Origin of the sequence: Streptomyces sp. NPDC046876 (genome assembly GCF_040645035.1) — a bacterium.
Classification (GTDB): Bacteria; Actinomycetota; Actinomycetes; order Streptomycetales; family Streptomycetaceae; genus Streptomyces.
Genome location: NZ_JBEYXK010000006.1, coordinates 115,344 through 173,014 on the forward strand (window position 1 = coordinate 115,344; position 57,671 = coordinate 173,014).

General features: G+C 73.4%; 40 protein-coding genes and 1 pseudogene (2 of these 41 cut by a window edge). 12 read left to right on the forward strand and 29 right to left on the reverse strand.

Going from position 1 to position 57,671, the window contains the following annotated elements; all coding sequences use genetic code 11:
- Together ABZ924_RS06100 and ABZ924_RS06105 are read right to left on the reverse strand one after the other, a co-directional pair.
- Positions 1-278: the start of a pitrilysin family protein gene (locus tag ABZ924_RS06100; protein ID WP_361904929.1), read on the reverse strand. It extends 1,090 nt beyond the left edge of the window; the window shows 278 of its 1,368 coding nt (coding positions 1-278); it begins with the start codon at positions 276-278; the stop codon falls past the left edge of the window.
- Between the two features lie 20 nt (positions 279-298).
- Complete coding sequence (locus ABZ924_RS06105) at positions 299-1,663, reverse strand: pitrilysin family protein (RefSeq protein ID WP_361904794.1); 1,365 nt, start codon at positions 1,661-1,663, stop codon at positions 299-301.
- 243 nt (positions 1,664-1,906) lie between these two features.
- On the opposite strand from ABZ924_RS06105, the gene ABZ924_RS06110 reads away from it, so the two are divergent.
- From ABZ924_RS06110 to ABZ924_RS06120, 3 genes are all read left to right on the forward strand, one after another.
- Positions 1,907-4,363, forward strand: coding sequence for a DNA topoisomerase IV subunit A (locus tag ABZ924_RS06110; protein WP_361904797.1), 2,457 nt, complete (start codon positions 1,907-1,909; stop codon positions 4,361-4,363).
- 100 nt (positions 4,364-4,463) lie between these two features.
- Positions 4,464-6,551 carry a restriction endonuclease gene (locus ABZ924_RS06115; protein WP_361904800.1) on the forward strand — a complete coding sequence of 696 codons (2,088 nt, stop codon included), beginning with the start codon at positions 4,464-4,466 and terminating at the stop codon, positions 6,549-6,551.
- Positions 6,552-6,802: 251 nt separating this feature from the next.
- Positions 6,803-7,420, forward strand: coding sequence for a DinB family protein (locus ABZ924_RS06120; RefSeq protein WP_361904803.1), 618 nt, complete (start codon positions 6,803-6,805; stop codon positions 7,418-7,420).
- A 10-nt stretch (positions 7,421-7,430) separates the two neighbouring features.
- Here ABZ924_RS06120 and ABZ924_RS06125 read toward each other — a convergent pair whose 3' ends face one another.
- On the reverse strand, positions 7,431-8,603 hold the full coding sequence (locus ABZ924_RS06125; protein WP_361904806.1) for a GTP-binding protein: 1,173 nt from the start codon (positions 8,601-8,603) through the stop codon (positions 7,431-7,433).
- Between the two features lie 14 nt (positions 8,604-8,617).
- The gene (locus tag ABZ924_RS06130; protein ID WP_361904809.1) at positions 8,618-9,769 is read right to left on the reverse strand and encodes a citrate synthase; all 1,152 of its coding nucleotides are present in this window, start codon (positions 9,767-9,769) and stop codon (positions 8,618-8,620) included.
- Between the two features lie 70 nt (positions 9,770-9,839).
- On the opposite strand from ABZ924_RS06130, the gene ABZ924_RS06135 reads away from it, so the two are divergent.
- The 3 genes from ABZ924_RS06135 (at position 9,840) to ABZ924_RS06145 (ending at position 13,865) form a co-directional block, all read left to right on the forward strand.
- Entirely contained in the window at positions 9,840-11,099 is a 1,260-nt protein-coding gene (locus ABZ924_RS06135; protein ID WP_361904812.1) for a citrate synthase, read from the forward strand.
- Positions 11,100-11,565: 466 nt separating this feature from the next.
- Entirely contained in the window at positions 11,566-13,170 is a 1,605-nt protein-coding gene (locus ABZ924_RS06140) for an ATP-binding protein (RefSeq protein ID WP_361904815.1), read from the forward strand.
- Positions 13,167-13,865, forward strand: a complete 699-nt coding sequence (locus tag ABZ924_RS06145) for a response regulator (RefSeq protein ID WP_361904818.1) — start codon at positions 13,167-13,169, stop codon at positions 13,863-13,865. The genes ABZ924_RS06140 and ABZ924_RS06145 overlap by 4 nt, the downstream gene beginning before the upstream one ends.
- 89 nt (positions 13,866-13,954) lie before the next feature.
- Here the strand turns inward: ABZ924_RS06145 and ABZ924_RS06150 are convergent, their stop codons facing one another.
- The 3 genes from ABZ924_RS06150 to ABZ924_RS06160 form a co-directional block, all read right to left on the reverse strand.
- A complete protein-coding gene (locus ABZ924_RS06150; protein ID WP_361904821.1) occupies positions 13,955-15,547 on the reverse strand; it encodes a cation acetate symporter in 1,593 nt (530 codons plus the stop codon).
- Positions 15,544-16,128 (reverse strand): DUF485 domain-containing protein, encoded by a 585-nt coding sequence (locus ABZ924_RS06155; protein ID WP_361904823.1) that lies wholly within the window; start codon positions 16,126-16,128, stop codon positions 15,544-15,546. The genes ABZ924_RS06150 and ABZ924_RS06155 overlap by 4 nt, the downstream gene beginning before the upstream one ends.
- Before the next feature lie 175 nt (positions 16,129-16,303).
- Complete coding sequence (locus tag ABZ924_RS06160) at positions 16,304-18,424, reverse strand: DNA topoisomerase IV subunit B (protein ID WP_361904826.1); 2,121 nt, start codon at positions 18,422-18,424, stop codon at positions 16,304-16,306.
- 445 nt (positions 18,425-18,869) lie between these two features.
- On the opposite strand from ABZ924_RS06160, the gene ABZ924_RS06165 reads away from it, so the two are divergent.
- Positions 18,870-19,103 (forward strand): hypothetical protein, encoded by a 234-nt coding sequence (locus ABZ924_RS06165; protein ID WP_114054552.1) that lies wholly within the window; start codon positions 18,870-18,872, stop codon positions 19,101-19,103.
- A gap of 380 nt (positions 19,104-19,483) precedes the next feature.
- Here the strand turns inward: ABZ924_RS06165 and ABZ924_RS06170 are convergent.
- The 7 genes and pseudogenes from ABZ924_RS06170 to ABZ924_RS06200 all read right to left on the reverse strand — a co-directional run.
- Positions 19,484-20,290 (reverse strand): annotated as a pseudogene (locus tag ABZ924_RS06170) (serine protease); the annotation flags it as partial.
- 140 nt (positions 20,291-20,430) lie between these two features.
- A complete protein-coding gene (locus ABZ924_RS06175) occupies positions 20,431-22,005 on the reverse strand; it encodes an RNA polymerase sigma factor (protein WP_361904829.1) in 1,575 nt (524 codons plus the stop codon).
- A 470-nt stretch (positions 22,006-22,475) separates the two neighbouring features.
- Positions 22,476-23,417: a FadR/GntR family transcriptional regulator gene (locus ABZ924_RS06180; protein WP_361904832.1), complete on the reverse strand. Its 942-nt coding sequence runs from the start codon at positions 23,415-23,417 to the stop codon at positions 22,476-22,478.
- Positions 23,418-23,554: 137 nt separating this feature from the next.
- On the reverse strand, positions 23,555-25,582 hold the full coding sequence (locus ABZ924_RS06185; RefSeq protein ID WP_361904834.1) for an ATP-binding cassette domain-containing protein: 2,028 nt from the start codon (positions 25,580-25,582) through the stop codon (positions 23,555-23,557).
- A gap of 122 nt (positions 25,583-25,704) precedes the next feature.
- Positions 25,705-26,451: an NUDIX domain-containing protein gene (locus tag ABZ924_RS06190; protein ID WP_361904836.1), complete on the reverse strand. Its 747-nt coding sequence runs from the start codon at positions 26,449-26,451 to the stop codon at positions 25,705-25,707.
- A gap of 69 nt (positions 26,452-26,520) precedes the next feature.
- On the reverse strand, positions 26,521-28,488 hold the full coding sequence (locus tag ABZ924_RS06195; RefSeq protein ID WP_361904839.1) for a glycogen debranching N-terminal domain-containing protein: 1,968 nt from the start codon (positions 28,486-28,488) through the stop codon (positions 26,521-26,523).
- 263 nt (positions 28,489-28,751) lie between these two features.
- The gene (locus ABZ924_RS06200; RefSeq protein WP_361904842.1) at positions 28,752-30,014 is read right to left on the reverse strand and encodes a DUF4192 family protein; all 1,263 of its coding nucleotides are present in this window, start codon (positions 30,012-30,014) and stop codon (positions 28,752-28,754) included.
- Positions 30,015-30,136: 122 nt separating this feature from the next.
- On the opposite strand from ABZ924_RS06200, the gene ABZ924_RS06205 reads away from it, so the two are divergent.
- Positions 30,137-32,296 (forward strand): RecQ family ATP-dependent DNA helicase, encoded by a 2,160-nt coding sequence (locus tag ABZ924_RS06205; RefSeq protein ID WP_361904845.1) that lies wholly within the window; start codon positions 30,137-30,139, stop codon positions 32,294-32,296.
- A 214-nt stretch (positions 32,297-32,510) separates the two neighbouring features.
- Positions 32,511-33,140, forward strand: coding sequence for a hypothetical protein (locus ABZ924_RS06210; protein ID WP_361904848.1), 630 nt, complete (start codon positions 32,511-32,513; stop codon positions 33,138-33,140).
- A 146-nt stretch (positions 33,141-33,286) separates the two neighbouring features.
- On the opposite strand, the gene ABZ924_RS06215 is transcribed toward ABZ924_RS06210, so the two are convergent.
- The 3 genes from ABZ924_RS06215 to ABZ924_RS06225 all read right to left on the reverse strand — a co-directional run bounded on the left by ABZ924_RS06215 (position 33,287) and on the right by ABZ924_RS06225 (position 35,361).
- Positions 33,287-33,916 carry a hypothetical protein gene (locus ABZ924_RS06215; RefSeq protein WP_361904851.1) on the reverse strand — a complete coding sequence of 210 codons (630 nt, stop codon included), beginning with the start codon at positions 33,914-33,916 and terminating at the stop codon, positions 33,287-33,289.
- A gap of 59 nt (positions 33,917-33,975) precedes the next feature.
- Complete coding sequence (locus tag ABZ924_RS06220; protein ID WP_361904854.1) at positions 33,976-34,686, reverse strand: ribonuclease HII; 711 nt, start codon at positions 34,684-34,686, stop codon at positions 33,976-33,978.
- Between the two features lie 69 nt (positions 34,687-34,755).
- Positions 34,756-35,361, reverse strand: coding sequence for a TetR/AcrR family transcriptional regulator (locus ABZ924_RS06225; RefSeq protein WP_361904856.1), 606 nt, complete (start codon positions 35,359-35,361; stop codon positions 34,756-34,758).
- Positions 35,362-35,496: 135 nt separating this feature from the next.
- Between ABZ924_RS06225 and ABZ924_RS06230 the strand changes: the two genes are divergently transcribed.
- Positions 35,497-37,053, forward strand: a complete 1,557-nt coding sequence (locus tag ABZ924_RS06230) for an MFS transporter (protein ID WP_361904859.1) — start codon at positions 35,497-35,499, stop codon at positions 37,051-37,053.
- Positions 37,054-37,137: 84 nt separating this feature from the next.
- Here ABZ924_RS06230 and ABZ924_RS06235 read toward each other — a convergent pair whose 3' ends face one another.
- The 7 genes from ABZ924_RS06235 to nrdR form a co-directional block, all read right to left on the reverse strand.
- Positions 37,138-38,979, reverse strand: coding sequence for a DUF4173 domain-containing protein (locus ABZ924_RS06235; protein WP_361904862.1), 1,842 nt, complete (start codon positions 38,977-38,979; stop codon positions 37,138-37,140).
- Positions 38,980-39,170: 191 nt separating this feature from the next.
- Entirely contained in the window at positions 39,171-40,088 is a 918-nt protein-coding gene (locus ABZ924_RS06240; protein WP_361904865.1) for an ADP-ribosylglycohydrolase family protein, read from the reverse strand.
- Between the two features lie 11 nt (positions 40,089-40,099).
- Entirely contained in the window at positions 40,100-40,759 is a 660-nt protein-coding gene (locus ABZ924_RS06245) for a histidine phosphatase family protein (RefSeq protein WP_361904867.1), read from the reverse strand.
- A 72-nt stretch (positions 40,760-40,831) separates the two neighbouring features.
- On the reverse strand, positions 40,832-41,437 hold the full coding sequence (locus ABZ924_RS06250; protein WP_361904870.1) for a YdbC family protein: 606 nt from the start codon (positions 41,435-41,437) through the stop codon (positions 40,832-40,834).
- Positions 41,438-41,469: 32 nt separating this feature from the next.
- Positions 41,470-42,309 (reverse strand): arylamine N-acetyltransferase, encoded by an 840-nt coding sequence (locus ABZ924_RS06255; RefSeq protein WP_361904872.1) that lies wholly within the window; start codon positions 42,307-42,309, stop codon positions 41,470-41,472.
- A gap of 273 nt (positions 42,310-42,582) precedes the next feature.
- Complete coding sequence (locus ABZ924_RS06260) at positions 42,583-45,468, reverse strand: vitamin B12-dependent ribonucleotide reductase (RefSeq protein ID WP_361904875.1); 2,886 nt, start codon at positions 45,466-45,468, stop codon at positions 42,583-42,585.
- Positions 45,469-45,606: 138 nt separating this feature from the next.
- Positions 45,607-46,119 carry a transcriptional regulator NrdR gene (nrdR, locus tag ABZ924_RS06265; protein ID WP_361904878.1) on the reverse strand — a complete coding sequence of 171 codons (513 nt, stop codon included), beginning with the start codon at positions 46,117-46,119 and terminating at the stop codon, positions 45,607-45,609.
- Positions 46,120-46,596: 477 nt separating this feature from the next.
- Between nrdR and lexA the strand changes: the two genes are divergently transcribed.
- Positions 46,597-47,391 carry a transcriptional repressor LexA gene (gene lexA, locus ABZ924_RS06270; protein ID WP_361904880.1) on the forward strand — a complete coding sequence of 265 codons (795 nt, stop codon included), beginning with the start codon at positions 46,597-46,599 and terminating at the stop codon, positions 47,389-47,391.
- Positions 47,392-47,461: 70 nt separating this feature from the next.
- On the opposite strand, the gene ABZ924_RS06275 is transcribed toward lexA, so the two are convergent.
- The 5 genes from ABZ924_RS06275 to ABZ924_RS06295 form a co-directional block, all read right to left on the reverse strand.
- On the reverse strand, positions 47,462-49,432 hold the full coding sequence (locus ABZ924_RS06275; RefSeq protein ID WP_361904883.1) for an ATP-dependent DNA helicase: 1,971 nt from the start codon (positions 49,430-49,432) through the stop codon (positions 47,462-47,464).
- A 52-nt stretch (positions 49,433-49,484) separates the two neighbouring features.
- Entirely contained in the window at positions 49,485-51,353 is a 1,869-nt protein-coding gene (locus ABZ924_RS06280; protein WP_361904886.1) for an IucA/IucC family siderophore biosynthesis protein, read from the reverse strand.
- A 75-nt stretch (positions 51,354-51,428) separates the two neighbouring features.
- A complete protein-coding gene (locus ABZ924_RS06285) occupies positions 51,429-52,118 on the reverse strand; it encodes a GNAT family N-acetyltransferase (RefSeq protein ID WP_361904888.1) in 690 nt (229 codons plus the stop codon).
- Positions 52,119-52,124: 6 nt separating this feature from the next.
- Positions 52,125-54,281, reverse strand: coding sequence for an IucA/IucC family protein (locus tag ABZ924_RS06290; protein ID WP_361904891.1), 2,157 nt, complete (start codon positions 54,279-54,281; stop codon positions 52,125-52,127).
- A gap of 1,307 nt (positions 54,282-55,588) precedes the next feature.
- Positions 55,589-56,866 (reverse strand): diaminobutyrate--2-oxoglutarate transaminase family protein, encoded by a 1,278-nt coding sequence (locus ABZ924_RS06295; protein WP_361904931.1) that lies wholly within the window; start codon positions 56,864-56,866, stop codon positions 55,589-55,591.
- A 392-nt stretch (positions 56,867-57,258) separates the two neighbouring features.
- Between ABZ924_RS06295 and ABZ924_RS06300 the strand changes: the two genes are divergently transcribed.
- On the forward strand, positions 57,259-57,671 hold the 5' portion of the coding sequence (locus ABZ924_RS06300) for a hypothetical protein (RefSeq protein WP_361904894.1). Its footprint extends 769 nt past the window's final position; 413 of the gene's 1,182 nt are visible here — the first part of the coding sequence; the start codon lies at positions 57,259-57,261; the stop codon falls past the right edge of the window.

Consider the following 57,671-nt stretch of genomic DNA (forward strand, 5'->3'; position numbering starts at 1 on the left):
AGGGTGGCGCCGCAGCGCTCGAGCTCGGCGGCGAACTCCTCGGCGGAGTGCTTGTCGGTGCCCTCGGACAGCGCACGGGCCATGATGGTCGCCACGCCGTCCAGGCCCTCGGGCTCGGCGTCCAGCGGGGCGGCGAGGTTGACCTCGACGGCCACCACCTGCTGGCCCGGGCGGTGGCAGCGCAGCACGGTCATGCCGTTGGGCAGCGCGCCGCGCTCGGGGGCCGGGAAGGCCCACGGCCGGGCCTCGCCGGCCTGCGGCCGCGGGTGGAAGGTCATCGTGACGGCTGCGGTGTCGCTCACTGCTCCGCCCCCTCGTTCTCGTTCTGGTTCGCGGCGTCGGCATCGGTGTCGGCGTCGGCATCGGCCGCCAGGGGCTCGTACACCAGCACCGCACGGTTGTCGGGGCGCAGCCGGGCCGCGGCCACGGCCTGCACCTCCTCGGCGGTGATGTCGAGGACCCGCTGCACGGCGGTCAGGGCGAGCTGCGGGTCGCCGAACAGGACGGCGAAGCGGCACAGTTCGTCGGCACGGCCGGCCACCGTGCTCAGCCGGTCCAGCCATTCGCGCTCCAGCTGCGCCTGAGCGCGCTCCATCTCCTCGGCGGTCGGGCCCTCGGCCGCGAACCGGGCGAGCTCCTCGTCCACGGCGGCCTCGATGGCGGGCACCTCGACGCCGCTGGAGGTCTTCACGTCCAGCCAGCCCATGGAGGGGGCGCCGGCCAGGCGGAGCATGCCGAAGCTGGCGGCGACGGCCGTCTGGTCGCGGCGTACCAGGCGGTTGTGCAGCCGGGAGGACTCGCCGCCGCCGAGGACGGTGAGCGCCACGTCGGCGGCGTCGCACTCGCGGGTGCCGTCGTGCGGCAGGCGGTAGGCGGCCATCAGCGCGCGGGCCGGGACCTCCTCGACGATCTCCTCGCGGAGCTCGCGGCCCATGATCTCGGGCAGGCTGCCGTCGCGCGGCGGCTTCTTGCCGTCGTGCGAGGGGATCGTGCCGAAGTACTTCTCGATCCAGGCCAGGGTCTGGGCCGGGTCGATGTCGCCGACGACCGACAGCACCGCGTTGTTCGGCGCGTAGTACGTACGGAAGAAGGCGCGGGCGTCCTCCAGCGAGGCCGCGTCCAGGTCGGCCATCGAGCCGATCGGCGTGTGGTGGTACGGGTGACCGTCGGGGTACGCGAGGGCGGTCAGCCGCTCGAAGGCCGTGCCGTAGGGGACGTTGTCGTAGCGCTGGCGGCGCTCGTTCTTGACGACGTCGCGCTGGTTCTCCATGGACTCCTCGTCCAGGGCGGCCAGCAGCGAGCCCATCCGGTCGGCCTCGAGCCAGAGCGCCAGCTCCAGCTGGTGGGCCGGCATCGTCTCGAAGTAGTTGGTGCGCTCGAAGCTGGTGGTGCCGTTCAGCGAGCCTCCGGCGCCCTGGACCAGCTCGAAGTGACCGTTGCCGGGTACGCTCGCCGAGCCCTGGAACATCAGGTGCTCGAAGAGGTGAGCCAGGCCGGTGCGCCCCTTGACTTCGTGGCGCGAGCCGACGTCGTACCAGAGGCAGACGGCGGCGACCGGGGTCAGGTGGTCCTCGGAGAGCACCACGCGCAGGCCGTTGGCCAGCCGGTGTTCGGTCGCTGTCAGGCCGCCGGAGCCGGCCTGGGCTGTGGCCGTGTGACCCATGGGCATGTGGTCCCTTCGATCGCGATGCAGAGATTTCTGTCAGACCTGTCACTGTATGCAAGCGCGTCGGGCCGCGGAGAAGTTCCCCGCTCAGTCCTGGGTCGGAGTCGGCGCTGTCGGAGCCTCGGGCCACAATGGTCCGCGACAACCCCGGCGGCCCCGTCCGGGCCGACGGCCCCGACCCCGCCCTACCCCGCCAGACCCCCAGCACACCTTCTTTCTTGGTTAAGGAGCCGCGCAGCGATGGCCCGCCGCAGCACGAAGACCCCGCCGCCGGAGGATTTCGAGGAGAACATCCTCGACATCGACGTCGTCGACGAAATGCAGGGCTCCTTCCTCGAGTACGCGTACTCGGTGATCTACTCCCGAGCCCTGCCCGACGCCCGGGACGGCATGAAGCCGGTACACCGGCGCATCGTCTACCAGATGAACGAGATGGGCCTTCGCCCCGACCGCGGGTACGTCAAGTGCGCCCGCGTCGTGGGCGAGGTCATGGGCAAGCTGCACCCGCACGGCGACGCGTCGATCTACGACGCCCTCGTGCGCATGGCGCAGCCCTTCTCGATGCGGCTGCCGCTCGTCGACGGCCACGGCAACTTCGGCTCGCTGGGCAACGACGACCCGCCGGCGGCGATGCGTTACACCGAGTGCCGGATGGCGGACGCCACGTCACTGATGACGGAGTCGATCGACGAGGACACCGTCGACTTCACCGCCAACTACGACGGCCAGGAGCGCGAGCCGGTCGCGCTGCCGGCGGCGTACCCGAACCTGCTGGTCAACGGCGCGTCCGGGATCGCGGTCGGCATGGCCACCAACATGCCCCCGCACAACCTGGGCGAGGTCATCGCGGCCGCCCGCCACCTGATCCGGTACCCGCAGGCGGACCTGGAGGCGCTGATGCGCTTCGTACCGGGTCCCGACCTGCCCACGGGCGGCCGGATCGTGGGCCTGTCGGGGATCAAGGACGCGTACGAGAACGGCCGCGGCACCTTCAAGATCCGCGCGACGGTGTCCGTGGAGAACGTGACCGCGCGCCGCAAGGGCCTGGTCGTCACCGAACTGCCCTTCACCGTCGGCCCCGAGAAGGTCGTCGCGAAGATCAAGGACCTGGTCGGCTCGAAGAAGCTCCAGGGCATCGCGGACGTCAAGGACCTGACCGACCGCGCGCACGGCCTGCGCCTGGTCATCGAGGTCAAGAACGGCTTCCACCCCGAGGCCGTGCTGGAGCAGCTCTACAAGCTGACGCCGATGGAGGAGTCCTTCGGCATCAACAACGTGGCCCTGGTCGACGGCCAGCCGCTCACGCTGGGCCTCAAGGAGCTGCTGGAGGTCTACCTCGACCACCGCTTCGACGTGGTGCGCCGGCGCAGCGAGTTCCGCCGCGGCAAGCGGCGCGACCGGCTCCACCTGGTCGAGGGCCTGCTCGTGGCCCTGCTCGACATCGACGAGGTCATCCGGATCATCCGCGACAGCGACAACTCCGCGCAGGCCAAGGAGCGCCTGATGGAGCGCTTCTCGCTGAGCGAGATCCAGACCCAGTACATCCTCGACACCCCGCTGCGCCGGCTCACCCGCTTCGACCGGATCGAGCTCGAGTCCGAGCGCGACCGGCTCACCGGCGAGATCGAGGAGCTGACCCGGATCCTGGACTCCGACGCGGAGCTGCGCAAGCTGGTCTCCTCGGAGCTGGCCGCGGTGGCCAAGAAGTTCGGAACCGAGCGCCGCACCGTCCTGCTGGAGTCGGCGGGCGCGCCGGTCGCGGCGGTTCCGCTGGAGGTCGCGGACGACCCGTGCCGGGTGCTGCTGTCCTCGACGGGCCTGCTGGCCCGCACCGCGACCGGCGACCCGGTGCCGCTGGAGGAGGGCGGGGCCCGGGCGAAGCACGACCTGATCGTCTCGCAGGTGGCGGCCACGGCCCGCGCCGACGTCGGCGCGGTCACCTCCCACGGCCGCCTGCTGCGGCTGTCGGTGATCGACCTGCCGCAGCTGCCGGACACCCACGCCGCGCCGAACCTGGCCGGCGGGGCCCCGCTGTCGGAGTTCCTCTCCGGGCTGGCGCCGGACGAGAAGGTGGTCTGCCTGACCTCCCTGGACGAGTCCTCGCAGGGCCTGGCGCTGGGCACCGAGCAGGGCGTGGTCAAGCGCGTCGTGCCGGACTACCCGGCGAACAAGGACGAGCTGGAGGTCATCACCCTCAAGGAGGGCGACCGCATCGTCGGCGCGGTCGAACTGCGCACGGGCGAGGAGGACCTCGTCTTCATCACCGACGACGCCCAGCTGCTGCGCTACCCCGCGGGCCAGGTGCGCCCCCAGGGCCGCCCGGCGGGTGGTATGGCGGGCATCAAGCTCTCCGAGAACGCCAAGGTGATCCACTTCTCGGCGGTGGACCCGGCGCGCGACGCCGTGGTCTTCACGGTGGCGGGCTCCCACGGGACGCTGGACGACTCGGTGCAGTCCGGCAAGCTGACCCCGTTCGACCAGTACCCGCGCAAGGGCCGCGCCACCGGCGGCGTGCGCTGCCAGCGCTTCCTGAAGGGCGAGGACCTGCTCACCCTGGCCTGGGCGGGCAACGCACCGGCCCGCGCGGCGGCCGCGAACGGCACCCCGGCCGCCCTGCCCGCCGTGGACCCGCGCCGCGACGGCTCGGGGGCCGCGCTGCCCGCGGCGGTGGCCGTGGTGGCGGGGGCCGCGCTGTAGGACGTACCGAGGCATTCGGGTGGTACGACCGGGGGGACGTACCACCCGAATGCCGACTAGTGTTTTCCCCCTCGGTGTTGGTGGGGGGAGTACACAGCTGATGAGTCGTCGGTCGGGCGGAGCCATCGGGACCTGGGCCGAGGCCCAGCGCCGACAGCAGCAGACACAGCTGGTCCAGCAGCGGGAGGCGGAGCGCCGGCAGCGGGCCTACGAGCGGGAGGCCGACCGCAGCCACCGCCAGTACCGCGAGGCCGAGGCCCTGCGGCGCACTGCACAGCTCGACGCCGAGGTCGCCGCCCTCAAGGGCCTGCTGGTCGCGGGCTGCCGGGCACCGGCGTTCCGGATGGCCTCCCTGATGCGGCCCGAGCAGCTCGAGCCCTTCAACCCCGGGGCCCTGGCGCAGCCGGTGCCGCTGCCCCGCATCGAGGACTTCCAGCAGCAGAGCAGCGGCTGGACGCTCGGCTCGAACCACCGGGCACAGGCGGAGCGGGAGGCGCACGCCCGGTACACCGAGGCCTGGCAGGCCGCGAGCGCCGCGGAGGCGCAGCGGCGGCAGCAGCTGGAGGCGTACCGGCAGCAGTACGACCGGTGGGCGGCGGAGCAGCTCGCCGGCGTACGGGCGCACAACAGCGGGCTCGCCGAGCTGGCCGACGCCCTGCGCTCGGGCGATGCCGGGGCGGCCGTGGAGTACTTCTCGGCCGCCCTGTACGCCTCGACGGCCTGGCCCGAGACGCTGCCGAGGCAGGTGTCGGCCGCGTACGACCCGGCCGTACGCCAGCTGGTGCTGGACTGGGAGCTCCCCGGGTACGCGGTGGTGCCCGAGGCCAGGGCGGTGCAGTACCTGCCGAGCACGGACCAGGACAGGGTGAAGCCCCGCCCGGTCACGGAGCGGCGGGCGCTGTACCGGGACCTGCTGGCGCAGTGCCTGCTGCTGGTGGTGCGCGAGCTGTACGCGGCGGACGAGTTCGGGGTGCTGGACTCGGTCGGGGTCAACGGCTTCGTGGACTGCCACGATCCGGTGACCGGTCAGGAGGCGCAGATCGTGCTCGCCACGGTGCCGGCGGCGCGCAGCGCCTTCGCGGGGCTGCGGCTGGAGCAGGTCAGCGCGGTGGACTGCCTGGTGTCGGGCCTGGGCGGACAGCTGTCGGCGCGCCCCGACCAGCTGACGGCGGTACGTCCCGGACGCCGGCCGGACGAGGTGGGCGGGGGCGTCGTCAGCCACGGCGGGCACGCGGGCGGCGCGTACGGGGGCGAGGACGAGCCGGACCTCTTCGCGATGGACCCGATCGACTTCGAGAACCTGGTCGCGGAGCTGTTCCGGGCGATGGGCATGGAGGCGGTCACGACCCAGCGCTCCGGCGACGGCGGGGTGGACGTGGAGGCCCTGGACCCGGCGCCGATCCGGGGCGGGCGGATCGTGGTGCAGGTCAAGCGCTACCGGAACACGGTGCCGCCGACGGCCGTGCGCGACCTGTACGGCACGGTCCAGGACAAGGGGGCGAACAAGGGGGTGCTGGTCACCACCGCGTCCTTCGGGCCGGGGTCGTACGCCTTCGCCGAGGGCAAGCCGCTGGAGCTCGTTCCCGGCCCGGCCCTGGTGGACCTCCTGCACCAGCACGGCCTGCGGGGCCGCCTGGGCCCGTCGGACACCCCGCCCCGCCGCCCGGCCCCCGAGCCCGCGGCCGCCACCCCTGCTGCCGCCCCGGACCACAACGTCCTGGGCATGTCCTGGGCCGGCCCGGTCGCGCTGGACGTGTGCGCCCTGGTCTGCCAGGGCAACCGGGCCCTCGGCGAGGACCACTTCGTCTTCTTCAACAACCCGCAGAACCCGGACGGCTCCGTCCGCACCCACGCACACACGCCACCCGACAAGGCCGCGCTGGCGGTCTCCTTCGAGGCACTGCCGGAGCGGGCCGACCGCCTGGTCCTGGTCGCCGCGGTCGACCCGGAAGCCGACCCGCACGCCGACCTGACCGGCTTCACGGACGCCCGGATCCGGCTGCTGTCCGCCGACGGCACGGAGCTCGGCACCCTGGACGTCTCCGACGGCCGCCCGGGCGAAACCGCCCTGGTCCTGGGCTCCTTCCGCCGTCGCGCGAACGGCGACTGGGACTTCGTCCCAGGCGGCAAGGGCTACCGCGGCGGACTGGAGGACCTGCTCCTCGAACACGGCGTCGAGGTCGCCTGAGCGAAATCCCGCTCCGCCGGCAATTCGAAGCAGCGGCGGGCATCCCGCCCCGCCGCCCTTCGCAGCCGGGGCCCGCCGAAATCCAGCCCCGCCGGCGATTGAGGCGCGGGGCCTGGGGCGGAGCCAGGAAGACCCGGCCCCGCCGGGCACCGCCGGAAAAAAAGGGGGCGCGGGACGGCGTCGGCGCTGGCAGTCTGACGGGTCGGCACAGCTCACCCGACACCCCGGCCGACCGACGCACCAGGAGCCCCGTGACCCCGCCCCGCCTGTCCCCCCTGCTCCGGCAGTTCGACTTCGCCCACCGCCGCCTCGCCGACCGCATGGCGGGCCCCGTCATGGACAGCGGCGACGGAACGGACACCGAGGTGGGCCCCATGACGGACGAGGAGTACTTCTGGGAGCCGGTGCCCGACTGCTGGTCGGTACGGCGGCGAGCCGAAGGCCCGGGCCCACGGGCCACCCTCCTGGCCGGCACGGGCGACTGGGGCCGCGACGCCGCAGCGTACCCGCACCCGTGGCCGCCGCCGTTCACCACGATCGCGTGGCGCCTGAGCCACCTCAGCGAAATGCTGACCCTGCGCGCCGACCACACGGCGGGCACCCGCGCCCTGACCCGCAGCGATTACGCGGCCGCCGGGGATGCCGCCTCGGCCCTCGCCGCGTTCGACGCCGGCGCCACCGCGTGGCGCAGGGCACTGCTCAGCGTCGACGACGCCGCCCTCGACACCGTCGGGTACTGCACGTACCCGCACGGCAGCGATGCGGAGGAACCGTTCATCGACATCGCGTGGTGGGTCAACCAGGAGCTGCTGCACCACGGGGCCGAGATCGCCCTGCTCCGGGACCTGTACCGGTCCCGGCAGCGCTGACTCGGCTGGCTCAGACGCCCGCCGGAGCCGGCGTCTCGTCCCCGTCCTCGTCCCCGGCGTCGGCGTCGGCGTCGGGTTCGCCCTGCGGCGGCCGGGCCACGTAGCGCAGCACGCCCCACATGCTCTCCGGCCCCGCGTCCTGCGGCGACGCCTCCCGGCAGGACTCCAGCTCCCGCAGCAGGGCGGGCCCGTCCGTGCCGGAGCCGATGAGCACCAGCCGGGTCAGCCGCGGCTCGCCCCGGCCCCAGGGCCCCGGCGCGAAGCGCAGGAAGCGGCCGACCGCGTGGACCTCGTAGCGCTCCTCGTGGCCGGGCACGTCGAAGTGGACGAAGCCCTTGATCCGGTACAGCCCGGCCGGACGGCGGTCGAGGAAGTCGATGAACCGCCGCGGGTTCATCGGCAGCTCGGACACGAACTCGGTGCTCTCGTACACCGTGTGGGCGTGGCCCTCGTGGCCGTCCTGGCCTTCGTACCCCTCGTGGGCGATGTCCCGGGCCTGCGAGATCAGGTCCTCGAAGGACAGCTGCCCCTGGGTCTCGGTCCACGGCCGGCGGTCGAAGAGCAGTTCCGGATCGATGCGCCCGTGGTCGGCGGCGACGACGGGGATGCCGGGGCAGAGCGTTCCGAGCTCGGCCTCGATCCGGGCGAGCTCGGCCGGCTCCACCCGGTCGGCCTTGTTCAGCACCACCAGGTCCGCAGCGGCGAGGTGGCGGTCGGTCTCCGGGTGCCGGGACCGGGTCGCGTCGAACTCCGCCGCGTCCACGACCTCCACCAGGCCGCCGTAGCGGATCGCCGGGTTCTCGCTGGCGACGAGCATCCGGATCATCTCCTGCGGCTCGGCCAGCCCGCTCGCCTCGATGACGATGACGTCGATGCGGTGGACGGGCTCGGCGAGCTTCTCCAGGTACGCGTCGAGCTCGCTGCCGTCGACGGCGCAGCACAGGCAGCCGCCGCCGAGCGAGACCATCGAGTCGCCGACCTGGCCGGCCACCGCCATGGCGTCGATCTCGATCGATCCGAAGTCGTTGACCACGACCCCGATCCGGGTGCCGCCCCGGTTGCCGAGGAGGTGGTTGAGCAAGGTCGTCTTGCCGGAGCCGAGGAATCCGGCGAGGACGACGACCGGGATGGGGGTGGGGGTAGGGGTGGGCGCGACGGACGGGTCGGGCTGCCTGCTGTTCACCCCGCCGATCGTACTCAGTCCAGCAGCGGAACCGGCTGGGGCGGCTGCGGCCCGACGTACCGGGCAGCCGGACGGATGATTTTCGAATCGGCCGCCTGCTCCAGCGCGTTCGCGCTCCAGCCGACCACGCGCGCCGCACAGAACGTCGGGGTGAACATCTCGCGCGGCAGGCCGCACAGCTCCATCACCACGCCCGCGTAGAACTCGACGTTCGTGTGCAGCTCCCGGCCGGGCTTGAGCTCGGCGAGGATCGCCTCCACGTGGCGTTCCACCTCGACGGCGAAGTCCACCAGCGGGCCGCCGAACCCGAGGGCGATGTCGCGCAGCATCCTCGAGCGCGGGTCCTCGGTGCGGTAGACGGGGTGGCCGAAGCCCATGATCCGGTCCCCGGCGAGCACCCGCTCGCGGATCCACGGGTCGATGCGGTCGGCGGTGCCGATGGCGTCCAGGGTGTCCAGGGCGCGGCTGGGGGCGCCGCCGTGCAGCGGGCCGGAGAGCGCGCCGATGGCCCCGGTCAGGCAGGCCGCGACGTCCGCACCGGTGGAGGCGATGACGCGGGCGGTGAACGTCGAGGCGTTGAAGCCGTGGTCGATGGTGGAGATCAGGTACCGCTCGACCGCCCGTGCCTTGATCGGGTCGGGCTCCTGCCCGGTGAGCATGTACAGGTAGTTCGCGGCGTACGGGAGGTCGTCGCGCGGCTCGACCGGCTCCAGGCCCTGGCCGAGCCGGTGCAGCGCGGTCAGCAGCGTCGGTACGGCGGCGCAGGCGGCCAGCGCGTCGGCGGCCCGCCGCTCGGGCGTGAGGTCGTACACGGGCCGGAAGCCGGCCGAGGCGCCGAGCAGGGAGAGCGCGGTGCGCAGGCCGGCGAGCGGACCGGAGAGGGCGGTGGCCCGGGCGAGGGCGGGCAGGGCGCCCCGGACCTCGGCGGGCAGCCGGCGCAGCGGGGCGATCTCCTCGGTGAAGGCGGTGCGCTGGGCGGCGTCGGCCGGGAGGGTGCCGCGGAACATCAGGTGCCACACGTCTTCGAAGCTGCGGCTCTCGGCGAGCTCGACGGCCGAGTACTGGCGGTAGTGGTAGAAGCCCTCACGGCCCCGGACGTCACCGAGACCGGTCTCGGTGACGACGACTCCCGCGAGACCGCGGGGCACTTCAACGGTGGTGTTCATGCATCGACCATCCTCCATGGATGGAATCAATGTCAATGTTGATTGAATCAATACATCTATTCTTGTCATCATGCATGACCAGACGACGGACGGCGAAGGCGGACGACGGCTCACCACACGGCAGGCGGCGGAGCTGCTGGGGGTGAAGCCCGCGACCGTGTACGCGTACGTCAGCCGCGGGCAGCTCACCAGCCGCCGCGACCCGGTCGGCCGCGGCAGCACCTTCGACGCGGCCGAGGTCGAGGCCCTGGCCCGGCGCAGCCGGCGCGAGGCGGCTGCGCCGGCCGGCGGGGAGCTCGCGGTGCGGACCTCGCTGACGCTGATCGAGCCGGACCGGTACTGGTTCCGCGGCGTGGACGCGGTGGAGCTGGCCTCGCGGTACTGCTACGAGGAGGTCGCCGAGTGGCTGTGGACGGGGACCCTGCCGCGCGGGGTCCGCTTCACGGCCCCGGCGCAGGCCCTGGCGGCGGCGCGGCGGGCCGTGGCCGCCCTGCCCGAGCACAGCGGTCCGGTCGACCGCCTGCGGGTGGCCACCGTGGCCGCGGCGGTGGCGGACCCGCTGCGCTTCGACCTGTCCGCGGAGGCGGTCCTCGGCTCGGCCCGCTGCCTGATCCCGACCCTGGTCGGCGCGCTGCCCCTGCTGGGGCGGGAGCCCGAGCCGGACGAGGGGCCCGACGGCGCCCCGCTCGCGGCCCGGCTGTGGCCCCGGCTGACCGCGCAGGAACCGGACCCGGTCGCCCTCGACGCGCTCGACCTGGCCCTCGCCCTGCTCATCGACCACGACCTGGCCGCCTCCACCCTGGCCGTACGGGTGGCCGCGTCGGCGCGGGCGAACCCGTACGCGGCGGTCTCGGCCGGCCTCGGCGTCCTGGAGGGACCGCTGCACGGCGCGGCCGGGCGCCTGGCTCACCGGACGCTGGCCGAGGCCCTGGAGCGGGGCGGTGCCGCGCCGGTCGTGGCGGACCACCTGCGCGCGGGGCGGCGGGTCCCGGGCCTCGGCCACCGGCTGTACGAGGGCGAGGACCCCCGGGCCACGGCCCTGTTCGCCCGGCTGGAGACCCTGCCGGCCGCCGGCCCGGCCCTGGCGGCGGCCCGCGAGGTGGTCGCCACGGCGGCCCGCCGGGTCGGCCTCCACGCCAACGTGGACCTGGCCCTGGCGGTGCTGTCGGTGTCGTGCGGGATGTCGTCGGAGGCCGGCGAGACGGTGTTCGCGGTGGCCCGCACGGCGGGCTGGATGGCGCACGCACTGGAGGAATACCAGGAGCGCCCCCTCCGCATGCGCCCCACAGGCCACTACCAGGGCCCGCCACCCCCTCAACCCCTCCCGTAGCCCACCCGCCGCGTCGGCCGACCAAGACCACCTCCCCCAGGGGAAGCCGGGCGCCGCGCCCCGTGCCGTCGGTGACGGTCACGCGGCCCCCTGGCCGGACCCGTCCGCCTGAGCCCAAGCCGTACGGCGTGCAAAAGCCCCTGCCTGGGGGGCCCGACCAAGGGCCTCGGCACCCGCACGCCTGCCCGCGGGCCGCGCCCGGGCCCGCTCGGGCAGGCCCGGGCCGAGTGCGCCCGCCCCGCGCACCCGCGACGCCCCGGCACCCTGCCGGGCGGGGGTGCCTACCCGAGCCTGCCCCCGGGTGGACAGCGGACGAGGGCTTCCTCTGCTCCCCGCCGCCCCTCCGATGCCGCTCGTCGATGCCGCGGGGCCGGGCCCAGCCGGGCGAGCCGGGCACGGAGTCTGTGCCACAGGGCGGCCCGGTGAGGATTCCGCTTCCGGCGGGGGCGGCCTACCGTTGCTCGTCATGCGGTTCCCCTCCCTGCGCGCTCCGCGCATCGGGCTGCCCCGTCGGGCCGTCTCGCAGATCCTGCTGACCCAGCTGGCCATCGCCGCCGGGGTCGCCGTGCTGGCCACGGGCCTGTTCCTCGCCCCGCTCGGCGCGCAGCTCGACGACCAGGCCATGCGCCGCGCCCTGGCCATCGCCCAGAGCGCCGCGGCCGACCCCTCGCTGGCCGCCGATCTTCTGGACTCCGGGCCGACTGCGGACAGCCCCGTGCAGGCCTCGGCGGAGCGGATCCGCCGGGCCACCGGCGCGGAGTACGTGGTCGTCATGGACCTCGACGGGATCCGCCGCTCGCATCCCGCCCCCGACCGCATCGGACGGCCCGTCTCCACCGACCCGAGCGACGTCCTCGCCGGCCGCGAGGTCATGGAGATCGACCAGGGCACCCTCGGCCGCTCCGCCCGCGGCAAGGTCCCCCTCGTCGCCGCCGACGGCGAGATCGTCGGCGCCGTCTCCGTCGGCATCGCCTACGACAGCGTCCGCGCCCGCCTGCTCCACGCCGTCCCCGGCCTCCTCGCCTACGCCGGCGGCGCCCTCGCCGCGGGCGCCCTCGCCGCCTACCTCCTCTCGCGCCGCATCCACCGCCAGACCCGGGACCTGGCCTTCTCCGACATCGCCGGACTGCTCGCCGAGCGCGAGGCGATGCTCCACTCCATCCGCGAAGGCGTGATCGCCCTCGACGGCGACGGCCGCGTCCGCCTCGTCAACGACGAGGCCGCCCGCCTGCTCGGCCTTGCCCCGGACGCCGCCGGCCGCTCCCTCGACGACCTCCTCGGCACCGGGCGCACCGCCGACGTCCTCACAGGCCGCGTCACCGGCCGCGACCTGCTCGCCGTCCAGGGCCGCCGGGTGCTGGTGGCCAACCGGATGCCGACCGAGGACGGCGGCGCCGTCGCCACCCTGCGCGACCGCACCGAGCTGGAGCACCTGCGCCGCGAGCTCGACTCCACGCAGGGCCTGATCGACGCCCTGCGCGCCCAGGACCACGAGCACGCCAACCGCCTCCACACCCTCCTCGGCCTGCTGGAACTCGGCCTGCACGAGGAGGCGGTGGAGTTCGTGGCCGAGGTGGCCGGCGGCCACCGCAGCACCGCCGAACAAGTCACCGAGAAGGTCCGCGACCCCCTGCTGGCCGCCCTTCTGGTGGGCAAGGCGACCGTAGCCGCCGAGCGGGGCGTCCCGCTGCGCCTCGCCGACACCACCTTCCTCCCCGACCGCCTGATCGACCCCGGCGGCCTCGTCACCATCACGGGCAACCTGGTGGACAACGCCCTGGACGCGGCGGCCGGCTCGGCCGCGCCCCTGGTGGAGGTCGAGCTGCGCTGCGAGGGCCGCACGGCGATCCTCCGCGTCCGCGACAGCGGCCCCGGCGTCCCGGAGGCCCGACGGGAGGAGATCTTCACCGAGGGCTGGTCGACCAAGCAGCCCCAGGGCCACCGCGAGCGCGGCCTCGGCCTCGCGCTCGTACGCCGCCTCGCGGAGCGGCAGGGCGGCACGGTCCGGGCCGGCGGGGCAGCGGACGGAGGGGCGGAGTTCTCCGTCGTACTCCCGGAGGCCCTGCGATGAGCGAGTCCCCGATCCACGTATTGGTCGTCGACGACGACATGCGTGTTGCCCTGATCAACGCGGCGTACGTCGCGAAGGTTCCCGGTTTCCGCGTCGCCGGCCACGTCCATTCCGCGGCCGAGGCACTGGAGTTCCTCGCGGCCCGCCCGGTGGACCTGATCCTCCTGGACCACTACCTCCCGGACGGCAGTGGCCTGGACCTCGTCCGAAGGCTGCGCCAGCTCGGCCACCGCACCGACGTGATCATGGTCACGGCCGCCCGCGACCTGGCCACCGTCCAGGCCGCGATGCGCCTCGGTGCCCTCCAGTACCTGGTCAAGCCGTTCACCTTCCCCGGTCTGCGCTCCCGCCTGGAGGCGTACGCGGCCCTGCGCCGCACCCTGGAGACGGGCGGCGAGGCCGAACAGGCAGAGGTGGACCGGATCTTCGGCACCCTCGCGGCGGCGGGCTCCCCCAACGAGCTGCCCAAGGGCCACTCCCCCACCACCGCGGAACTGGTCCGCCGCGTCCTGCGCTCCGCCGAAGGCCCGTTGTCCACCCAGCAGATCGCCGACCGGGCCGGCATCAGCCGCCAGACCGCCCAGCGCTACCTGAAGCTCCTGGACCGCACCGGCCGCGTCACCCTGTCCCTGCGCTACGGCGAAACGGGCCGCCCTGAGCACCTGTACTCCTGGCTCCCGGCCGAAGACCCCTGACCGCAACCACCCGGCCCCGGCCCGGTCCCGGCCCGGTCCCGTCCCGCCCCCGCAACCCGCGGATCCGGGACCAGGACGAGGACCACCGCTCAGACGGCCCCGGCCCCCGTCAGGGAGCGGACCTCCGTCTCCGCGTGCCGGGCCGCGTCCGGCTCCTCCGCGGAGGTCACCGTGCCCATCCAGCCGGCGAGGAAGCCCAGCGGGATCGAGACCAAGCCCGGGTTCTGCAGCGGGAAGAACTGGAAGCTCACCCCCGGGAAGAGGGAGTCCGGGCTGCCGGAGACCACCGGGGAGAGCACCACCAGCACCACCGCCGGGACCAGCCCCCCGTACACCGCCCAGACCGCGCCGCGCGTGGTGAAGTCGCGCCAGAACAGGGAGTAGAGCAGCACGGGCAGGTTCGCCGAGGCCGCCACCGCGAAGGCCAGCCCCACCAGGAAGGCCACGTTGAGGTCCTGGGCCAGCAGCCCGAGCGCGATGGCCACGGCCCCGATCCCGACGGCCGCGCCCCGGGCCACCGCGACCTCGCTGCGCCCGCGCGCCCGGCGCCGCTTGAGCGAGGCGTACAGGTCGTGGGCGACCGAGGCGGAGGACGCGAGGGTGATCCCCGCGACCACGGCCAGGATCGTGGCGAAGGCGATCGCGGCCACGACGGAGAACAGCACCGCTCCCCCGGTGGACTCCGCCCCGCCGCCCAGGAAGGCAGCGAGCAGCGGAACCGCCGTGTTCCCCGAGGCGTTGGAGGCCCGCACCTCGGCCGGCCCCACGAGGGCGGCGGCCCCGAAGCCGAGCACGATCGTCATCAGGTAGAAGCCGCCGATCAGCGCGATCGCCCACACCACGGACCGGCGGGCGGCCCGCGCGGTCGGCACGGTGTAGAAGCGCGACAGGATGTGCGGGAGCCCGGCCGTTCCGAGGACCAGCGCCAGGCCCAGGCTCATGAAGTCGAAGCGGGCGGTCCAGTCCCCGCCGTACTTCAGCCCCGGGCTCAGGAACTTCTGCCCGTGCCCGCTGCGCTCGGCGGCACTGGTCAGCAGCTGGTCGAAGTCCCCGTGGAAGCGCAGCAGCACGAGCACGGTGAGGGTGACCGCGCCGCCCATGAGGAGCACGGCCTTCACGATCTGGATCCAGGTCGTGGCCCGCATCCCGCCGAAGGTCACGTACACGACCATCAGCGCGCCGACCGCGATGACGGTGAACGTCCGGGCCGCGGTGCCCGAGTCCCCGAGCAGCAGGCCCACGAGGCTGCCCGCGCCGACCATCTGGGCGACGAGGTACAGCACCGAGACGGTGACCGAGGAGGTGCCGGCGGCGATCCGGACGGGCCGCTCGCTCATCCGGGCGGCGACGACGTCGGCGAGGGTGAAGCGCCCGCAGTTGCGGACCAGTTCGGCGACGAGGAACAGCACGACCAGCCAGGCGACGAGGAAGCCGACCGAGTACAGCAGGCCGTCGTAGCCGAAGAGCGCGATCAGACCGGAGATGCCGAGGAAGGACGCGGCGGACATGTAGTCGCCGGCGATGGCGAAACCGTTCTCCATGGGGGAGAACAGTCTCCCGCCGGCGTAGAACTCCTCGGCCGAGCCGTGCCGGTTCCGGCTGACCCAGGTGGTGATGCCGAGGGTGATCGCGATGACGGCGCTGAAGAGGACCAGCGCGAGGCTCTGGTGCTCGGTACTCACCGGCCGGCCTCCCCGGCGCCGGCCCCGGCGGCCCCGTTCCCGAGCCCCGTCCCGTGGCCCGTCCCGTTGTCCGTCCCGATGCGCGTGCCGCTCCCGCGGCCCCGCTCCTGCTCGAAGACGGTCCACCGCAGGTCGAGGGCGGCGCGGTCCCGGCGCCGGCGCGCGTGCCGGGCGTACGCCCAGGTGAGCAGGAAGGTGCTGAGGAACTGTCCGAGCCCCGCGAGCAGCGCCACGTTCACCGCCCCGGCGACGGGCCGGGCCATCACGCCGGGCGCCGCGGTGGCCGCGACGACGTAGGCCACGTACCAGAGCAGGAAACCGGCGGTCGCGGGGACGACGAACCCGCGGTAGCGGCTGCGGACCTCCTGGAAGGCGGCGCTGCGCTGCACCTCCAGGTAGATGTCGGCCCGGGTGGGCGGAGTCCCCGCCGCTTTTCCGGGCGGACTTCCCGGCGCGGACCGGTAGGCGGCCGGGTGCGGCCCGGCCGCGTCCTCGCCCTCGCCCCAGCCGACGGCGAGCGCGTCGTACCAGGGGTCGTCGAGCCGGATCGTTCCGGCGTCGGGACCTTCGTGCTTGTCCACCGAACTCTCCTTGTCCGCTGCCGCCTTGGCGGCGTGCCACAAGGATGTGCGGTATGGACGGTTTCCGGACTGGTGTCCCGGTGGTCTTCACTCCAACAGGTGAGGGAGGCGACCCCTCCGGGATACCGGGGCGGCGCGCGCCGCACGTGCGTGCGCCGCCACCGCCCCGGCCCGGTCAGGCGTCGATGCGCGAGCGGTCCAGGGTCGCGGCGGAGCTGGTGATGAACTCCTTGCGCGGGGCCACCTCGTTGCCCATGAGCAGGTCGAAGACGCCCTCGGCGGCTTCGAGGTCGCCGATGTTGATCCGGCGCAGGGTGCGGTGGCGCGGGTCCATGGTGGTCTCCGCCAGCTGGTCCGCGTCCATCTCGCCGAGGCCCTTGTAGCGCTGGATCGAGTCCTTGTAGCGGATGTTCTTGCGCTGGAATTCGAGCAGGGTCTGGCGCAGCTCGTTGTCCGAATACGTGTAGACGTACTTGTCCTGGCCCTTCTTGGGCTGGACCAGTTCGATGCGGTGCAGCGGCGGAACGGCCGCGAAGACCCGGCCCGCCTCGACCATCGGGCGCATGTACCGCTGGAAGAGCGTCAGCAGCAGGCAGCGGATGTGCGCGCCGTCGACATCGGCGTCGACGAGGAGCACGATCTTCCCGTAGCGCGCCGCGTCGATGTCGAAGGTGCGGCCGGATCCGGCCCCTATGACCTGGATGATCGCGCCGCACTCGGCGTTCTTCAGCATGTCCGAGACCGACGACTTCTGGACGTTCAGAATCTTGCCGCGGATCGGCAGCAGCGCCTGGAATTCGGAATTCCGGGCCAGCTTCGCCGTACCGAGGGCCGAGTCGCCCTCGACGATGAAGAGCTCGCTGCGCTCCACGTCGTCGCTGCGGCAGTCGGCCAGCTTGGCCGGCAGCGAGGAGGACTCCAGGGCCGTCTTGCGGCGCTGCGCCTCCTTGTGCTGGCGGGCGGCGATACGGGTCCGGGCGGCCGCGACGATCTTCTCCATCACGGCGCGGGCCTGCTGCTTGTCGTCGCGCTTGGTGGAGGTCAGGAAGGCCTTGAGCTCCTTGGCGACGACGGCCGCGACGATGCGGGCGGCCGCGGAGGTGCCGAGCACCTCCTTGGTCTGGCCCTCGAACTGCGGCTCGGCGAGCCGGACGGTGACGACCGCCGTCAGGCCCTCCATGGCGTCGTCCTTGACGACGTCGTCCTCGGCGACGCGCAGCAGCTTGGCGGAGCGCAGGACCTCGTTCACCGTCTTGGTGACCGAGCGCTCGAAGCCGGTGATGTGGGTGCCGCCCTTGGGGGTGGCGATGATGTTCACGAAGGACTTGACGGTGGTCTCGTACCCCGTGCCCCAGCGCAGGGCGATGTCCACGCCGAGGTCGCGGGTGACCTCGGTGGGGGTCATGTGCCCCCGCTCGTCGAGGACGGGCACGGTCTCCTTGAAGGTGCCCTGGCCGGTCAGGCGCAGCACGTCGCAGACGGCCTTGTCCTGGGCGAGGTAGTCGCAGAACTCGCTGATGCCGCCGTCGAAGCGGAACGTCTCCTCGGTCTTGCCGGCGCCGTCGATACCGCGCTCGTCGCGGACGATGATCGTCAGGCCGGGGACGAGGAAGGCGGTCTGGCGGGCCCGCTGGTAGAGCGTCTCCAGCGAGAGCCGGGCGTCCTTGAGGAAGATCTGGCGGTCGGCCCAGTACCGGACGCGGGTGCCGGTCTTGCCCTTGGCGATCCGCTTGACCTTGCGCAGGCCGCTCGCGGGGTCGAACGGGCTGTCCGGGCCCTGCTCGGTGAAGAGGCCGGGGACACCGCGGCGGAAGCTGATCGCGTGCGTGGAGCTGTTCCGGTCGACCTCGACGTCGAGGCGGGAGGAGAGGGCGTTGACCACGGAGGCGCCGACACCGTGCAGACCGCCGGAGGCCGCGTACGAGCCGCCGCCGAACTTGCCGCCCGCGTGCAGCTTGGTCATGACGACCTCGACGCCCGACAGGCCGGTCTTGGGCTCGACGTCGACGGGGATGCCGCGGCCGTTGTCGCGGACCTCGACGGAGCCGTCGTCGTGGAGGACCACCTCGATGTGGTCGCAGAAGCCGCCCAGGGCCTCGTCGACGGCGTTGTCGATGATCTCCCAGAGGCAGTGCATCAGACCGCGGCTGTCGGTCGACCCGATGTACATGCCGGGACGCTTGCGGACGGCCTCGAGGCCTTCGAGGACGAGCAGGTGCCGCGCGGTGTAGTTGGAGCCGTCCCGGTCTGCTCCGGACAGCAGCGCGTTGGAAGGCACGGACGTGTCGGCGGTCACGCAGTTCGCTCCTCGCTGAATTTCTTTTCTGGCCCGGTCGGGCGCAGGGTGGCTCGGTTGCCCGTCGAAGGGTACCGAGGCCTGGTAGAGCCGATGCAACGCCACCCTTGCGCCTCCATCAGCCTAGTGCAGATCCGCACGGATGTTCGATCCCCCGTGGGGGTGAAGCAAACATCACGTTCCCTTCCAGGCATGAACCATTTAGGGTTCGGGCACGTCCTCATGAACAACCGGCACTCACGCCGGGGAGGACGGAACTGCGACAAGCGAACGACTGACAACGCGAAACCGTAAAGCAACGCAATACGGCTCCTTCGCCGCCAACCGGCAGCAGCCGGCCAGCTTCGGAAGGAAGTTTCGAGGAAAAGCCGCGAGCGGGAACGTTTTCGGCCTGGTTGGATGTTGACCCTGGTACGACAGCTCGTCGAGCTAGAGAAGAGGCGACGTGACTACTGTTCTGACACCCGCGACCCCGCTGACGGCCGCTGACCGATGCGACCGTTGCGGCGCCCAGGCATATCTGCGCGTCGTCCTGCTGAGCGGTGGTGAACTGCTCTTCTGCGCCCACCACGGGCGTAAGTTCGAGCCGGAACTCAAGAAGATCGCCGCGGAAATACAGGATGAGACCGAGCGGCTGACGTCCGCTCCGGCGGCTCACGCCGACACCGAGGACCGCTGACACAGGCCTACCTCGCATCCGACGAGCCAGGACCGGCCAGGCCGGTCGACGGGCGGCGCTTCTGAGACCCAGGAGTGCCGCCCGTCCTCATATCCGCATATCCGCGGTCCGATCACCGGATCCGCGATCCGTTACCAGCGGCCGTGACGCCGCCGTACGCCCGGGTCGAGCGGGGCACCCCACACCGGGGCGCCGGAGACACCCGGGGCCCCCGATGCCCCTGTGCCGGCGCCGGTCGCCGCTGCGCCGACTGGGACCGCCGCCCCCGCATGCCCCCGTACGGTCCCTGCAGGCACTGCGGAGGCCCTGGGGGCATCCCATACGACCTTTTGGCCCTCCCCGCGCCGCGAGGCCCTCTCAGGGCCGGTGACGAAGTCGGCCAACGGGGCGATCCGGGTGTAAACGCCCGGGCTGTCGGCCCGACCGCAGCCCCGCCCCCAGGACACCAGCCCGATCAGCCGCCCCTGCGCGACCAGCGGTCCGCCACTGTCCCCCTGACAGGCGTCCCGCCCGCCGCTGCGGTGTCCGGCGCACACCATGGACTCCGGCCGGTACTGCCCGTCCGCGTCCCCCGGGTACGCCCGCAGGCACACCTCGTCCGCCAGCACGGTCACGCGCGCGGCGCGCAGCGCGGTGGCGTAGTCGCCGAACCCGCTCGTGTCGCCCCAGCCGTACACGGTCGCCTCGCCGCCCGGTACGTAGCCCGGGTGCCCCTCCCCCGCCATCGGGAGCACATGCTGCGCGGGTACGGCTTCGGCGAGCTCCAGCACGGCCAGGTCGCCGGCATTGCTCCGCGGGTCGTAGTCGGGGTTCACGCGGGCCGAGCGCACCGCGATCTCCCTGCCCTCGGCCTCGCGCAGCAGCTCCGTGCGCCCGGTGATCACCCGGAGGTCGGGCACGGATTCGACGGGACCGCCCAGCACCTGCTGTCCGAGGCAGTGGGCCGCAGTCACGATCTTCGTCGGGGCCACGGCGACGCCACCGCAGAACTGTCCGGCCCGGGTACGCCCGAACCGGTCACGGCTGGCCAGGGCCACCACCCAGGGGCTGTCGGCCACCTTCACCGGCCTCCCGCCGATCACCACACTGTCCGCGGCCGCCCTGGGCGCCTGGGCCAGCGGCGCAGCGGCCGCTCCCGCCGCCAGGGCCAGCGCGCCCGCCAGAGCTCGGGAAAAGGGACGACGCATCGGGCCTCCTGACTCCGGGTGTGCATGACTCCACCCAGAGTGGGATGCCGCATGTCCGGGCGCACCCGCGCGCAGGCACGGTCCTTCGGGCCCCGTACGTGCGCAGCTCGGCCGACGTGTGTGCCGCCCGGTCGTCCGGTTCAGTCCAGGTAGTCGCGCAGCACCTGCGAACGGGACGGGTGGCGCAGCTTCGACATGGTCTTCGACTCGATCTGGCGGATGCGCTCGCGCGTGACGCCGTAGACCTTGCCGATCTCGTCGAGGGTCTTGGGCTGGCCGTCGGTGAGGCCGAAGCGCATCGAGACCACGCCGGCCTCGCGCTCGCTCAGCGTGTCGAGCACCGAGTGCAGCTGCTCCTGCAGCAGCGTGAAGCTGACGGCGTCGGCCGGGACGACCGCCTCGGAGTCCTCGATCAGGTCGCCGAACTCGCTGTCGCCGTCCTCGCCGAGCGGGGTGTGCAGGGAGATCGGCTCGCGGCCGTACTTCTGGACCTCGATGACCTTCTCGGGGGTCATGTCGAGTTCCTTGGCCAGCTCCTCCGGGGTGGGCTCACGGCCCAGGTCCTGCAGCATCTGGCGCTGCACGCGGGCGAGCTTGTTGATGACCTCGACCATGTGGACGGGGATGCGGATGGTGCGGGCCTGGTCGGCCATGGCCCGGGTGATCGCCTGGCGGATCCACCAGGTCGCGTACGTGGAGAACTTGTAGCCCTTGGTGTAGTCGAACTTCTCGACCGCACGGATCAGACCCAGGTTGCCCTCCTGGATCAGGTCCAGGAAGAGCATGCCGCGGCCCGTGTAGCGCTTGGCCAGCGAGACCACGAGGCGGAGGTTCGCCTCCAGCAGGTGGTTCTTGGCGCGGCGGCCGTCCTCGGCGATGATCTCGAGCTCGCGCTTGAGCTTCGGCGCCAGCTTGTCGGAGCTGGCCAGCTTGTCCTCGGCGAAGAGGCCCGCCTCGATGCGCTTGGCGAGCTCGACCTCCTGCTCGGCATTGAGCAGGGGGACCTTGCCGATCTGCTTGAGGTAGTCCTTGACGGGGTCGGCGGTGGCGCCGGCAACGGCGACCTGCTGGGCGGGGGCGTCGTCCTCGTCGTCGGAGATGACGAAGCCCTTGTTCTCGCCGCTGTCCTCCTCTTCCTCCCCCTCGCCCTTGACCTCGGCGGGGCCCTCCTCGAGGAGCTCCTCCTCGCCGGCCTCGTCGGCGTCCTTCTTGGGTGCGGCCTTCTTCGCCGCCGTCTTCTTCGCCGCGGCCTTCTTGGCGGGCGCGGCCTTCTTCGCCGCCGTCTTCTTCGCCGTCGCCTTCTTCGCAGCGGGCTCGGCTCCGGGCTCCTGGGCGAGGGCGTCCGCGGGCTCCGGGTCCACCGTCTCGGCCGCCGGTGCCGCGGCGGCGACGGTCCGCGCAGCCGTCGTCTTCGCCGCGACGGTTTTCGTGGCCGTCCGCTTGGCAGGGGTCTTCGCTGCGACGCTCTTGCGGGGGGTGCGCTTGGGCGACTCCGCGGCACTGACCATCAGCGTCACACCCTCTTCCTCGAGGATCTGGTTGAGGCTGCGCAGAACATTCTTCCACTGGGTCGCAGGAATCTGGTCAGCCTCGAAGGCCCGACGCACGTCATCGCCGGCGATCTGCCCCTCGGCCTTGCCCCGCTCGATGAGCGCCATCACAGACTCGGAATCGGCGATCTCCGGCGGGAGCGTACGGGATGTGCTGGCCGACACGAACAACCTCTCGGAACGATGGAAACGGGTTCCGACCCCGGGCCGGGTGGTGCTGGACCGGAGCCGACGACCACCGACTGGGGTGGGCCGGGGCGCGGGCAGGGGCCGGGGAGCTACACAGCACCCGCAAGGGCTGCTGTCTTCCCTCCGTCGGCCATCACCTCTCTAGGTCATCGCGTGACCTCGCAGAGCGTTACGCGCAATTCTTCGTGGCCCGAATCACACCCCGGGGGCCTCGGTGCCGTCTGCGGGGGCTTGTGCGCAGGTGGGACGCCAGGTGGGACACCTGGTACGCAGCCGGAATCATGGCCGAACGGGCTTCCGGGAGAGCTGCCGCAGCGGCCGGCGGAACGGTCGGCGCAAGAGCCGCCGAACGGGTTGCCCACGCCGGTGTCGCCGGACCCGGCCGGGTCCGGCGACGTGTGCGAGTCCCTCTCCGCCTGCGTCCGTGTGCCCGTCCCGTGTCCGCGTCAGTGCTCGCGCGGGGCGGGGACCACGCGCTCGACCTCCGGGTGCACCGTCAGCAGCTGGCGCATGGCGTTCTCGGCCCCCGTGGCGTCGCCCGAGGCCAGGGCCTCGACGATCCGGGCGTGGTGCGCGACGCAGGTCTCGCTCGGGCGGTCGCAGGTGGTCGTGGTGCTGCCGGAGACCTGGAGCGCGGCGGAGACGATGCCCGAGAGGTGCTCCAGCATGCGGTTGCCCGCGACCTGGATCAGGAGCGCGTGGAACTCGTTGTCGGCGCGCGCGAAGGTGATCGTGTCGCCCTGGCCGAGGGCGTGGCCCATGATCTCGACCATGTCGGCGAGGCGCTGCTGGACGTCCGCGCGGCCGTGGCCCGCGGCGAGGCGGGCCGCGAGGGGCTCGATGGTCCAGCGGAGCTCGTTGAGCTCGCGGCGCTGGTCCTCGCGCTGGGGGCCGAAGGCCCGCCACTCGATGATGTCGGGGTCGAGGAGGTTCCAGTCGGCGACCGGGCGGACGCGGGTGCCGACGTTGGGGCGGGCGCTGACGAGGCCCTTGGCCTCGAGGACGCGCAGCGATTCGCGGACCACGGTCCGGGAGACCTCGAAGCGCTGGCCGATCTCCTCCGGGACCAGCGGGCGGTCCGCCCCGAGGTCGCCGGAGACGATCATCTGGCCGAGCTGCTGGACGAGTTGGCCGTGCAGGCCGCGGCCGCGGCTGCCGGCCGCACGCCGGCCGACCCGGCTCAACTCGACGTCGGCGCCGTCCCAGTGGGGCGCCCCGACGCGGTCGGCCCCGGGGGCCTCCGCGTAGGGGTAGCGGTCTAGTTCGCCCGGCCCGACGAGGCCTGAGTCGGCATGGCGGGCGGCGGTCATCATGGTGTGCGCAAGGGTACTCACGAATCCTTTGTCGGCCGCGCCTCCATCACCCTTGAGGTCTTTGGTGAAAAGCACACGAAAGGGTGATAGGTGCCACCTGCGCAATTGACGACTTATCGTAAAGAACCGGGCCTTTTACGGGGAGTTGTGGTCCCGTTCACGTGACGCAGGCGGGTTCTGTCCCGTTGCGGTGCGATCCGGCACCGAACCGGTCACCAACGGACGCGGTTGCGCAGTCCGGTGAACCCATAGGCGCACAACAAGACCATCAGAGACAACACCAGTGCCGTGCCGACGGGTTGGGCCAGCACCCGCAGGGCCCCGGCCACGAAGTGGTCCACCTCCGGCGGCCACTGCGCCCAGGCCAGCCGTCGCAGCCGCGCCGCGAGCCCGGCCACGGGATACGCGGACGGCCCCTCCAGCACCTTGCGTACGAGCGGCACCACCCCCAGCGGTACGGCCAGCACCGCGGCCAGGCCCGCGACCGCGGACCGGAAGGCGCCGGAGGCGAGGACCCCGGCCCAGGCGCACCCGACGAGCAGGCCCGCCCAGCCGACCGCCGGGGAGATCCACTGCGCGGAGGCGTGCAGCGGGACGGGGCCGCGGCCGAAGACGAGCAGGAGGGCGGCGGCGTCGACGGCCACGGTGAGGGCGCCCAGGGCCAGGGCGAGGCCCGCAGCGACCGCGAGCTTGGCGGCGAGCAGGCCGAGGCGGCGCGGCACGGTCCCGCGGGCGGCGGCCAGGGCGGGGTAGCGGTACTCCTCGCCGAAGGCCAGCGCGCCGAGCAGCCCCGCGCCGAGGGCCGCGGGCGGCAGGGGCAGCAGATCCGGCCAGGCGGCGAGCACCCGTCCGCGCGGGACCTGGCCGACCCGGGCGAGCACGAGGGCGACCAGCACGGACACGGCGACGACCAGGCCGGCGGTCAGGGCCGGCGCGGCGGTCCCGAAGACGCGCAGCAGCTCGTAGCGCAGCGGCCGCAACGGCCCGCCCACCCGCCGCACAACCCGTCCGGGTCGCGGCCCGACCCACTGCCCCGGGCCGCCCGCGGCGGCCGTCGGCCCGTCCCCGACACCGGCGGCGGCTTCCTCCGGGACGCCGGCCCCGACCCCAACCCCGACCCCGACCGCAGCCCCGGTACCGGCACCGCCCCGGAGCCCAGCGGCCACCGCCCCGGCGGGGTCGGGATCGCGGGGCTCGGGCGTACGGGCGCCTGGGCCGACGGCCGTCGCCCCGGTGCGGGAGCCGGGGTCGGCGCCCGGTGCGGCGGCCGCCGCGGTTGCCGTCCTGGCTGCGGGCTCGGCAGTGGCGGGGGCTGCGCCGAGGCCGGTGCGGGCCTGGGGGACCGGGGCCGCGACGGGGGGTGCCACCCGGGCGTCGCCCGTCTCGTCGGCGAGCTGGTGGACCAGCACGCCGTGCCGGAAGGCCGCTTCGCCGATCTCGGCGCAGCTGCTGCCGTACACGCAGAGCCGGGTGCCGCTCTCCTCGACGATCTCCACCGTGCGCCGGCTGTCCCGGGCCTCGCGGCCCAGCACGTCGGCCAGCCGTGCCGCGTGCGGGGTGTGCACGGCGACGCGCGGCCGCAACCGGGTCCGGGCGAACTCGGCGACGTCCTGGTCGGCGACCAGCCGGCCCCCGGCGATGCTGACGACCCGGTCGGCGCTGCGGGCGGCCTCCTTCGCGTCGTCGGTGGTGAAGAGCACCGCCCCGCCGAGCTCGGCATGCCCGCGCAGCAGCCCCTGCAGCCAGCCGCGGTCCCGGGCCGACAGGCCGGCGGCGGGCTCGTCGAGGAGCAGGGTGCACGGGTCGGCGAGCAGCGCCGCGGCGAGCGCCAACCGCCGGTCCATGCCGAGCGAGAGCGAGCCGAGCCGCTGGTCGCGCAGGCCGCCGATGCCGACGACCTCCAGCAGGGTGTCGGCGCGGGAGGTCGGCACTCCGGCGGCCGCACAGAGCATCCGCAGCTGGCCGCGGACGGTCCGCGCCGGGTTGCCGGGGACGTCGCCGAGCAGTACGCCGACCTCACGGCCGGGATGCGGGATCCGGTGCAGCGGGCGACCGCGGAAGTAGGTGACGCCGCGCCCCGGTTCGAGCTCCAGCATCAGCCGCAGCGCGGTGGTCTTGCCCGAACCCGGCTCGCCCAGGAGGGCGGTGACGGTTCCGGGGCGGGCCTCGAAGGTGAGGTCGTCCACGAGGGGCGGGAGGTCTCGACGGGGTCTGCTGGTGAGTCCGATGGCCTGGAGCATCGCTTCTCTCGCGGGGGGTGAGACCGCTTTGCGGCAGTGTGAATACCCCAAGCAAGATAACGCGATATGTCCGATTTTCGCCGCACCTGGTGTACGGACGCGGCCGTGTCGGAGCCGGTGTGTCAGGCTTCCGGACGCAGCATCGGCGGGTTGAGCAGGGTCGCCCCGCCGGCGCGGAACAGCTGGGCGGGCCGACCGCCCTGACGGGTCGTCGTCCCGCCGGCCGGGACCAGGAACCCGGGGGTCCCGGTGACCTTGCGGTGGAAGTTGCGCGGGTCGAGGGCCACGCCCCACACCGCCTCGTAGACCCGGCGCAGCTCGCCGACGGTGAACTCGGGCGGACAGAACGCGGTGGCGAGGGAGGAGTACTCGATCTTCGAGCGGGCGCGCTCCACGCCGTCGGCGAGGATCCGGGCGTGGTCGAAGGCGAGTCCGGAGGCGGCATCCTCCTCGCCTGCGAGGAGCTCGTCGACCGGGGCCCAGCGGGCGCTGTTGGCGTCTCCGCCCGCGCGGGGCGCGGGCAGGTCCGGAGCCAGCACCAGGTGCGCCACACTGACGACCCGCATCCGCGGATCCCGCTTCGGGTCGCCGTACGTGGCCAGCTGCTCCAGGTGCGCCCCGTTGCCGGCGCCCGGCGCGGCGGGGTCGTGCGCACACAGTCCGGTTTCCTCGGCGAGCTCCCGGGCCGCGGCCGCCGCCAGGTCCTCCTCTCCGCGCACGAAGCCGCCGGGCAGGGCCCATCGGCCCTGGAACGGCTGCTCACCGCGGCGGACGACGAGGGCACAGAGCGCGTGGCGCCGAACGGTGAGGACGACCAGGTCGACGGTGACGGCGAACGGCGGGAAAGCCGACGGGTCGTAGGGAGACATGCCGCGATCATAGTCGTCTTCCTGACGATAAACAGAGCTTTGGTGATCCGGGAGACGAAGACCGGCAGGCTACCCGCCCAATTGCAGCGCATCTGCCGCCTCCTCCACCATGCCCAGGCCGAGCCGGCTGATCCGCAGGGCGAACGGCTCGCCCGCAACCCGCAGGCCGGCGAGGCGCAGGGCGCCGAGCGGGGCACCGGGCATCGGGACGAGCGCGACCGTGCCCGCGGGCGCGTCGGGGCGGATTCCGGCGAGCGCCACCAGGGCGTGGACCCCGGCGGCCGCGGCGACCGCGGCCGGGCGGCAGGCGGCCGGGTGCGGGAGGGGCGCGCTGCCCGCGGTGCGCTGCTCGGCGGCGTACATCTCGGGCAGCCGGTAGCCGAAGCTCTCGGCGGCATCGAGCAGTCCCCGCAGCAGGGCGGCGGCCTCCTTCTCGAACCCGGCCTGGGCGAGCCCGGCGACCGCGACGGCGCTCTCGTGCGCCCGCACCGCGCCGGAGCGGTGGCCGAAGGGGTTGTGCCCCGGCTCGCGGAAGGCCATGCTGCGCAGACCCCATCCGGAGTCCATCGCGGGGGCTCCGAGGAGCCGGGCGAGCTGCTCGGTGCGGACCCGGTCCAGCAGTCCCGGCGCGAGCCGGCCGCCGCCGAGCAGCCCGGTGTCCAGGAGGTGGGCCGCGGCTCCGGTCAGGCGGGGCAGAGGGCGCCCGTCGGGATGCAGGGCCGCTGCCGGCCGGCCGCCGTCCGGGCCGTCGGTCCAGAACCCCTCGAGGAACCGCGCCCGCAGGGCCGCCGCCCACTCCCGCCACTCCTCGGCGCCGGGCCGGCCGCATCCGGCGAGCAGATCGGCGCCGAGCAGCGCGGCCCGGTGGGCGTGGGCCTGGGTCTCGCAGCGGCGCGGCCCCGGGTCGGGGTCGGCGAGGAACCCGTCCTTGCCCAGGGCGCCGCGCAGCCAGTCCAGGCACCGCTCGGCCGCGGGCAGCAGCCGGTCCACCTCCTCCTGCGGCAGTCCCCAGCGCCGTGCCTCGGCGAGGACGGCGGGGAAGGCGAGCGTGGCCTCGGTGCCGGTGCAGCCTGGCGGCAGCTGCGGGCCGGCCCCGCGCAGGGGGCCCGGGATCTTCCCGGCCTCGGGGCCGCGGCCGCCGGTCTGGGTCCGGGCCAGGGTGCGCAGGGTGGCCGCGGCGAGCCCGGTCCCGAGGGGCAGCGCCATGCGGGCCGCCCACAGGGACTCGGCGGGGGCCAGCCCGAGCCGCCACGGCACGCCCGCGGCAGCGTAGGCGTCGGCCGGCTCCTCGTGGTCGCGCAGCAGCAGGGCGCCGAGGTCCTCGACGCTGGTGCGGAACCAGGTCTCGGCGCGCGGGTCGTCCCCCTCGGCCCGGGCGTCGGCCAGGGGGTTGGCCACCTGCCCGGCCGGGGCCCGGGAGGTGCGGGCCTGGGTGGTCCGCAGCTCGATGGTGCGGGACTCCCCCGGCCCCAGTTCGAGTTGCCAGCGCAGCAGGCCCGACGAGGCGAGCGCGTCGTCCGGGGCCGGTTCGGCGGCGGTGACGGCCTGCGCCTCCCCCGTGCTCCAGCGCAGCCCGGCCGCATGCACCCCGGCGGGCAGCTCGGGCCCGGCCCGGCCGGCGGCCACGGCGGCCAGCTCGGCCAGGTCGGTGCCGAGCAGGATCTCCACCGGCAGCCGCAGCGGACGGGCGGTGAAGCTGCGCAGGGTGATGCGCTCGGTGCCGTCGGCGTGCCGCACCCGCTCGACTCCGATGTCGGGGTCGGGACCCGCCTCGGCTCCGGTGCGGACGGTGGCGGTGAACGCGGCCCGGTCCGCGCCGAGGCTGCGCCCCTGCACCGCGACCGGGTCCCGGCCGCCGACCCGCAGCACGCAGCGGGAGAGCAGCCGCCGGCCGGAGCGGTAGATCCCGTCGATCCCGTGCCCGGTCAGCTGGCCGTGCTCGGGCGAGATGACCAGGCAGGGCGCCGAGACGCAGATGACCGCGGCGTGCACGGGCGGCAACTCGGGCCTGCGGGCGGGAGGTACGGGGTGGTCCATGGGTCGCCTTGTCTGGACGCTCTGCGCCCGGGCCGGTTGCTCCGGGCGGCACGGCCGGGCCCCGGCCACCCTCCAGGGGAACGCCACCGCCCCCGCCCGGGTCACGGGCCCCGGCGGTGACGGGGCCTCCTGCGGCACGGGCCCACCGTGAGGCCGCCGATCCGGCTCCGCGGCCGCTGCGGCCGGACGGCGCACTGCGAGACCGCGCCGGGCACCGCCCCCGCAGCGGTGCCCGGCCTGCCGGCCGGTGGTGCGCGCCGCATTCACCGGTCGCTCCGTGCGGTGCGCCGGGGGTCGCGCCGGGCCGGCTTGGGCTCGCGGCGGCCGGGCGGCCGCACGGCGGACCGGCGCTTGCTGCCGGGCTCCCGGCGCTTGCGCTCGGCCCGCAGGCAGGCGCGCAGCCCCTCCGGGTCGATCCCTTCGTTGCAGGCGTGGTGGAGCAGTTGGGCGAAGCGGTATTCGGCGTCGGCCTGCAGGGCCAGCCCGAACGCGATGCGGGCGGTCGGCTCGTCCCCGGTGGACCACGAGACCCATCCGGCGAGGGTCAGCGGGGCCGCCGCATGTTCTCCGTAGGCGCCGACGCAGCGCCTGGCCAGGGCCCGCCACAAGCGCAGGGCGGGGGCGGCCTCCTCGTCCTCCATCCACTCGGCCGCGATGTCCCGGGTCTCGCGGTCCTGGAGGCCGAGGATCAGCGCGGCCGCCTCGTCGTGGCCGAGCAGCGCATCGTCCCAGTCGTCCGCGCAGGGGCCGCCCTCGACGGGCGGCGCGAGGGTCAGGCGCCGCATGAGGGTGCGGGCGAGGGTGACGGTCTCGGCGCCGACCTCCTGACGTGTGGCCCCGTCGAGGATCTTCGGTACGAGTGCGGCGGCCGCCCGGTCCAGGGCCCGCTCCATCTCCGCGGCGACCGGTCCGCGCAGCGGTGCGAGCCGGCCTTCCAGCTCCCGCAGGGAGCCGCGGATCCGCAGCCCGGCGAAGGTGGCCGCCGCGGCCGCGACCGAGGTGCCGCCGGCGGCCAGGACGGTCCCCTCGGCGGGGCAGCAGCGCTCGTCGGGGCAGCAGTAGGACCAGTACCGGCCGGCGGAGAGGCACAGGGCCTCCAGGACGGGCACGTCCAGTGCCCCGCAGGCCAGCCTGATCCGCTGGGCCAGTGGCCGCAGCCGGGTCATGACCCGCTGGCCGCTCTCTCCCGCGCCCGGGTCCTGGCAGAGGAAGACGATGATGCCGTCGGGCTTGCCGGCGCGCCGCTCGCTGCCCTGGACAAGGCATTCGGCGACCTGCCGGGCGGTGTCCTCCCACTCCTCCGGGGACGGCGGGATGCCGAGGCGGAGGCGGCCGCCGAAACGCCCGCCCTCCCCGTGCACGGCGACCAAGACGAGGGAGTCGGTCGGGTGGAACCCCAGCATGTAGGGCAGCGCGTCGGCCAGTTCGGCGGGGCTGCGCAGGGTGATCTGCGGTTCGGCCGGTGATCCGGAGTGGCTGATGCAGGGCCGTCCGGACGGGGTGCGAGGTGCGTGGTTGTTCGTCATGCCCCGACGGTCCCGCGCACCCTCCGATCCCGAAAGGCCTGTGGATAACTATTGATCATTCAACTTCCACAGGTGCGGGCCGCCATTGGCGCGATGTCGGAGGCATCGGGTTGCATGGGGGCATGAACGCAGACCTGAGGTCCTCGGCCGACTCCGTACTGGCCCGTCTCGTGGGCGACCCCACGGGCACCGCACGCCTGCGCGAGGACCAGTGGCTCGCCATCGAGGCCCTCGTCGCGCACAAGCGGCGCGCCCTGGTGGTCCAGCGCACCGGCTGGGGCAAGTCCGCGGTGTACTTCGTCGCCACCTCGCTGCTGCGGGCCGCCGGTGCCGGGCCCACCGTGATCGTCTCCCCGCTGCTCGCACTGATGCGCAACCAGGTCGAGGCCGCCGCCCGCGCCGGGATCCACGCCCGCACGATCAACTCGGCCAACCCCGAGGAGTGGGAGCAGATCCAGGCCGAGGTCGCGGCCGGCGAGGTCGACGTCCTGCTCGTCAGCCCCGAGCGGCTCAACAACCCCGACTTCCGCGACCAGGTGCTCCCCAAGCTCTCCGCCGCGACCGGCCTGCTCGTGGTCGACGAGGCGCACTGCATCTCCGACTGGGGGCACGACTTCCGCCCCGACTACCGGCGACTGCGCACGATGCTGGCCGACCTGCCGCCCGGTGTCCCGGTGCTGGCGACGACCGCCACGGCCAACGCCCGGGTCACCGCGGACGTCGCCGAGCAGCTGGGCACCGGCGTCGGCACGGACGCGCTGGTGCTGCGCGGCCCGCTGGACCGCGAGAGCCTCAGCCTCGCCGTGCTGTCCCTGCCGGACGCGGCGCACCGGCTCGCCTGGCTCGCCGACCACCTCGGCGAACTGCCGGGCTCCGGCATCATCTACACACTGACGGTGGCCGCCGCCGAGGAGGTCACCGCGTACCTGCGTCACCGCGGGCACACGGTGGCCTCGTACACGGGCAAGACGGAGAACGCCGACCGCCAGCAAGCCGAGGACGACCTCCAGGCCAACCGGGTCAAGGCCCTCGTGGCGACCTCCGCCCTGGGCATGGGCTTCGACAAGCCCGACCTGGGCTTCGTGGTGCACCTCGGCTCGCCGTCCTCGCCCATCGCCTACTACCAGCAGGTGGGCCGCGCCGGCCGCGGCGTGGAGCACGCGGAGGTGCTGCTGCTGCCGGGCCGGGAGGACGAGGCCATCTGGCAGTACTTCGCCTCGGTCGCCTTCCCGCCGGAGGAGCAGGTCAGGCGCACCCTCGACGTGCTGGCACAGGCGGGTCGGCCGCTGTCGCTGCCCGCCCTGGAACCGCTGGTGGACCTGCGGCGCACCCGACTGGAGACCATGCTCAAGGTCCTCGACGTGGACGGGGCGGTGCACCGGGTCAAGGGCGGCTGGACCGCGACCGGCGAGCCGTGGGTGTACGACGCCGAGCGCTACGCGTGGGTGGCCCGCCAGCGGGCCGCGGAGCAGCAGGCCATGCGGGACTACGCGGCGGCCTCGGGCTGCCGCATGGAGTTCCTGCGCCGCCAGCTGGACGACGAGGAGGCCGCCCCCTGCGGGCGCTGCGACAACTGCGCCGGCGCCCGGTTCACCGCGGACGTCTCCAGCGCGGCGCTGGACACCGCCCGCGGTGAGCTCGGCCGCCCCGGCGTGGAGTTGGAGCCCCGCAAGATGTGGCCGACCGGACTCGCTGCCGTCGGCGTCGACCTCAAGGGCCGCATCCCCGCCTCGGAGCAGGCTTCCACGGGTCGGGCGCTCGGCCGGCTCTCCGACATCGGCTGGGGCAACCGGCTGCGCCCGATGCTCGCTGCGGGGGCCCCTGACGAGCCGATCCCGGACGACGTGGCGCAGGCCGTGGTGGCGGTCCTCGCCGACTGGGCCCGCGGTCCGGGCGGGTGGGCCTCCGGAGCCCCCGACGCGCCCGCCCGGCCGGCCGGCGTGGTGTTCCTGCCCTCGCGCAGCCGGCCGCAGCTCATCGGTTCGCTGGCCGCCCGGATCGCGGAGGTCGGCAGGCTTCCGCTGCTCGGCGCCCTCGTCTACACCGACCGCGCCCCCGAGTTCGGTCTGCCCTCCTCGAACAGCGCCCAGCGAGTACGCGGACTCCACCAGGCCCTGGCGGTGCCCGCGGAGCTGGCCGCGACGCTGGCCGAGGCGGCGGGTCCGGTGCTGCTCGTCGACGACCGCGCGGAGAGCGGCTGGACGCTCGCGGTGGCCGCCCGGCTGCTGCGGCAGGCCGGGGCGAAGGAGGTGTTTCCGCTGGTACTCGCGCTTCAGCCGTAGCCATTTGAGTCATCCTCAGCGCGACGGGGCAAGGATATGAACGGCATACCGGCGAATTCCGGTCGGCCGCGCCAATTGCTCGTTGCCGCATGCTCGCGGGCCACGCGAGAATCGGAGTGCTCCCGCTCGGCTCGACGGCACTCCCTGGGCCGCGCTGCGGCGCGCCCGCACGTCAGCTGTGCCCGTCCGCGGGCGAGTACCCGAAGGGAGGACCGTGGCCTTCGGATTCGCCCCGCCCTCGACGACGTCACTGACGACGGCCACCGGCGGCGCCAGCCGGCACGGAAGACTGCTGGAGCCCGCCGAGTGGACGGCGGCGGGGATTCCCCTGCTGAGCAATCCCCGCGAGGTCGTCAGCGGACTGCACTCGCGCCACAGCCCGGGCCCCTCGACCGCGGTCATAGCGGTCCTCGGCCCCGAGGAACGGCTCGTGGCGAGTGCCTCGTTCGTCCCCCGGTCGGCCTCTGCCGACGGCTGGGATTACCGCAACGCCCTGCTGGCCGCGCTGCGCCGGGTCATCCCGCACGACCTTCGGCGCCGGACGCCGGTTCGCACGGCGGTGTTGATGTACTGCCGCGATGGCGACGAGCGGTGGACCGAGGAGGACGGCGCCTGGATGTGGGGGCTGCGGGACGCCTGCACGCTGCACGGGCTGCGCTGCGGCGCGTACATCACGCTGACCCGCGGCGGCTGGCAGGTGCTCGGCGAAGGCCGCGGCGGCCGGCACCCCAGCTCGGATTCGCGACCCGAGCGGCTCGGCGACACCGCAGCCGAGTTCGCACCGCTGAACCTGCGCACCGGCGCCGGAGCGGCCGAGCCCCTGCGCCGCACTGCCGCCCGCTGACACCACGCTGCCCGGTGGCCGCCCGGCGTCCGGGCGGGCCTCACGGCCGTACACCCGGTTGGGGGCGTACGGCGGGTCGGGCCCAGGGCTTCAGCGGGGCCGGCACCCGGCCAGCCCCGCCCCTCGCCCGTACGGGTCACGGGGCGTCAGACGCCCGCACCCAGCACGGAGTTGATCTCCTTGGGGTCGCCGCACACGATCAGCAGCGCACCGGCCCGCGCGAGCGCGACGGGCAGTGCCGTGGCGGCCGCTTCGGCAGGTCCGCCGTTGGCCGCGAAGACCACGACGGGACGGCCCGCAGCGCGCTGGACCTGCGCCGCGTCCGCGTAGAAGACGTCGTCCCCGGCGTCGTGCAGGGCCCAGTACGCGGCCTCACCGAAGGACAGCTCGTGAGCGGCCCACGGGTGCAGGTCGCCGGTGGTGAGCACCAGGATGTCGCCGGGCGCGCGCCCGGTGTCGAGCAGCAGGTCGACGGCCTCTTCGGCCGCGTCCAGCGCGCCCTGGGCGGAAGCCGGGATCAGCTGGATCTGCGGCACCGCCGCGGAGACGGACGGTGTGGTGGGGGCGGTGGCGGGCGCGGGCCCGGGAGTGGCCTGCGGTGCCCGTTGCGCGGGCGGTGCGGGCCGGGCGGGACCGGGGCGCCCGGGCCGCGGGACGGCGGCGGGACGCGGACCAGGTACGGGGCGGGGGGTCGGCGCGGTGCGGCTCGCGGCCGGCGTGACGCGGGGACCCTGGGCACTCTCGTGAATCTGAGGCTCCTCGTGGGTGAGAGGCATGAGTGGGTGACTTTCAAACACCGGTACGAAACGTACCGGCCGGTGGCACGTGGGTGCGATCAGAAATCGAAGCCGAGTTGGCCTCCGTTTTCCAGTTCCATCGATTCCTCGCTGCGCCGCACCTTCTTGAGGTGGCGCCAGCGGGGCAGGGCGTCGAGGTACGACCACGAGAGCCGGTGGTACGGGGTGGGACCCAGCTCCTCCAGCGCGGCCCGGTGCACGGGCGAGGGATATCCGGCATTGTCGCCGAAGCCGAAGCCCTCGAAACCTCCGCCCTGTTGGCCCAGTTCGGCCATCATCCGGTCGCGGCGGACCTTGGCGATGACGGAGGCTGCGGCAACGGCCACGCAGGACTGGTCGCCCTTGATCACCGTACGGACCTGCCAGGGCGCACCGAGGTAGTCGTGCTTGCCGTCGAGGATCACCGCCTCGGGGCGGACCGGCAGCGCCTCCAGCGCGCGCTCCGCCGCCAGGCGCAGTGCCGCGGTCATCCCCAGCTCGTCGATCTCCTCCGGGGAGGCGTGCCCCAGGGCGTATGCGGTGACCCAGGCCTCGAGGACCTCGAGGAGGGCGTCGCGCCGCTTGTGTGTCAGCAGCTTGGAGTCGGTGAGCCCTTCGGGCGGTCGGCGCAGTCCGGTGATCGCCGCGCACACGGTGACCGGACCGGCCCAGGCCCCTCGTCCGACTTCGTCGACCCCGGCGATGACCTTGGCGCCGGTGGTTGCGCGGAGGGAGCGTTCGACGGTGTGGGTGGGTGCTTCGTACGGCATGGCGCCAGCAAGGTTACGCCGCCCCGAGCCGCCTGCACACCCCGGCCCGGGCACAGTCGGCGCGGCGGTTCACGGGCTGAGCAGCGGCACCATCACCCGGTCGATCATTTCCTCGATGTCACCCTCCGGCCATTCGCTTCCGCACATCTTCGCGCGGTACATCAGCATCGCCGGAATGACGTCCACGACAAACGGACCTTCCGCATCCGATCGCACGTCACCCCGCTCGATCCCCCGCCGCAGAAGATCCCCGATCAGCCGGTGCGCGGGCTCGTGCAGCCCCGCCCGGACCACGTCGATGAACCGTTCCTCATGGGCGGGGTCGCATTCGTGAAGCACTGCACGCAGCGCTTGACCGGCCGGAGAGCGCATGACGTCCCGCATCCGCACGCACAGCAGGCGCAGGTCGTCCCGGACCGATCCGCAGTCCGGGATCTCGCCGATCGGCGGAAGCCCCCTGCGCAGCACCTCGGCCACCAGCTCCGCCTTCGAGGACCAGCGCCGGTAGAGCGCCGCCTTCCCCGTGTGCGCGCCGGCGGCGACGCCCTCCATCGTGAGCGCGTTCCAGCCGGCGGTGCCCAACTGCTCCAAGGCCGCGTCCAGAATCGCCCGTTCGAGTTCCGGACCCCGCCTGCGCCCGGCCGGTGCCGCCGACCTGCGCACCTCCGCCGTCACTCCTGCCTCCGATCGGCCCGTGTGCCCCTCGCACGCATTTTCCGCCACGAGGAACGGTTGTGTCCGCTCAGGGCCGCCTCCTACGGTGGACCTCCAGTGAACGGCTGCGTTCACTATTTCACTACGGGGGGTTCCATGGTGAAAGGCCAACAACTCGCCGCAGCCCGGATACCGGGCGCGGCCCGTCGAGAGGGCCGCCCCGGCGTGGCGCTCGTCGTCATCGCCGCATGTCAGCTCATGGTCGTGCTCGACGCGACGATCGTGAACATCGCGCTCCCCCACATCCAGACCGCCCTCTCCTTCTCCACCACCGACCTCTCCTGGGTGATCAGCGCCTACACGCTGGCCTTCGGAGGGCTGCTGCTGCTGGGCGCCCGGGCCGGCGACATCCTCGGCCGACGGCGCGTGTTCCTGACCGGAATCCTGCTCTTCACCCTGGCGTCACTGCTCGGCGGCTTCGCCCAGGAGCCGTGGCAGCTGCTGGCAGCGCGCGCCCTGCAGGGGGTCGGCGGGGCCATCGCCTCGCCCACCTCGCTGGCCCTGGTCACCACGACCTTCGCCGAAGGTCCCGAACGCAACCGCGCCTTCGGCGTGTTCGCCGCCGTCTCGGCGGGCGGCGGCGCCATCGGCCTGCTGGCCGGCGGCATGCTCACCGAGTGGCTGGACTGGCGCGCTGTGCTGTTCGTCAACGTCCCGATCGGCCTGCTGATCGCCGTCCTGACCCCGCTCTACATCGCCGAGTCCGAGCGCCACCCGGGCCGCTTCGACATCGCCGGGGCGCTCACCTCGACCGGCGGCATGGCCTCGCTCGTCTACGGGTTCATCCGCGCCTCGCAGGACGGCTGGCGGGACGGGCTCACCCTCGTGTCGTTCGCCACGGCCGTGGTCCTGCTCGGGCTGTTCGCGGTCATCGAGTCCCGGGCCCACGAGCCGATCGTCCCCTTGCGGATGTTCGCCGACCGGAACCGGTCCGGCACCTACCTGATCATGCTGGGGCTCGCGGCCGCGATGTTCGGGATGTTCTTCTTCATCGTCCAGTTCGTACAGAACGTCCTGGGGTTCTCCCCGATCGAGGCCGGGCTCGGCTTCCTGCCGGTGACCGCGGCGATCATCACCTCGGCCGGCCTCTCCCAGCGGCTGCTGCCGCGGTTCGGCCCCAAGCCGTTCATGGTCGCCGGATCGGGCCTGACCGGCATCGGACTGGCCTGGCTGACGTTCATCCGCACCGACAGCTCGTACGTGTCCGGCGTCCTCGGGCCGATGCTGCTGTTCGGCTTCGGCATGGGCCTGAACTTCGTGACCCTCACCCTCACCGCCGTCTCCGGGGTCGCCCGGCAGCAGGCGGGGGCGGCCTCCGGGCTGCTGAACGCCAGCCAGCAGGTGGGCGGCTCCCTGGGCCTGTCGATCCTGGTGACCGTCTTCGGCACGGCCAGCCGCACCGAGGGCGAGAAGCAGGTCGCGGACTTCGCCGCCCGAGCCGACGCCGACCAGCTGGCCGCCTTCAAGGAGACCGGGAGGCTGCCCGACCCCTGGGGGGACCTGGTCCTGACCCAGGGCATGGCGACCGCGTTCCTCGCGGCGGTGGCCATGGCCGGACTGGCGCTGGCCACGGCACTGCTGGTCATCCGGGTGCGCAAGAGCGACCTGGCGGCCCTGGGCGGCGCCGCCGCCGAGGCCGGCCCGCCTGCCTGAGCCGGTACGCCCGTACGGGCCGGGGCGCGGGAGCGGTCCCGCGCTCCCACCCCCCGGCCCGTACTCGAGCGGGCGCGGCCGGTGCTACTCGACGCTGCGCGCGAAGGTGCCCAGCCGCGAGCAGACCTCGTACGAGGCGGTCACCGGGCGCTCGTCCAGGATCTTGCGGGCCCGGTACTCGCCGAGGCTCATCGCGTACCACGGCACCCGGCCCGCCTCGGACAGGTCGTTGTTGATGCCGCGCAGCGCGCAGGAGCGCTGGGGTTCGGGCAGCCGGTCCAGGGCGGGCACCGCGTCCGCCGACAGGGACTGGAAGTACGCCAGGTCGATCTTGCCGGTCCGGTGGAAGCGGTCCGCGTTGTTCTGGGCGACCATGCCGTCGGGCGAGAGCAGCCCGAAGGCCAGGACGGCGGCCACCGCGCTGCCCGCCACCGCGCGCGGCAGCCAGCGCGCCCCGAAGGCCCCCGCGGCCATGATCAGGGCGATGACCAGGCCGAGCCACAGCTCCATCGCGGCCACCGACACCCGCAGCCGGGTCAGCCCGTACGCCTCCACGTACAGGTCCATGCGGCGCAGTGCGGAGGCGACCACGACCAGGGTGAGCACGCACAGCGTGCCGAGGACGACGCGCACCAGCCGCCGGTCGCCGGCTCCGGCGCGCGGGGCCCAGCGCAGCGCGAGCGCGATCACCGCCAGGGTGAGGAGGGTGGCCCACAGCAGCTGCCAGAAGCCCTGGCGGGCGTACTCGGAGTAGGTGAGCCCGGTGGAGCGCAGGACCTTGTCGTAGCCGCCGAACAGGACGGCCAGCTGGACGGCGTTGAAGCCGGCGAACAGCAGGTTGAGCACGATGAGCGGAAGCGCCCATTCGACGCGGGACCGGGGCTTGCCCGGAGCCGGCCGGATCCGGTCCCAGTGCGAAGGGGCCGCGGCGGTACGGGCGATGGCCAGCGCGAGGACCGTGCCGACCGCGAAGAGCGCCACGCGTACCGGCCCGTCGCCGACGGAGACCTCGGGGGTCAACCCGCTGAGCAGGTCCGCGAAGGCGGCGTCGGCGGACGCGAAGAGGGCGCCGAACAGCACCAGCAGGACGGCGGCCACGCCGACCGCCTTGGCGACGGGCACCCAGCGGGCGCGGTCGACGCCGCTGCCGCGCGAGCGCAGTCCGGTCCAGGCCCAGCGAACACCGGTCATCAGGGAGTCGGCGAGGCCCAGCGGGCTGAGCAGCACACCGACCCAGGTACGGCTGCCCTGCAGGGCCAGTGCGCCGGTGAGGACGGCGGCGAGCAGGGCGAGGGTGGTCGGCCAGCCGGCGTCGCGCAGCGCGGGCACGGCGAGCAGGGCGATGCAGCCGAGGGCCCAGGCCACGGTCCAGGGGCGGGCCCTGCGGCGGGCGGTGCGCGCGGCGGCGTACGCGGCGACGACGGCCGGCACCACGGCCAGCAGCAGGCCGAGGCCGAGGCCGTCGCCGAGGAGGAGGGCCGCGGCGAGACCCGTGGCGCCTGCCGAGACCAGCACGGCCGTGGGCACGGGCGCGGCCTCGGCGGGCTCGGCGGCCGTGGCCCAGGGGAGCGGTGCGATGGACCAGACGCCCTTGCGTGCCCGTTCCTGTCGGACCCGATAGGCCTGCCAGGCCCGCGGATCCCACCCCGGAGGCACGGTGTACGGCGCGCTGCCGGCCGCCTGGCCAGGGGCGTGGACCCCTGCTCCGCCGGCGGCGGCCGTCGGTGCGGCCGCGGCTCCCGATGCGGCTGCGGTTCCGGCTCCGGATGCGGCCGCGGTGGCTCCCGCGGCTGGAGCGGCGGCTGCGGCCCCTGTGGCCGGAGCGGCCCCTGCCCCTCCTGCGGCGGCCCCTCCGGCTCCTGCTGCAGCGGCCGCAGCCGCGTCGTCGGAGTTGCCGTCCGCCGCTGCGGGGTCGTTCTCTGACATCGGGTTCCCCTCCCTGTCAGCCGCCCGTGGAACCATGAGGCGGCGAAGCGGAAAGGGTAGGCCTGTGACGTGCGGCTTTACCGCTCCTTGGGCAGGCCTGTGGCAGGACCGTGACAATCCGGTCGGCAGCCGACACGCCGCCCCGGGCGCCCTCGAAGACCCGCCGCCGAGCGACGCCCGGGCCGCCCGTGCTAGACGGCCGGGGTCCCGGGCAGCCAGTCCGGGAGCGACTCCGTCCGGGCCAGCCAGGCAGCCGGCAGGGCGGTTTCCCCGCACGCGCCCAGCACCCCGCCGACGATCGCGCAGGTGGTGTCCACATCGCCGCCCACCTGCGCGGTGGTCCAGAACGCCCGCTCGAAGTCGTCCAGCGAGCGCGCCGCCGACCACAGCGCGAACGGCACGGTGTCGTGCGCGCTGGTGCGCCGGCCGCAGCCGAGCACCGCCGCCACGGTGGTCGCGTCCCCGTAGTCCAGCATGTCCCGAGCCCGCCGCAGCCCCGCGCCGACCGCGCTGCGCGGTACCAGGGCGATCACGTTGTCCAGCAGGTCGGCGGCGGTGGGCGGGCCCAGCGGATCCGCCGCGAACGCCGCCGCCGCGGCGACGGCCATCGCCCCGCAGACCGCCTCGCGGTGCTGGTGGGTGGTGTAGGCGGAGATCTCCGCCTGGTGCGTGGCCTGCTCCGGGTCGTCGGCGTACCAGGCGCCCAGCGGCGCGATGCGCATGGCCGCGCCGTTGCCCCAGGAGCCCTGCCCGTTGAACAGTTCGGCGGCCAGGGTGCGCCAGTCCTCACCCTCGCGGATGAGGCGGAGCATCCGGTTCACGGCGGGACCGTAGCCGCGGTCGAAGTCGTGGTGGTGGGCGAAGGAGTTGGCGAGGGCGTCCTGGTCGATGCGTCCGTGCTCGGCGAGGACCGCGACCACCGAGCAGGCCATCTCGGTGTCGTCGGTCCACTGCCAGGTCCCGGCGCCGGCGGGCAGCTCGCGGCGCTTGAGCAGCGGGTAGTTCACGGGAACGAAGTACTGGGAGCCAAGGGCGTCTCCCAGGGCCAGCCCGCGGAGGCTGGACAGGGCGCGTGCGTAGCGCCTTTCGGAAGAGGAGTCAGCGGTCATCGCGCGTCACTTTAGCCGTCCAGGTCATAAGGCTCGGGTGTGGTCCACCGCTCAAACGGGCGGTCCATCCGGTAGCGGCCGTCCGGTCCGAGCAGCAGCATGCGGTACTCGCCGTTGCCCGGATTGGACAGGGCCTCGAATTCGGCCACCGACCAGTGGAACCAGCGCATGCAGAACAGCCGCATGGTCAGTCCGTGCGTCACGAGCAGCACGTTCGGCGGGTGGTCCGGCGCCTCGAAGCTGCGGTGGAGGCTCTCCAGGAAGGAGCCCACCCGGTCGTAGACGTCGGCGCCCGACTCGCCTTGGGCGAAGCGGTAGAAGAAGTGGCCGTAGGCGTCGCGGTACGCCTTCTGCAGGCGCACGTCGTCGCGGTCCTGCCAGTTCCCCCAGTCCTGCTCGCGCAGCCTGGGCTCCTCGCGCACCCGGACGCGCGCGGGGTCGAGCCGCAGTTCCCGGAAGGTCTGCAGGGTCCGGCGGTAGGGGGAGACGTAAGCGCTGATGTGCTCCTCGCCGAAGAGCTCGCGCAGCCGTTCGCCGGCCTGCGCGGCCTGCTCGCGGCCGCGCCGGGTCAGCCGCAGGGCGTGGTCCGGCTCCCGCTCGTACACCGTGTCGTCGACATTGCCCTCCGATTCCCCGTGCCGGACAAGGACGATGCGCCGTGGTCGTACCATCCCACGACCCTATGCGGCCATCGGCACGCCCTGCATCCGGGCGCGCCGATCAGCCTGCCGCTCTTCGTACGGTCATACCGTCCAGGCCGATTCGAGGTCGACGACGTCACCGGTGAGGGCCTCGACGTCGGCCTCGGTCTGCGCGCGCAGGCCGAGGCGCTCGACCCGCTCCTGGCGGTACTTGCCGTGCTCGGCGGCCGCGTGCCACATGGACAGCACCAGGAACTCCCGGCCGGGGGCCTCCCCGAAGAGCCCGCGGATCATGCCGGGCGACCCGGCCATGGCCGGGTTCCACACCTTCTCCTGCATGAGGGCGAAGTGGTCCACGCGGCCCTCCCGCACGCGGGTGTGGGCCACGCGGACGACGTCGGCATCGGTGAAGCGCGGCTCGAAGCCGGTCTTCACGTCGAAGCGGTGGTCGAAGAGGGTGACCCGGGCGTTCGTGTACGTGCCGGTCTGTGCGGCAGCCAGCCGGTCGTACGAGCGCGCCATGAACGAGTCGTAGAAGGAACGGCTCTCCCAGAACGCGAAAACATGCGCGACCCCCTGCCTCCCCCTGCTCCAGCCGCCGCCCTGCCCCCGGAATCCCGGCTCGCCAGGCAGCCCCGCCCATTTGCGCTGCCCGCGCTCGAACCCGCGTCGGTCCGTCACCGTGCAGCGAATCCACTTGACCAGCACGGCGTCATGGTACGGGCCCGGCGCGGCCGCGGTCAGTCCCCGGCGCGGTTGATGCGTGCCAGGTCCTCCGCGTCCCGCCCGGACAGTCGAAGTCCGAACTCCCGGTCGAGTACGGCGAGGAGCTCACCGGGGGCGACGGGCTCGGTCTCGGTGCGCCCGTCGGGATACAGCCGGGTGAGCTCGCTGCCGACGAGCGCCGTGCGGACGGTGTCGCCCGGCTGCTGCACGATGACCTGCCCGATGAAGGCGGAGCGGGGGTGGGAGGAGCTGTAGTGGTTGAGCAGGACGTAGTCGACGGGGTGGTAGCGCTGCGGGGAGAAGGCGTACAGGTCCCGCCAGGTCCCGCCGCGCAGCATGGACAGCGTGAGGATGCCGTCCTCCTCCTCGCGCACGGCGTACGTCCACTCCCCCTGCACCCGTTCGGTTCCCGGGCGCGTGAGCGGGACCGGCTCGCGCGGGCCCTGGTGGCCGAACCCCGCGTCGCACAGCCAGGGTTCACCCTCCACGGTGGCGACGAGGACGGCGTGCGTCACCGGCAGGAGCGTGTCGCCCCGGGTGCGGTTGCGGGCGCCGCGCCCGGAGACCTCGAAGCCGATCCGCTCCAGGGCGGCGGCCAGCAGCGAGTTCTGCTCGTAGCAGTAGCCGCCGCGGCGGCCGTGCACGAGTTTGTCCTCGATGGCCTTGACGTCCAGCCCGACGGGGCGGCCGAACAGCACGTCCAGACTCTCGAAGGCGATCGCACCGGTATGGGCCCGGTGCACTGCGTACAACGTCGCGAGGTCCGGCCGGAGTTCCCCGTCGTCCCCGACGGGCCCGTCGTAGCCGATCCGCTCCAGATACGCGTCGAGATCCAGCTCGTCACCGCTCCACATGACTCCCCCGCTCACCTTGTCCCAGGCCAAAACCGCAAGGCGCCGAGCGCGCCCCGCTCCGCACAATGATCGGCATGACGGCCCTGCACACCAACCCGTGGCGGCCCTGGACTGCGTACCCGAGCGCCTGGTGGTCTCGGTGGGCTTCGATCACGCGCCCGGCGCGCCGGATACCCCACTGACGCCGAAGGGGACCGACCACCGGTCGGTCCCCTTCGTCACCGTCTCGCCTACTGACCCGGCTCGCCTACGCGGCTGCCCGGCCGGCGGCGATCAGCTGCAGCCGCTGGTCGAGCCGCAGCCCTCGCAGATGTAGCAGGAGCCGGCGCGCTGCATCTTCGTACCGCAGGAGAAGCACAGCGGGGCGTCCGCGGAGACGCCGAGCTGCATCTCGACGAGCTCGGCACTGGAGTGCGCCGTCTTCGGGGCTGGGACCGGCACGGCCTGCGCCTTCGGGGCCGCGGGGACGGCCGCCAGCGGGGCGGACTGGGCCAGGGACTCCGTGTCGACCTCGTCCTCGAGGGGCTCGTAGGAGCCGGTGTCGAGGTGGCGCTGGCGCTCCTCGGCGGTGTGGATGCCGAGCGCCGAGCGGGTCTCGAAGGGCAGGAAGTCCAGGGCCAGGCGGCGGAAGATGTAGTCGACGATCGACTGCGCCATCCGCACGTCCGGGTCGTCGGTCATGCCGGCCGGCTCGAAGCGCATGTTGGTGAACTTCGAGACGTACGTCTCCAGCGGCACGCCGTACTGGAGGCCGACCGAGACGGCGATGGAGAAGGCGTCCATCATGCCCGCGAGGGTGGAGCCCTGCTTGGACATCTTCAGGAAGACCTCGCCGAGACCGTCGTCCGGGTAGGAGTTGGCGGTCATGTAGCCCTCGGCGCCGCCCACCGTGAAGGAGGTGGTGATGCCCGGGCGGCCCTTGGGGAGGCGCTTGCGGACGGGGCGGTACTCGATGACCTTCTCGACCGCCGCGCGGATGGTGTCCTCGGCCTTCTCGGTGACCTCGGCCTTCTCCTCCTCCTTCTTCTTGGCGGAGAGGGGCTGGCCGACCTTGCAGTTGTCGCGGTAGATCGCGAGCGCCTTGACGCCCATCTTCCACGCCTCGAAGTAGATCTCCTCGATCTCCTCGACGGTCGCCGACTCCGGCATGTTGACCGTCTTCGAGATCGCGCCGGAGATCCACGGCTGGATCGCGGCCATCATGCGGACGTGGCCCATCGGGGAGATGGAGCGCTCGCCCATGGCGCAGTCGAAGACCTCGTAGTGCTCGGTCTTCAGGGCGGGGGCGTCGATCACGTTGCCGTGCTCGGCGATGTGGGCGACGATCCCCTCGATCTGCTCCTCCTGGTAGCCCAGGCGGCGCAGGGCCTGCGGGACGGTGCCGTTGACGATCTGCATCGAGCCGCCGCCGACGAGCTTCTTGAACTTGACCAGCGCCAGGTCCGGCTCGACACCGGTGGTGTCGCAGGACATCGCGAGACCGATGGTGCCGGTCGGCGCGAGGACGGAGGCCTGGGAGTTGCGGAAGCCGTTCTTCTCGCCGAGGCGCTGGACGTCCTGCCAGGCCTCGGTCGCCGCGGCCCAGATCGCGTTGTCCAGGTCTTCGGTGCGCGGAGCCGCCGCGTTGGCGTCGGCGTGCTGCTTCATGACGCGCTTGTGGGCGTCGGCGTTGCGGGCGTAGCCGTCGTACGGGCCGACGATGGCGGCCAGCTCGGCGGAGCGCTTGTACGCGGTGCCGGTCATCAGCGAGGTGATGGAGGCGGCGAGGGTGCGGCCGCCGTCGGAGTCGTACGCGTGGCCGGTCGCCATCAGCAGGGCGCCGAGGTTGGCGTAGCCGATGCCGAGCTGGCGGTAGGCGCGGGTGTTCTCGCCGATCTTCTGCGTCGGGAAGTCCGCGAAGCAGATGGAGATGTCCATGGCGGTGATGACGAGCTCGACGACCTTGGCGAAGCGCACCGCGTCGAAGGACTGCTCGCCCTTGCCGTCGTCGTTCAGGAACTTCATCAGGTTCAGCGAGGCGAGGTTGCAGGACGTGTTGTCCAGGTGCATGTACTCGCTGCACGGGTTCGACGCGGTGATGCGGCCGGACTCGGGGCAGGTGTGCCAGTGGTTGATCACACCGTCGTACTGGATGCCCGGGTCGGCGCAGGCCCACGCGGCCTCGGCCATCTTGCGGAAGAGCGCCTTGGCGTCGACCTGCTCGATGACCTCGCCGGTCATGCGGGCGCGCAGGCCGAAGCTGGTGCCGTTCTCGACGGCCGTCATGAACTCGTCGTTCACGCGGACGGAGTTGTTGGCGTTCTGGTACTGGACGGACGTGATGTCGTCGCCGCCCAGGTCCATGTCGAAGCCCGCGTCGCGCAGGGCGCGGATCTTCTCCTCCTCCTTCACCTTGGTCTCGATGAAGTCCTCGACGTCCGGGTGGTCGACGTCCAGCACGACCATCTTGGCCGCGCGGCGGGTGGCGCCGCCCGACTTGATCGTTCCGGCGGAGGCGTCGGCGCCGCGCATGAAGGAGACGGGACCGGACGCGTTGCCGCCGGAGGAGAGGAGCTCCTTGGAGGAGCGGATGCGGGAGAGGTTCAGGCCGGCGCCGGAGCCGCCCTTGAAGATCATGCCCTCTTCCTTGTACCAGTCGAGGATCGACTCCATGGAGTCGTCGACGGACAGGATGAAGCAGGCGGAGACCTGCTGCGGCTGGGGCGTGCCGACGTTGAACCACACCGGCGAGTTGAAGCTGAAGATCTGGTGGAGGAGGGCGTACGTCAGCTCGTGCTCGAAGATCTCCGCGTCGGCGGGGGACGCGAAGTAGCCGTAGTCCTCGCCGGCCTTCGTGTACGTCTTCACGATGCGGTCGATGAGCTGCTTCAGACCGGTCTCGCGCTGCGGGGTGCCGACGGCGCCGCGGAAGTACTTGCTGGTGACGATGTTGACCGCGTTCACCGACCAGAAGTCGGGGAACTCGACGCCGCGCTGCTCGAAGTTGACCGAGCCGTCGCGCCAGTTCGTCATGACGACGTCACGGAGCTCCCAGCTCACCTCGTCGTACGGGTGCACGCCCGGGGTGGTGTGGATGCGCTCGATCCGCAGGCCGCCCTTGGCGGCCTTGGTCCCCTTGGTGCGGGAACCACGTGCCGAGCTGCTCGCCGTCTCTGTCATGCCGCCTGCCTCCCATATGCGGGCAAAAACGCCCTAAAGTGCCAGCGTTATTCCTGGTCCGCGGCACAGTGCTGTGTCTTGTTACGTTTCTTCGCCTGGCCGAACGGACGGGCCGCGACGGGATGCGCGGCCGCCCGGTCAGTCGGCGGCGGAGGCGGGCACGGGGACCGAACCGGTCCCTCCGGGCCCGCACTCTTCGGGCTGAGGCCGCGGCACGCGCAGTTCGGCGATGGCGGTCTCGAAGTCTTCAAGGGTGTCGAACGCTTTGTACACGGACGCGAACCGCAGGTACGCGACCAGGTCCAGCTCCTGCAACGGGCCGAGTATGGCCAGACCCACGTCGTGGGTGGTCAGCTCGGCGCTACCGGTGGCGCGCACCGCCTCCTCGACCCGCTGGCCGAGCTTGGCGAGGGCGTCCTCGGTGACCGGCCGCCCCTGGCACGCCTTGCGCACGCCGGAGATGACCTTGGTACGGCTGAAGGGTTCGGTCACCCCGCTGCGCTTGATCACCATCAGCGAGGCCGTCTCCACCGTCGTGAAGCGACGGGAGCAGTCGGGGCACTGGCGGCGTCTGCGGATCGACGTGCCGTCGTCCGTGGTGCGACTGTCGACGACGCGGCTGTCGGGGTGCCTGCAGAAGGGGCAGTGCATGGTTCCCTCACCCTCCCTCTGGGCACGACTGAATCACCCCGCCAAGCACCGGAACGACGGAGACGGGCTCTGCCGGGGGCCTGTGGAGCAGCCACAAGCATATGCGATCCCGGAGACCTCGCGAGACCCCGGACCACTAGTTCTGGGTGGCCGCGCTCATCCAACCACTAGATCTTGGGTTGTGGTGGATTTGCATCGCTCCGCGTGTCGCCGCGTCCGGTCACCGGACGCGGGGGCCTGCGGTGCCACACTGGGGGCAGGACCGGAAGGCGTCGGCCCGACCGATCCGACCGGGAAGGGTACCGTAAGCGGCGGACGGGCCACCGAACCCGCGTTCGGCCCGCGGATCGTCCATACACCTCTTGATGTGACAACGGCGACCGATCTGCGATTTTTCACTCGAACGTGTGTTTGGCGCAACCTTTCGAAAGCAACTACCGTTGTCCAGCTAGGGAGAACATTTCGAGAGGGGCCGACGTGACCACCACCGCAGACAGTGCCGCCATCACTGCCCAGAACCGCTCCCAGAGCCGACTCGAGCCGGTGCATGCCATGAACGACGCCGCAAGCCCGAACCCGGAGACGGAGGCCCTGCGCCCCGCTCGCTCGCTGCCAGGACGACCTCCAGGCATCCGCGCCGACAGCTCCGGGCTCACCGACCGGCAGCGGCGGGTCATCGAGGTCATCCGGGACTCCGTGCAGCGTCGCGGCTACCCGCCGTCGATGCGCGAGATCGGCCAGGCGGTCGGGCTGTCCAGCACCTCGTCCGTCGCCCACCAGCTGATGGCCCTCGAGCGCAAGGGCTTCCTGCGCCGCGACCCGCACCGGCCCCGGGCGTACGAGGTCCGCGGCTCGGACCAGCCCAGCTCGCAGCCCACCGACACCACCGGCAAGCCGGCCGCCTCGTACGTTCCCCTCGTCGGCCGGATCGCGGCCGGCGGCCCCATCCTCGCGGAGGAGTCCGTGGAGGACGTCTTCCCGCTCCCCCGGCAGCTCGTCGGTGACGGAGAGCTCTTCGTCCTCAAGGTCGTCGGCGACTCCATGATCGAGGCCGCGATCTGCGACGGCGACTGGGTCACGGTCCGCCGCCAGCCCGTCGCCGAGAACGGTGACATCGTCGCCGCCATGCTCGACGGCGAGGCCACGGTCAAGCGCTTCAAGCGCGAGGACGGCCACGTCTGGCTCCTGCCGCACAACTCGGCCTACCAGCCGATCCCCGGCGACGAAGCGACCATCCTCGGGAAGGTCGTCGCCGTACTGCGCCGGGTCTGATCCCGCGCCCCCCATCCAGCTCCGGGACCCACTGCGCCGGTCCCGGAGCTGTCGTGCATCCGGCCTCCGGCTATTTGCCGTCGGCCTTCGCGGCCGCGTCGATGGCCGCCAGCGAGCGGCGCACCTGATTGCGGTCCACCGTGTACCAGAAGTCCGGCAGCGTGGCCTTCAGGAAGCTGCCGTACCGGGCCGTGGCCAGCCGGGGATCCAGAACCGCCACGACACCGCGGTCACCGGCCGCCCGTACGAGGCGCCCCGCGCCCTGGGCCATCAGCAGGGCCGCATGCGTCGCGGCGACGGCCATGAAGCCGTTCCCTCCGTGCTCCTCGACCGACTTCTGCCGGGCGCTCATCAGCGGGTCGTCGGGGCGCGGGAACGGGATCCGGTCCATGACGACCAGCTGACAGCTGGGGCCGGGCACGTCCACGCCCTGCCACAGGGACAGCGTGCCGAACAGGCAGGTCTTCGGGTCCGCCGCGAAGTTCTTGATCAGCTCGCCCAGCGTCTCCTCCCCCTGCAGCAGGATCGGGAAGTCGAGCCGGGTGCGGAGCTCCTCGGCGGCCGCCTTGGCCCCGCGCATCGAGGAGAACAGGCCGAGGGTGCGACCACCGGCCGCCTCCATCAGCTCGGCGAGCTCGTCCATCATGTCGCCGCGGGTGCCCTCGCGGCCCGGGGTGGCCAGGTGCTTGGCCACGTAGAGGATCCCCTGCTTGGGGTAGTCGAACGGGGAGCCCACGTCCAGGCCGCGCCAGACCGGTGCGTCGTCCGCCTCCACGCCCTCGGGCGAGAGGCCCAGCGAGGCCGCGACCCCGTTGAAGTCCCCGCCGAGCTTGAGCGTCGCCGACGTCAGGACCACCGCGCGGTCCTCGAACAGCTTCTCGCGCAGGAGGCCGGACACCGACAGCGGGGCGACCCGGAGGGTGGCGCCGAAACGGTCGTGGCGCTCGTACCAGACCACGTCGTACTCGGAGCCGAGGGTGATCCGCTCCGCCACGGCATGGATGTTCTCCACGGCGGCCAGCGCCTGCTTGCGGACCGCGTCCTCGTCGTGGACGGACTTGTCCCTGGTCGCCCCGATCGCCGAGATCACGTTGCGCGCGGCGTCCCGCAGGGTCATCAGCGCGTACCGGAGGTCGTCCGGGATCTCCTCCAGCCGGCCGGGCAGGGCCAGCTCCATGACCCGCTCGAAGGACTCGGCGGCGGTCTGCAGGGCGTCGGCCGTCTTCTCGTCGACGAGCTTCGCGGCCCGCTTCACGCCGCGGTTGACCTGGCCGGGCGTGAGCTCACCGGTGGCGACGCCGGTCACGCGGGAGACCAGCTCGTGGGCCTCGTCCACGATCAGCACCTCGTGCTGCGGCAGTACCGGAGCGCCCTCGATCGCGTCGATGGCGAGGAGCGCGTGGTTGGTGACCACGACGTCGGCGAGCTTGGCCCGCTCGCGGGCGGCCTCGGCGAAGCACTCCGCACCGTAAGCGCACTTCGTCGCGCCCAGGCATTCACGGGAGGAGACCGAGACCTGTCCCCAGGCCTTGTCGGAGACGCCGGGCGTGAGGTCGTCCCGGTCGCCGGTCTCCGTCTCGTCGGCCCAGTCGCGCAGCCGCAGCAGGTCCTTGCCCAGCTTGCTGGTCGGGGCGGCGGCCTCGAACTGGTCGAAGAGGCCCTCCTCCTCGTCCTGGGGGGCGCCCTCGTGCAGCCGGTGCAGGCACAGGTAGTTCGAACGGCCCTTGAGCATGGCGAACTGCGGGCGGCGGCGGAGCTGCGGATGCAGCGCCTCCACCGTCCGGGGCAGATCGCGCTCGACGAGCTGGCGCTGGAGGGCCAGGGTCGCGGTGGCCACGACCACGCGCTCGCCGTGCGCGAGGGCCGGCACCAGGTATCCGAGGGACTTGCCGGTGCCGGTGCCGGCCTGGATCAGCCGGTGGGTGTTGTCGTCGATCGCTTCGGCGACGGCTTCGGCCATGGCGACCTGGCCGGGGCGCTCCGTGCCGCCGACGGCGGAGACGGCGGCGTGCAGCAGGTCGGTGAGGGAGGGCTTCGTCATAGCACCTACAACCCTACGGGGCGCCACCGACAGTGACGGCCACCACGGAGATTCATGGGCGATACAAGGGGTTGGGTGCGGTGCCGTGCCGGACCGCCTGCGGGCGCTCGGGCCGGTCGCGGTAGCCGTCCGCGTACAGACGGTTCCGGTTCAGGCAGAGCCGGTCGATGCGCGGGGCGAGCAGGTCGAAGAGCGCGTAGCGCGGGCCGAGCTCGGGGAAACGTTCCCGGTGGCTCATGATCTCCGCCCGTACGAGGGACCAGAACGCGTGCTCCGGGACGCCGAGGCCGTCCTCGCAGAGGGCGGCGAGATAGCGCAGGACCCCGACGAACAGACCGGCGTGGAGGTGCTGGGGCAGGGAGTCCGCGGGCTTGTCGCGCAGCACGGCTCGGACCTCGGCCGGCACGGTGGCGAGCTCGGGCAGCGGCTCGCGGCTGATGTTGACGTCGTCGACGAAGTCCTTGAGGGCGATCCGGACCGGCACGTCCCGCTCGTCGAAGATCACGGCGGTGTTCTCGCCGTGCGGGGAGAAGACGGTTCCGTAGCGGTGGAGGAAGTGCAGGAGCGGCGGCAGGAGCGCGCCGAGGAGCCGTTGCAGCCAGGCGGTGGGGGTGAGACCGGAGCGGGCGACGAGCTCGGCGGTGAAGGACCGGCCGCGGGGGTCGACATGGAGGAGGGAGGCGAGCGTGCGGGCCCGTTCGCCGGGGGCGAGGTGGCTGGTCAGGGGCTCGCGCCAGATCGCCCCGAGAAGCTCGCGGTACTGGTACGGGGCCTCGGGCAGGGCGTCGTACACGGGGTGGCGGACGGTGACCGAGGCGACCTCGCCGAGCAGGACGACCCGGCATTCGTCGCGCAGGAAAGGGTCGGCGTCGCGGAGGGCCCGGAGCCAGGCGGTGACGGCGGGGGCGGCGAGGCAGAGGTCGGGGGGCAGACCGCGCCAGACCATGGTGTTGAGGACGGTGAGCGGCAGCTTGACGCTCAGCCGGTCGGGCCGGGTGAGGTTGAGGAAGGTCCGCACGGACTGCTGCGGGAGGCGTATGTCGGGGTCGGCGGGGAGCGGGACCAGGGCGCCGGAGGCGAGGGCCGGGGCGAAGAGGGGGAGGACGATCTCGTCCCACTGCCAGGGGTGGACGGGCAGGAGGAGGTACGCGCGGGGGTCGAGGCCGCGTTCGCGCAGGGTGCGGTCGAAGGCGGCCCGGGTGACGGGGTCGAGCTCCGCGGCGTAGAGGCGTGCGGGGTCCTCCAGGCCGGCCGTACCGCGGTAGGCGGCCAGGGAGGTGTGGGCGGCGAGCCAGGGCAGCCGCTGGCGGGTGCGGGCCTCGGGTGCCCAGGCGGCGGTGTCGGCGGCGGACAGTCCGGTGCGGCCCTTGTTGAGGACGAGCCAGGGGTGGCCGGTCTGGTGGCCTTCGAGCTCGGCGTGGTCGAGATCGGCGAGGACGTCGGCGGTGAGCGCGGTGTGGGCGATGCGGGCGTCGGCGGAGAGGGTGGCGCTGAGCTCGCGGACCAGGTGGCCGAGGGTGGCGCCGTCGAGGCCGAGGAGCCCGCGGGCGCGGACGAGGAAGGCGAACGGGTCGGTGAAGGCGGTCGGGGGGTCGGTGGAGGGTGCGGGCGGGGTGAGGGTGAGGGTGTCGGGGGCGACCTGCCAGCTGTCGTACGCGCGGCGGCGGGCGCGGAAGCCGAGGCTGCTGCCGTCGTCGAGGGTGAGCTGCCAGGCGTCGCCGGCGGCGGCGGGGGCCGGGACGGGGCTGAGGATCTCCTCGTAGGCGAACTCGCCCAGCATCTTGGCGAGCAGGCGGCGCGAGACGGATTCCCAGGTGGCGGCCGTGAGTTCGGGCGGGGAGCAGGGATGGTGGGGGAAGGGCGCGGCGGCGTCGGGGAAGTGCGGGTCCGGCGAGTCGGGGGCGGCGGAGAAATTCTGCACGGTACTCCTCGGGAACCGGGAACTTTGCTGCGCGGCGCAGAGTTTTCGATGTGAGGCCGCCGTCGGAAGGGGGCGTCAGAGGAGGTTGCGGAGCGCTCGTTCCCGGACCATCAGGGCGGCGCGCTTCGCGGGGAGCTCGATTTCTCCGGCACAGCGGAAGCCGGAGTTGAGGAAGGCCGAGAGGGAAGGGGTGTTGCGGATGTCCGGTTCGGCGATGACGCGGGTGCAGCGCGGGCGGTTGTCGAACACGAGGTCGGCGACGGCACGGAGCAGGGTGGTGCCCAGGCCGCGGCCGCGGTTCGCGCCGTCTCCGATGAGCAGGTGGATACCGGTGTCGTGGGGGCGCGCCGCGTAGTGGCGGGCGATCGGGTCGAGGTCGGCCCGGTAGATCTCCCAGTAGCTCATGGGGATGCCGTCGAGGAGGCCGAGGCAGGGGATGCTGCTGCCGTCGCCGTCGAGCTGGGCCCGCAGGTGGGCCGCAGTGGTGGAGGCGGGGCCGGCGAGCTCCCAGTAGGCGTCCACGGCGGGGTCGTTCATCCAGCCGGTGAGGAGTTCCAGGTCGCGAACGAGGCGGACGGGTTCGAGGCGGAAGGCGCCGACCGGGGTGGCGGTGGCGCTCCATGCGGCCGGGGAGTCGAGCAGGTCGGCTTCCGCGAGCAGGGGCAGCAGCTGGGCGGTCAGGCGCAGTTCGGCGGTGAGGTGCAGGGCGGCGGTGTCGTTCGTGGTGGGGCCGATCGGGGCAGCGGGGGTGTCGGTGGAGGGCATCGGCGCTCAATCGTGGAGGGGGTTGGCGATGGTGACGTAGACGGACTGGGAGTCGACGGGGCCGACGAGTTCGTCGAGGCCGCCCAGGCGGGTGAGCAGGTTCGCCTTGCAGCGCAGGGTGGGTGAGTCGAGCAGCCGTGCGGGCACGGGTCCGAGGGCGCAGGCCTTGCCGAGGAAGCGGCGGAAGGCGGCGAGCAGGACGCGTTCGTCGGCGAGCCGTTGCGATCCGAAGGCCCCGATGAGGCCGAGCACGTTGTTGATGCCGAGGTAGTAGGTGAAGCGTTCGTCGGTGACGGCGTCGGAGACGAAGGTGTCGCTGGCGTCGCCGATGCCGGGGAGCCGGTGCTGCAGTTCCGTGCGGCGGGAGGCGCGGAAGTAGTAGCCCTGGTTGTCGCGGTAGCGGCCGCCGACGGGCCAGCCGGCCCGGTCGAGGATGACCAGGGTGTTCTGCTGGTGGGCTTCGAGGGCGATCCCGGCAAGGGCGTCGAAGGCGAGGACGGGCTGGATGACGTGGTCGAGGTAGCGCAGGAACCACTCGGCGGCGACGGCGGAGGTCGGCCGTCCGGTGGTGGCGGCGAGCCGGGAGACGGTTTCGGCGAGCCGTGAGCGCAGGGTGGCGCGGCCCGGCCAGGGGCGGGGCGCGGTGAGTGCGGCGATGCAGACGGCGTCGTCGTGGGAGCGGAAGGGGTTGTGGCGCAGTACGGCGTCGAGTCCGGGGACCGGGGTGCCGTCCGGGGCGTCGACGGCGACCCAGGCGGGGTCGCGCACGATGTCGAAGCCGGGGTGGGCCGCCTGCCACTGTTCCGCGAGGCCGGTGCGGAGCAGCCGGTGCACCTCGACGCCGCGGTGGAGCTCCTTGCGGAGGTTCTCACGGCGGGAGTTGGTGATGCGCAGGCCCAGGGAGAGCTTGAGCATCGCCGGGGCACCGGGGCGCAGGACGGTGCGCACGGAGGAGGTGGGGTACCAGGGTTCGCCGTACGGGCCGAGGTCGTGGAGGAGTCCGGCGTCGCGGAGGGCGGTGACGGCGGGGCGTTGGAGCAGGTCGCGGGCCTGCCAGGGGTGCAGGGGAAGGGGGGTTGAGCCCTCGGGCAGCGGGAGTCCGGGGGCGAGCCGGCCGAGGAGCTGGGCGGCGGAGACCGGGCGGCCGCGTTCGGTCCAGGCGGAGTCGGTGGCGAGGGCGGCGGGTGCGACGGCGAGCCAGTGCAGGGGGAAGGAGCCGTGGAGTTCGGGTGAGTAGCGGCGTACTTCGGCTTCGGAGAGTCCTTCGCGGCTCTTCGGGTCCGGCTGGAGGGGGTGGCCGAGGAGGAGGGACTGTTCGGCGGTGAGGAAGAGTTCGCCGGCGACGGGTTCGGGCGGGGTGGGCCGTTCGCGCCGGTCGGCGATGAACTCGGCGGTGCGGCGGACCGAGTCGGCGACCCGGGCGACGAGGTCGGTGCCGCCGCGGCCGCCTGCGTTGCCCTCGCGGGCGAGGAGGGAGGCGAGCGTGACGGCGTCCAGGGCCGGGGCGGTGGCGGGTGCGCCTTCGAGCCGGGCCGGGGCGAAGCGGTGCCAGCCGGTCGGGGACCAGTAGCGGACGGCGACGAGCAGGGCGGTGCCGGATGCGGGAAGGGGGATGCGCAGCAGGGTTCCGGCGGGGCCGTCGGGGCGGCCGAGGCCGCTCTCGCGGACCCAGCACCGCAGGAGGTTCTCCACGGCGGCGGCCTCGGCGGCGACGGCCGGATCGCTGTGGTCCAACAGGTCGGGCAGCAGGGCCGGTTCGGGTCCGGACAGGCCGGTGGCGCCGATACGGGGGCGGAGCGTGCCGTGGTTCTGCCGGGGGACCATGGCTCCGGTGGCGGTGGCCGGCGGCGCCTGGGGGACCGCCGGGTCCCCGCCCGGGCCGCCGGCCCCGTCCGGGCCGGCCGGGCGGGCTCCTGCCGGCCCCTGCGGCAGGGCCCCGGCCCCGGGCGCCTGCGGGGCCGCGGCGCCGCCCTGCCCGGCCGCTCCCGCGGCGGTGTCGGCTGCGCCACCCGCGCCGGCGCCGCCTTGCGCCGGGCCGCCGGCCGCTCCCGGGCTGCCGGGCACGGCGGTGGCTGCCGCTCCTGCGGTGCCGGGCACGGCGGTGCCTGCCACTCCCGCGCTGCCGGGCACAGCAGTGGCTGCCGCTCCCGTGCTGCCGGGCATGGCGGTGGCTGGTACTCCCGCGGTAGCGGGCATGGCGGTGTCGACCGCTCCCGGAATGCCGGAGGTGGCGGTGGCTACCGCCCCTGCGCTGCCGGGCACGGCGGTAGCTACCGCCCCTGCGCTGCCGGGCACGGCGGTGGCTGGTACTCCCGCGGTAGCGGGCATGGCGGTGTCGACCGCTCCCGGAATGCCGGAGGTGGCGGTGGCTACCGCCCCTGCGCTGCCGGGCACGGCGGTAGCTACCGCTCCCGCGCTGCCGGGCACGGCGGTGGCTGGTACTCCCGCGGTAGCGGGCATGGCGGTGTCGACCGCTCCCGGAATGCCGGAGGTGGCGGTGGCTACCGCCCCTGCGCTGCCGGGCACGGCGGTAGCTGCCGCTCCCGCGCTGCCGGGCATGGCGGTGGCTGGTACTCCCGCAGTGGCGGGGGTGGCGGTGCCGGCCGCTCCCGCGCCGCCGGAGGTGGCGGTGGCTGTCGCTCCCGCGGTGGCGGGCATGGCGGTGGCTGCCGCCCCCGCGCTGCCGGGGGTGGCGGTGCCTGGTACTCCCGCGGTGCGGGGGGTGGCGGTGCCGGCCGCTCCCGCGCCGCCGGAGGTGGCGGTGGCTGTCGCTCCCGTGCTGCCGGGGATGGCGGTCGGTGCGGGGGCAGCCGGCCGGTCCGGACGCGGCGCCAGGTCGGCCGCCTGGGTGCGGTGGGGCGGCGTGCCGGCCCCGGTCCGGGGGGCGCCGTCGCCCGGAGCCCGCCCGCGGGACGCGGTGTCGGGCCGGATGAGGCTGCCTTCAGCCGGCTCCCGGTCCGTTCCCGGCTCCCCCGCGCCGGAGAGCCGCCCTTCGGCTCCGACGGTCCCCCGGGGCTGGCTGGGAGCCGGGGTGCCGGCCCCGGCCGCGGTGAAGTGGCCGGTAGCCGGCTCCCGGTCCGTTCCCGGCTGCCCTGCGTCGGAGAGCCGCCCTTCAGCTCCGGCGGTCCCCCAGGGCTGCACGGGAGCCGGGGTGCCGGACCCGGCCGCGGGGAGGTGGCCGCTGACCGGACGCTGCGGTCCGGGCGCTGCCGCCTGCCCTGCCGCCGGGGGCTGCGGGAGCGCGGCCGATGGGCCTGCCGGCGGACGTCCCGCCCCCGGCGGCTGGGTGGCGGCCGCAGTGTCGGGGGCTGCTGCGGGCCCTGGCTCCAGGGGCCGGGGGTGCGCAGGCGTTTCGGGGGCTGCCGCACCGCCTGCTGCCGGGGGTTGGGTGGCGGCCGCGGTTGCGGGCGCTGCCGCCGGGGATCGGGAGAGACCGGGCTGCGGGGTGGCGTCGGGCATGGGGGTCCTTGTCAGGGGCAGGGGGATGTGGCGGCGGGGATGGCGTCGGCGAGGCGGTCGAGGACGGCCGCGGCCTGTTCGTCGGTGAGGGTGAGCGGCGGGAGGAGTCGCACGACGCTGGCGTGGCGGCCGCCGAGTTCGACGATCAGGCCGCGCCGCAGGCACTCACGGCGGACGGCCGCGGCCAGTTCGGGGGCGGCGGCCCTGGTCTCGGGGTCGGCGAGTTCGACGCCGAGCATCAGGCCGCGGCCCCGGACCTCCCCGATGCAGGGGTGCTCGGCGGCCAGGGCGCGCAGCTGCGCGAGCATCCGCTCGCCCAGCTCGGCGGCGCGCTCGGCGAGACGGTTCTGCCGTACGTAGGCCAGCGTGGCGGTCCCGGCTGCCATGGCGAGCTGGTTGCCCCGGAAGGTGCCGGCGTGGGCCCCGGGGCCCCATACGTCGAGCTCGGACCGGTACACGATCACCGCGAGGGGGAGGCTGCCGCCGATCGCCTTGGACAGGACCATCACGTCCGGGACCACCCCGGCGTGGTCGACGCCCCAGAAGGCGCCGGTACGGCCGACGCCCGTCTGCACCTCGTCGGCGATCAGCGGGATCCCGCGGGCCTCGGTGATCTCCCGCATCCGGCGCAGCCAGGCGTCGGGGGCGGGCAGGACCCCGCCCTCGCCCTGCACCGGTTCGACGATCATCGCGGCGGGCGCCGGCACTCCGCCCTTGGGGTCGTCCAGCAGGCTCTCGGTCCACCGGGCCCCGAGCCGGGCCCCCTCGGCGCCGCCGATGCCGAACGGGCAGCGGAAGTCCTGCGGGTACGGCAGCCGGGTCACGCGGACCTCCGGGGCCCCGCCCGAGGCCCCGAGGGCTCCGGCGGTCATGCCGTGGTAAGCGCCGGTGAAGGCGAGCAGCCCGGAGCGCCCGGTCGCGGTGCGCACGAGGGTGAGGGCGGCCTCGACGGCGTCGGTTCCGGCGGGCCCGCAGAACTGGATGCGGGCGTCGGCGGCGAGCCCCGCGGGCAGGGTGGCGAACAGCTCGGTGGTGAAGGCGTCCTTCACGGGGGTGGCGAGGTCGAGGACGTGCAGCGGGGCCCCGGAGTCCAGCACGCCGCGGATGGCTTCGAGCACCACGGGATGGTTGTGGCCGAGGGCCAGCGTGCCGGCGCCGGAGAGGCAGTCGAGGTAGCGCCGCCCGTCGGCGCCCTCGATGGTCAGGCCGCGGGCCCGTACCGGGACGATGGGCAGGGAGCGCGCGTAGGTGCGGGCGGCGGATTCCCGCAGGGCCTGCCGGCGCAGGATGCCCTCCGCCGTACCGGGGCCGCCCGGGGCCCTGTTCGGCTGCGGCGGGACCTGCGCCGAGGCCGCGTCCTGCTCGGTCAGCGCCACGCGTGTCGACCTCCCGCACGGATTGCTCCACCGGTTCCGCCGGCTGCCCCGGCTCCGCCGGATTGCGCCTCGGACATCACACCGTCCCCCCATCCCCCGTACGTACCAACGACGATGACGGCGGCGGAACACGGGCAGAGCCAAGATCCTTGTCCGCCGGAGCGGTACGGCGGCCGGCGGGACGGAACCGCGGACCCCGGCTGTGTCGTCCCCAACGGCAGCGGCATAGTGGGGTGCTGCACTCAGCGGCCGGCATTTCACGGCGGTCGCATCCCACGCCCGGAACCACCAGGGGGATTCACGACATGCGACCGAACCGACCGGTCACCGCGATTCTGTGCGCGGCGGCACTCGCGATGACCGCCGCCGCCTGCGGCCCCGGCGACGGGGAGGCCGGCGGAGACGCCAAGCCCACCGTGGCGGCGAGCCTCCCGACCGGAGCCGACGGGACCATCAAGATCCCGGACCAGCTCAAGGACAAGCTCAAGGAGCACGGTTTCGACCTGGAGAAGTGGCGGGGAGGTGAGTGGAAGAACTGGAAGAAGGAGGACTGGCTCCGCGAGGCGGGCGACTACATCAACCCGATCATCGAGGGCCTGTGGGACCCGGACCGCATGCGCGAGGCCGACAAGACCCCGCAGCCTCCGGCCATCGACCCGGACGCCGGCAAGGACCAGGGCGTCACCGACCCCACCCCGGCGCCGGTGACGGCGAAGGC

Coding starts and splice junctions, on each gene's coding strand:
- nrdR (WP_361904878.1), bottom strand. CDS start 46,119: ATGCACTGCCCCTTCTGCAGGCACCCCGACAGCCGCGTCGTCGACAGT.
- ABZ924_RS06285 (WP_361904888.1), bottom strand. CDS start 52,118: ATGCCCTCCACCGACACCCCCGCTGCCCCGATCGGCCCCACCACGAAC.
- ABZ924_RS06240 (WP_361904865.1), bottom strand. CDS start 40,088: ATGACCGCTGACTCCTCTTCCGAAAGGCGCTACGCACGCGCCCTGTCC.
- ABZ924_RS06215 (WP_361904851.1), bottom strand. CDS start 33,916: ATGCCTCTCACCCACGAGGAGCCTCAGATTCACGAGAGTGCCCAGGGT.
- ABZ924_RS06110 (WP_361904797.1), top strand. CDS start 1,907: ATGGCCCGCCGCAGCACGAAGACCCCGCCGCCGGAGGATTTCGAGGAG.
- ABZ924_RS06255 (WP_361904872.1), bottom strand. CDS start 42,309: ATGTGGAGCGGTGACGAGCTGGATCTCGACGCGTATCTGGAGCGGATC.
- ABZ924_RS06145 (WP_361904818.1), top strand. CDS start 13,167: ATGAGCGAGTCCCCGATCCACGTATTGGTCGTCGACGACGACATGCGT.
- ABZ924_RS06290 (WP_361904891.1), bottom strand. CDS start 54,281: ATGCCCGGCAGCACGGGAGCGGCAGCCACTGCTGTGCCCGGCAGCGCG.
- ABZ924_RS06220 (WP_361904854.1), bottom strand. CDS start 34,686: ATGCCGTACGAAGCACCCACCCACACCGTCGAACGCTCCCTCCGCGCA.
- ABZ924_RS06130 (WP_361904809.1), bottom strand. CDS start 9,769: ATGAACACCACCGTTGAAGTGCCCCGCGGTCTCGCGGGAGTCGTCGTC.
- ABZ924_RS06205 (WP_361904845.1), top strand. CDS start 30,137: ATGAACGCAGACCTGAGGTCCTCGGCCGACTCCGTACTGGCCCGTCTC.
- ABZ924_RS06260 (WP_361904875.1), bottom strand. CDS start 45,468: ATGACAGAGACGGCGAGCAGCTCGGCACGTGGTTCCCGCACCAAGGGG.
- ABZ924_RS06195 (WP_361904839.1), bottom strand. CDS start 28,488: ATGGACCACCCCGTACCTCCCGCCCGCAGGCCCGAGTTGCCGCCCGTG.
- ABZ924_RS06245 (WP_361904867.1), bottom strand. CDS start 40,759: ATGGTACGACCACGGCGCATCGTCCTTGTCCGGCACGGGGAATCGGAG.
- ABZ924_RS06115 (WP_361904800.1), top strand. CDS start 4,464: ATGAGTCGTCGGTCGGGCGGAGCCATCGGGACCTGGGCCGAGGCCCAG.
- ABZ924_RS06235 (WP_361904862.1), bottom strand. CDS start 38,979: ATGTCAGAGAACGACCCCGCAGCGGCGGACGGCAACTCCGACGACGCG.
- ABZ924_RS06230 (WP_361904859.1), top strand. CDS start 35,497: ATGGTGAAAGGCCAACAACTCGCCGCAGCCCGGATACCGGGCGCGGCC.
- ABZ924_RS06135 (WP_361904812.1), top strand. CDS start 9,840: ATGCATGACCAGACGACGGACGGCGAAGGCGGACGACGGCTCACCACA.
- ABZ924_RS06190 (WP_361904836.1), bottom strand. CDS start 26,451: ATGTCTCCCTACGACCCGTCGGCTTTCCCGCCGTTCGCCGTCACCGTC.
- ABZ924_RS06200 (WP_361904842.1), bottom strand. CDS start 30,014: ATGACGAACAACCACGCACCTCGCACCCCGTCCGGACGGCCCTGCATC.
- ABZ924_RS06140 (WP_361904815.1), top strand. CDS start 11,566: ATGCGGTTCCCCTCCCTGCGCGCTCCGCGCATCGGGCTGCCCCGTCGG.
- ABZ924_RS06105 (WP_361904794.1), bottom strand. CDS start 1,663: ATGGGTCACACGGCCACAGCCCAGGCCGGCTCCGGCGGCCTGACAGCG.
- ABZ924_RS06185 (WP_361904834.1), bottom strand. CDS start 25,582: ATGCTCCAGGCCATCGGACTCACCAGCAGACCCCGTCGAGACCTCCCG.
- ABZ924_RS06275 (WP_361904883.1), bottom strand. CDS start 49,432: ATGACGAAGCCCTCCCTCACCGACCTGCTGCACGCCGCCGTCTCCGCC.